The 57,671-nt window shown below is 38.5% G+C and carries 46 protein-coding genes and 1 riboswitch (1 of these 47 only partly in view); of the genes, 7 read left to right on the top strand and 39 right to left on the bottom strand.

Translation table 11 applies throughout. From position 1 onward, the window contains the following. The 9 genes from prfA to ACZ11_RS18400 all read right to left on the bottom strand — a co-directional run. Positions 1–790 carry the 5' portion of a peptide chain release factor 1 gene (prfA, locus tag ACZ11_RS18440; RefSeq protein WP_049668007.1) on the bottom strand. It extends 287 nt beyond the left edge of the window, so only the first 790 of its 1,077 coding nucleotides appear in the window; it begins with the start codon at positions 788–790; its stop codon lies beyond the left edge, outside the window. A gap of 198 nt (positions 791–988) precedes the next feature. Beyond that, positions 989–1,561 (bottom strand): thymidine kinase, encoded by a 573-nt coding sequence (locus ACZ11_RS18435; protein WP_049668006.1) that lies wholly within the window; start codon positions 1,559–1,561, stop codon positions 989–991. Between the two features lie 180 nt (positions 1,562–1,741). Continuing rightward, entirely contained in the window at positions 1,742–1,945 is a 204-nt protein-coding gene (gene rpmE / locus ACZ11_RS18430; protein WP_049668005.1) for a 50S ribosomal protein L31, read from the bottom strand. A gap of 369 nt (positions 1,946–2,314) precedes the next feature. Further along, positions 2,315–3,598: a transcription termination factor Rho gene (rho, locus tag ACZ11_RS18425; protein ID WP_049668004.1), complete on the bottom strand. Its 1,284-nt coding sequence runs from the start codon at positions 3,596–3,598 to the stop codon at positions 2,315–2,317. A gap of 275 nt (positions 3,599–3,873) precedes the next feature. Further along, positions 3,874–4,830 carry a class II fructose-bisphosphatase gene (gene glpX, locus ACZ11_RS18420; protein ID WP_049668003.1) on the bottom strand — a complete coding sequence of 319 codons (957 nt, stop codon included), beginning with the start codon at positions 4,828–4,830 and terminating at the stop codon, positions 3,874–3,876. Between the two features lie 95 nt (positions 4,831–4,925). Next, positions 4,926–6,212, bottom strand: a complete 1,287-nt coding sequence (locus tag ACZ11_RS18415; protein WP_049668002.1) for a UDP-N-acetylglucosamine 1-carboxyvinyltransferase — start codon at positions 6,210–6,212, stop codon at positions 4,926–4,928. Between the two features lie 62 nt (positions 6,213–6,274). After that, positions 6,275–6,925 (bottom strand): fructose-6-phosphate aldolase, encoded by a 651-nt coding sequence (gene fsa / locus ACZ11_RS18410; RefSeq protein WP_049668001.1) that lies wholly within the window; start codon positions 6,923–6,925, stop codon positions 6,275–6,277. Positions 6,926–7,210: 285 nt separating this feature from the next. Then, a complete protein-coding gene (locus ACZ11_RS18405; protein ID WP_049668000.1) occupies positions 7,211–8,065 on the bottom strand; it encodes a class II fructose-bisphosphate aldolase in 855 nt (284 codons plus the stop codon). Between the two features lie 709 nt (positions 8,066–8,774). Beyond that, on the bottom strand, positions 8,775–9,131 hold the full coding sequence (locus ACZ11_RS18400; protein ID WP_049667999.1) for a response regulator: 357 nt from the start codon (positions 9,129–9,131) through the stop codon (positions 8,775–8,777). A 155-nt stretch (positions 9,132–9,286) separates the two neighbouring features. Between ACZ11_RS18400 and ACZ11_RS18395 the strand changes: the two genes are divergently transcribed. Beyond that, a complete protein-coding gene (locus ACZ11_RS18395) occupies positions 9,287–9,817 on the top strand; it encodes a DUF2529 family protein (protein WP_049667998.1) in 531 nt (176 codons plus the stop codon). A gap of 173 nt (positions 9,818–9,990) precedes the next feature. On the opposite strand, the gene ACZ11_RS18390 is transcribed toward ACZ11_RS18395, so the two are convergent. From ACZ11_RS18390 to ACZ11_RS18350, 10 genes are all read right to left on the bottom strand, one after another. Next, positions 9,991–11,583: a CTP synthase gene (locus ACZ11_RS18390; RefSeq protein ID WP_049667997.1), complete on the bottom strand. Its 1,593-nt coding sequence runs from the start codon at positions 11,581–11,583 to the stop codon at positions 9,991–9,993. A gap of 499 nt (positions 11,584–12,082) precedes the next feature. Beyond that, positions 12,083–12,625, bottom strand: a complete 543-nt coding sequence (gene rpoE, locus ACZ11_RS18385; RefSeq protein WP_049667996.1) for a DNA-directed RNA polymerase subunit delta — start codon at positions 12,623–12,625, stop codon at positions 12,083–12,085. A gap of 151 nt (positions 12,626–12,776) precedes the next feature. Then, a complete protein-coding gene (locus ACZ11_RS26710; RefSeq protein ID WP_166672071.1) occupies positions 12,777–12,938 on the bottom strand; it encodes a hypothetical protein in 162 nt (53 codons plus the stop codon). A 150-nt stretch (positions 12,939–13,088) separates the two neighbouring features. Continuing rightward, positions 13,089–16,337, bottom strand: a complete 3,249-nt coding sequence (gene icmF, locus ACZ11_RS18380) for a fused isobutyryl-CoA mutase/GTPase IcmF (protein WP_049667995.1) — start codon at positions 16,335–16,337, stop codon at positions 13,089–13,091. Between the two features lie 358 nt (positions 16,338–16,695). Further along, the gene (locus ACZ11_RS18375) at positions 16,696–17,328 is read right to left on the bottom strand and encodes a TetR/AcrR family transcriptional regulator (protein WP_049667994.1); all 633 of its coding nucleotides are present in this window, start codon (positions 17,326–17,328) and stop codon (positions 16,696–16,698) included. Positions 17,329–17,331: 3 nt separating this feature from the next. Then, entirely contained in the window at positions 17,332–18,468 is a 1,137-nt protein-coding gene (locus tag ACZ11_RS18370) for an acyl-CoA dehydrogenase (protein WP_049667993.1), read from the bottom strand. 151 nt (positions 18,469–18,619) lie between these two features. Then, positions 18,620–19,756, bottom strand: coding sequence for an acyl-CoA dehydrogenase (locus ACZ11_RS18365; RefSeq protein WP_049667992.1), 1,137 nt, complete (start codon positions 19,754–19,756; stop codon positions 18,620–18,622). Between the two features lie 69 nt (positions 19,757–19,825). Further along, a complete protein-coding gene (locus ACZ11_RS18360; RefSeq protein WP_049667991.1) occupies positions 19,826–20,677 on the bottom strand; it encodes a 3-hydroxybutyryl-CoA dehydrogenase in 852 nt (283 codons plus the stop codon). Next, positions 20,677–21,882 (bottom strand): acetyl-CoA C-acetyltransferase, encoded by a 1,206-nt coding sequence (locus ACZ11_RS18355; protein ID WP_049667990.1) that lies wholly within the window; start codon positions 21,880–21,882, stop codon positions 20,677–20,679. The genes ACZ11_RS18360 and ACZ11_RS18355 overlap by 1 nt, the downstream gene beginning before the upstream one ends. A 198-nt stretch (positions 21,883–22,080) precedes the next feature. After that, positions 22,081–24,303 carry a heterodisulfide reductase-related iron-sulfur binding cluster gene (locus tag ACZ11_RS18350; RefSeq protein WP_049667989.1) on the bottom strand — a complete coding sequence of 741 codons (2,223 nt, stop codon included), beginning with the start codon at positions 24,301–24,303 and terminating at the stop codon, positions 22,081–22,083. A 297-nt stretch (positions 24,304–24,600) separates the two neighbouring features. On the opposite strand from ACZ11_RS18350, the gene ACZ11_RS26435 reads away from it, so the two are divergent. Further along, positions 24,601–24,756 carry a hypothetical protein gene (locus tag ACZ11_RS26435; RefSeq protein WP_161804481.1) on the top strand — a complete coding sequence of 52 codons (156 nt, stop codon included), beginning with the start codon at positions 24,601–24,603 and terminating at the stop codon, positions 24,754–24,756. A 254-nt stretch (positions 24,757–25,010) separates the two neighbouring features. Here ACZ11_RS26435 and ACZ11_RS18345 read toward each other — a convergent pair whose 3' ends face one another. The 16 genes from ACZ11_RS18345 to ACZ11_RS18265 all read right to left on the bottom strand — a co-directional run bounded on the left by ACZ11_RS18345 (position 25,011) and on the right by ACZ11_RS18265 (position 42,422). Beyond that, on the bottom strand, positions 25,011–25,574 hold the full coding sequence (locus ACZ11_RS18345) for a cob(I)yrinic acid a,c-diamide adenosyltransferase (RefSeq protein WP_049667988.1): 564 nt from the start codon (positions 25,572–25,574) through the stop codon (positions 25,011–25,013). Between the two features lie 183 nt (positions 25,575–25,757). Further along, positions 25,758–27,233, bottom strand: coding sequence for an adenosylcobinamide amidohydrolase (locus tag ACZ11_RS18340; protein ID WP_049667987.1), 1,476 nt, complete (start codon positions 27,231–27,233; stop codon positions 25,758–25,760). Further along, positions 27,230–28,231, bottom strand: coding sequence for a FecCD family ABC transporter permease (locus ACZ11_RS18335; protein ID WP_049667986.1), 1,002 nt, complete (start codon positions 28,229–28,231; stop codon positions 27,230–27,232). Before ACZ11_RS18335 ends, ACZ11_RS18340 begins: the two co-directional genes overlap by 4 nt. Continuing rightward, complete coding sequence (locus ACZ11_RS18330) at positions 28,228–29,193, bottom strand: ABC transporter substrate-binding protein (protein WP_049667985.1); 966 nt, start codon at positions 29,191–29,193, stop codon at positions 28,228–28,230. The genes ACZ11_RS18335 and ACZ11_RS18330 overlap by 4 nt, the downstream gene beginning before the upstream one ends. A gap of 271 nt (positions 29,194–29,464) precedes the next feature. After that, a riboswitch (cobalamin riboswitch) is annotated at positions 29,465–29,647 on the bottom strand. Between the two features lie 85 nt (positions 29,648–29,732). Then, complete coding sequence (locus ACZ11_RS18325; RefSeq protein ID WP_049667984.1) at positions 29,733–31,400, bottom strand: acyl-CoA dehydrogenase family protein; 1,668 nt, start codon at positions 31,398–31,400, stop codon at positions 29,733–29,735. A gap of 1 nt (position 31,401) precedes the next feature. Further along, a complete protein-coding gene (locus tag ACZ11_RS18320) occupies positions 31,402–32,904 on the bottom strand; it encodes a class I adenylate-forming enzyme family protein (protein WP_049667983.1) in 1,503 nt (500 codons plus the stop codon). Then, a complete protein-coding gene (locus ACZ11_RS18315; RefSeq protein ID WP_049667982.1) occupies positions 32,897–33,286 on the bottom strand; it encodes a MerR family transcriptional regulator in 390 nt (129 codons plus the stop codon). Before ACZ11_RS18315 ends, ACZ11_RS18320 begins: the two co-directional genes overlap by 8 nt. A 193-nt stretch (positions 33,287–33,479) precedes the next feature. Then, positions 33,480–33,692 carry a hypothetical protein gene (locus tag ACZ11_RS26705; RefSeq protein WP_236690906.1) on the bottom strand — a complete coding sequence of 71 codons (213 nt, stop codon included), beginning with the start codon at positions 33,690–33,692 and terminating at the stop codon, positions 33,480–33,482. 524 nt (positions 33,693–34,216) lie between these two features. Continuing rightward, positions 34,217–35,884, bottom strand: coding sequence for an arginine--tRNA ligase (gene argS / locus ACZ11_RS18300; RefSeq protein ID WP_049667979.1), 1,668 nt, complete (start codon positions 35,882–35,884; stop codon positions 34,217–34,219). Then, on the bottom strand, positions 35,884–36,315 hold the full coding sequence (locus ACZ11_RS18295) for a DUF1934 domain-containing protein (RefSeq protein ID WP_049667978.1): 432 nt from the start codon (positions 36,313–36,315) through the stop codon (positions 35,884–35,886). The genes argS and ACZ11_RS18295 overlap by 1 nt, the downstream gene beginning before the upstream one ends. Positions 36,316–36,660: 345 nt before the next feature. Next, positions 36,661–37,803 carry an agmatine deiminase family protein gene (locus ACZ11_RS18290; RefSeq protein ID WP_049667977.1) on the bottom strand — a complete coding sequence of 381 codons (1,143 nt, stop codon included), beginning with the start codon at positions 37,801–37,803 and terminating at the stop codon, positions 36,661–36,663. A gap of 77 nt (positions 37,804–37,880) precedes the next feature. After that, a complete protein-coding gene (locus tag ACZ11_RS18285; protein WP_049667976.1) occupies positions 37,881–38,708 on the bottom strand; it encodes a MerR family transcriptional regulator in 828 nt (275 codons plus the stop codon). A gap of 198 nt (positions 38,709–38,906) precedes the next feature. Then, a complete protein-coding gene (locus ACZ11_RS18280) occupies positions 38,907–39,665 on the bottom strand; it encodes a CPBP family intramembrane glutamic endopeptidase (RefSeq protein ID WP_049667975.1) in 759 nt (252 codons plus the stop codon). Then, positions 39,662–40,231: a TetR/AcrR family transcriptional regulator gene (locus ACZ11_RS18275; protein WP_049667974.1), complete on the bottom strand. Its 570-nt coding sequence runs from the start codon at positions 40,229–40,231 to the stop codon at positions 39,662–39,664. The genes ACZ11_RS18280 and ACZ11_RS18275 overlap by 4 nt, the downstream gene beginning before the upstream one ends. Positions 40,232–40,631: 400 nt before the next feature. Beyond that, positions 40,632–41,384, bottom strand: coding sequence for a CPBP family intramembrane glutamic endopeptidase (locus ACZ11_RS18270; protein ID WP_049667973.1), 753 nt, complete (start codon positions 41,382–41,384; stop codon positions 40,632–40,634). Between the two features lie 594 nt (positions 41,385–41,978). Beyond that, positions 41,979–42,422: a winged helix-turn-helix transcriptional regulator gene (locus ACZ11_RS18265; RefSeq protein ID WP_049667972.1), complete on the bottom strand. Its 444-nt coding sequence runs from the start codon at positions 42,420–42,422 to the stop codon at positions 41,979–41,981. A 169-nt stretch (positions 42,423–42,591) separates the two neighbouring features. On the opposite strand from ACZ11_RS18265, the gene ACZ11_RS18260 reads away from it, so the two are divergent. Both ACZ11_RS18260 and ACZ11_RS18255 read left to right on the top strand, forming a co-directional pair. Further along, positions 42,592–43,308, top strand: a complete 717-nt coding sequence (locus ACZ11_RS18260) for a 3-ketoacyl-ACP reductase (RefSeq protein ID WP_049667971.1) — start codon at positions 42,592–42,594, stop codon at positions 43,306–43,308. A 347-nt stretch (positions 43,309–43,655) separates the two neighbouring features. Next, positions 43,656–44,771: a hypothetical protein gene (locus ACZ11_RS18255; RefSeq protein ID WP_049667970.1), complete on the top strand. Its 1,116-nt coding sequence runs from the start codon at positions 43,656–43,658 to the stop codon at positions 44,769–44,771. A 378-nt stretch (positions 44,772–45,149) separates the two neighbouring features. Here the strand turns inward: ACZ11_RS18255 and speB are convergent, their stop codons facing one another. Continuing rightward, positions 45,150–46,022 carry an agmatinase gene (speB, locus tag ACZ11_RS18250; RefSeq protein WP_049667969.1) on the bottom strand — a complete coding sequence of 291 codons (873 nt, stop codon included), beginning with the start codon at positions 46,020–46,022 and terminating at the stop codon, positions 45,150–45,152. A 364-nt stretch (positions 46,023–46,386) separates the two neighbouring features. Here speB and ACZ11_RS18245 point away from each other — a divergent pair, with 364 nt between their 5' ends. Then, positions 46,387–48,441, top strand: coding sequence for a transglycosylase domain-containing protein (locus ACZ11_RS18245; RefSeq protein WP_049667968.1), 2,055 nt, complete (start codon positions 46,387–46,389; stop codon positions 48,439–48,441). Between the two features lie 343 nt (positions 48,442–48,784). On the opposite strand, the gene ACZ11_RS18240 is transcribed toward ACZ11_RS18245, so the two are convergent. After that, positions 48,785–49,303 (bottom strand): YwhD family protein, encoded by a 519-nt coding sequence (locus ACZ11_RS18240; protein WP_049667967.1) that lies wholly within the window; start codon positions 49,301–49,303, stop codon positions 48,785–48,787. A gap of 150 nt (positions 49,304–49,453) precedes the next feature. Here ACZ11_RS18240 and ACZ11_RS18235 point away from each other — a divergent pair, with 150 nt between their 5' ends. Continuing rightward, positions 49,454–49,639, top strand: coding sequence for a 2-hydroxymuconate tautomerase (locus tag ACZ11_RS18235; RefSeq protein WP_049667966.1), 186 nt, complete (start codon positions 49,454–49,456; stop codon positions 49,637–49,639). 221 nt (positions 49,640–49,860) lie between these two features. Then, complete coding sequence (locus ACZ11_RS18230) at positions 49,861–50,529, top strand: class A sortase (RefSeq protein ID WP_049667965.1); 669 nt, start codon at positions 49,861–49,863, stop codon at positions 50,527–50,529. Positions 50,530–50,578: 49 nt separating this feature from the next. On the opposite strand, the gene ACZ11_RS18225 is transcribed toward ACZ11_RS18230, so the two are convergent. Beyond that, entirely contained in the window at positions 50,579–55,756 is a 5,178-nt protein-coding gene (locus ACZ11_RS18225) for an LPXTG cell wall anchor domain-containing protein (protein ID WP_049667964.1), read from the bottom strand. 497 nt (positions 55,757–56,253) lie between these two features. Beyond that, a complete protein-coding gene (locus tag ACZ11_RS18220) occupies positions 56,254–57,627 on the bottom strand; it encodes an HD domain-containing protein (RefSeq protein WP_403089592.1) in 1,374 nt (457 codons plus the stop codon). Positions 57,628–57,671 lie beyond the last annotated feature (44 nt).

The following is a 57,671-nucleotide window of genomic DNA, read 5'->3' as shown; positions in this document are numbered from 1 at the left end:
TTTTAATTTGCGAACGTTCATCCTGCATCGATACAACAACACCTGTTGGTAAGTGGGTCATACGCACAGCTGACATCGTTGTATTTACCGATTGACCACCTGCACCAGAAGATGCAAATGTATCAACACGGATATCTTTTTCATGGATTTCAACATCTACTTCTTCCACTTCAGGTAAGCAGGCTACTGTCGATGTCGACGTATGAATACGCCCTTGAGATTCCGTTGCAGGTACACGTTGTACACGGTGCGCACCATTTTCAAACTTGAATTTAGAATATGCACCTTGACCATTAATCATAAAAATAACTTCTTTATAGCCGCCCATTGGGTTTGGCGTCGCTTCCATTATGTCAATTTTCCAGCCTTGTGTCTCCGCATAACGAGAGTACATACGGAACAAATCTCCCGCAAAAATATTCGCCTCGTCTCCACCAGCTGCACCACGAATCTCCATAATAACGTTTTTATTATCATTAGGATCTTTTGGAATTAATAGAATACGTAAACGTTCTTCTAACTCTTCTTGCTGATCTTTCAGCATATTGAATTCTTCTTTCACCATCTCGTGCATATCAGGATCTTTTTCACTATCTAGCATCTCACGTGTATCAACTAATTGTTCTTTTACACTTTTATATTCACGATAAGCCTCTACAGTTTCCTGGATATCTGATTGTTCCTTGGAATATTCACGTAATTTTTTATTGTCATTCACAATATCGGGATCACTTAAAAGTTCTGTTAACCTTTCGTAACGATCCTCCACTGCTTGTAATCGATCGAACATTGGATTTCACCTCTATTTAGTTTTTTATGACGTTTGCTCTTTTGTAACAATCATTAATGAAAAGAGAAACGCTCATCAGAATTACGCTAAAGCGCGTAAGGATTATTTATGAACTTTCTATATTTCCACTACTTAGTATAAGGAAATTTCCGCATGTATGCTACTTTTTCTTAGCTCTATCAACTGAATCTTTGTGCATTATAGCGGCGGATGAGCGTGACATTTTCGACAAACCGGATAGTAGGAATCATTTCCTCCAATTTGAATTTGATCACCTGTATAAACAGGCTTTCCACTTTCATCAACACGTAAATTCATTGTCGCTTTTTTATGACAGAACCAGCAAATCGTTTTCATTTCCTCAATTTTATCTGCATATGTAAGCATGTACTGACTGCCTTCAAATAACTCATTTTGGAAATCGTTTTTTAGACCGAAGCCCATGACCGGAATATCTAACTCATCTACGATATATGCTAACTGCAAAACATGCTCTTTTTTTAGAAATTGTACTTCATCAACAAGTACACAATATGGTTTTACAGCATTGTTTTTTACTAGCTCAAAAATATTTGTATCATCATTAACAGGAATGGCTTGTTGACGTAAGCCTACTCGACTTGAGATAAAGCCTACTTCATCTCGCGTATCTATGCCTGGTGTAAACATCATTACAGGTTTTTGTTGTTCTTCATAGTTATGCGCAACTTTTAGAATTTCTATGGATTTACCACTATTCATTGCACCGTGTTTAAAATATAGCTGTGCCAATTTGTCTTCTCCCTTTCTTCATGTCGATCTGGATACTGAAAAGACTCGCATCAACGTATTTAACTTCTTTCAGCTACAGAAGTCTCCCACCTTTATAGTGACGCAATTATGCCGTTACATAATTGATTTTACTGAAAAAAATACCTGCCAAGCACATGCTTGGCAGGTATTAAACTAACATTAGTTTTTAAGACCGTATTTTTTGTTGAAACGATCCACGCGACCATCAGCAGACGCGAATTTTTGACGGCCAGTATAGAATGGGTGACAATCGTTGCAGAACTCGACAACGATGTTTTCTTTTACTGAACCAGTTTTGAAAGAGTTACCACAAGAGCAAGTTACTGTTGCTTCTTTGTAATCTGGATGAATTCCTTGTTTCATATTCGTTTTCTCCTCTCGCCCTGAACCATCTGGAACAGAGTATTATCGAACTGTACCTTACATAGCCCGAATATGTCGGCTACATATGTACACGTTGCATACTTTTCAATAATACCATATATAATATACATTTGACAATAGTTTTCAATGTTCGATTAGTATTTTTTATTTAATTTTAAGACATATCACTATAAAGTGGGGTGGGTTTCCGTTCCAACCTGGTGCTTTCATGATGGCGTCGGATGAGTAGCTAATCCCCAATAGTCGCTCATCCTCCACCCCTATCAACTTATATAAGTAACTTTTGGTGATGTTATACCAGTATTTAAAAATCACCATCAACTTGTTATAGTCGACGGTGATTCATATTTATAGTAAGCCCTTACCTTTAGTAGCTTTTTTCATATCTTCATTTAACTTTTCAAAGAATTCTTCATTTGATTTTGTCGTACGTAATTTTTTCATGAAGCGCTCCGCAAAATCAGGTGCGTCCGAGAATGTTTTACGAATTGCCCATAGCTTTTCAAGTTGCTCAGGCTCAAGCAGTAGCTCTTCCTTACGTGTACCTGAACGGCGGATATCAAGCGCAGGGAAAATACGACGCTCCGCTAATTGGCGATCAAGATGAAGTTCTAAATTACCTGTTCCTTTAAATTCTTCATAAATGACCTCATCCATACGAGATCCTGTATCCACTAAAGCTGTCGCTAAAATTGTTAAGCTACCGCCTTCTTCAATATTACGTGCAGATCCGAAGAATCGTTTTGGTCTATGGAATGCAGCAGGATCAATACCACCAGAAAGCGTACGACCGCTCGGAGGAATAACTAAGTTGTAAGCTCGTGCTAAACGTGTAATAGAGTCCATTAAAATAATAACATCACGCTTATGCTCAACTAAACGGCGTGCACGTTCTAACACAATCTCTGCAACTTTCACATGATTTTCTGGAACCTCGTCGAAAGTCGAGCTCACTACATCTGCATTCACAGAACGTTCAATATCAGTTACTTCCTCAGGGCGTTCGTCAATAAGTAAGACAATTAACTCTGCATCAGGATAATTTGTAGTAATAGAATTCGCGATTTCTTTTAATAATGAAGTCTTCCCTGCCTTTGGTGGTGCAACAATCAATCCACGTTGCCCAAAGCCCACAGGTGCCACTAAATCCATAATACGAGTCGATAAATTACGTTGAGTTGTTTCAAGCTTAATTTGTCTGTCAGGATATAAAGGCGTTAATGCAGGAAAATGCACACGTTCCTTCGCTACTTCTGGGTCTTCGCCATTAACAGCATCCACCTGTAGTAGTCCATAATAGCGTTCGTTTTCTTTAGGTGGACGTACTTTACCAGATACCTTGTCCCCATTTCGTAAGTCAAAGCGACGAATTTGAGAAGCAGAAATATAAATATCTTCTTTACTTGGAGAATAGTTAATTGGTCGAAGGAAGCCAAAGCCCTCTTGCGAAACAATTTCTAGTACGCCTTCCATAAAGAAATAGCCCTCTTGCTCCGAACGTGTTTTCAAAATAGCAAATATTAATTCTTTTTTCGTTAACTTGCTATAATATGAAATTTTGTATTGGCGTGCAAGGGCGTAAAGCTCTTTTAACGTCATGTTTTCTAATTGAGCGATTGTCAATGCAGACATATGCACAACTCCAGTCTTTTTCAAAATATAATTGCTGTTTTTGGGGATATTAAAGAAGTTTTTTACGATAGGCTCTGTAATCTTTTCGTACCTGTCAGCGTTTTCATGCGTAGGTCAGAAATGAAGCAGTATGAATCAAAGCGATAGGTACTTGAATTAGCTATGCGAACATTGAAGCATAGCATAGCCTTATAAAACTATGGGATGGTTGAAAATTTAGAAGAAGGTACCTAGCGCAAAAAGATGCACTAGGTATATTTTAGAAGAAATTTTTATTAATAGCTAGGTTTTTTATCAAGAGCGTGACGACCTTCTACAAAACGCACAGTTCCAGATTTAGCTCGCATAACAACTGAATGTGTTAATGCATAAGCTCCTTTATACTGAACGCCTTTTAAAAGCTCACAATCTGTTACAGCAGTCGCTGCAAAAATAGCATCGTCACCTTTAACTAGGTCATCTAAATAAAGAACTTTATCTACGTCTACACCCATTTTTTGGCAACGTTCTAACTGTTCCTCATCTTCCGGTACTAGCTTCGCTTGGAAGTCTCCACCTAGACATTTTAATGCAACAGCTGAAATTACACCCTCTGGTGCACCACCTGTACCAAACATAATATCAATGCCAGTTTCATCAAAAGCAGTATTGATAGCTGCTCCAACGTCGCCGTCTTGAATAAATTTAATACGTGCCCCAGCTTCTCGGATTTCATCAACAATTGCTTGGTGACGTGGTCGATCTAAAAGTGTAGCTACTACGTCTGAAATATCTTTATTTTTAGCTTTCGCTACCTGTAATAAATTATAAGTAACAGAAGCGTTAATATCTACCTTACCTGCTGCTTCAGGTCCTACTGCAATTTTCTCCATGTACATATCAGGTGCGTTTAACAGATTACCTTTATCTGCAATAGCAAGAACTGTCATTGCACCATTTGTACCCTTTGCTACAATATTTGTACCTTCTAATGGGTCAACTGCGATATCTACTTGAGGACCACCATTACGTAGGCCAAGCTCTTCACCAATATAAAGCATTGGTGCTTCGTCCATTTCGCCTTCACCAATCACTACTGTAGCATGCATTGGAATTGTATCGAACATTACGCGCATCGCTGTCGTCGCTGCATCATCTGCCTCAATTTTCAAACCGCGACCCATCCATTTCCCGGATGCGATTGCTGCTGCCTCTGTTACTCGTACTACTTCCATCGATAAACTACGTTCCATTGTTTTATTTGCCTCCCGTTATCGGCATATTTCTTCGCCGAAACATTCAAATTACCTCTATTGTAACATAGTTAGTTCAAAACTTTTAGCTCTCATTATTCCTTTGCCTCTGCTACGCGAGCCATTATTGTTTCACGTCGAATATCAGCGCCTAAATCACGTAATTTCTCAATAAGTGAGCTATAACCACGCTCAATATGATAGATATCATGAATTTCCGTTTCACCTTCAGCTAAAAGGCCTGCTAATACTAATGCGGCACCAGCACGAAGATCTGTAGCTGTTACAGTTGATCCATGCAATCTACTAGGACCTGTAATAATAGCTGTATTTCCTTCAACGCGTGCATTGGAATTCATACGACGAAGTTCATCAATATGCTTAAATCGAGCCGTATAGATTGTATCTGTTATCTTTGAGGAACCAAATGCTTGAGACATTAAAACAGAAAGTGGTTGCTGAATATCAGTTGGGAATCCAGGATACACTAATGTTTTCACATCAACGGCTTGCAATGTGGAGAGATCCGTTTTTGGCACAAAAATACTTTCTTCACCGATTTCAATTTTTACACCCATTTCACGAAGCTTTGCAATAATCGCCTCTAAATGCAATGGAATAACATTATCAATTGTAATGCCTTCACCTAAAGCGGCAGCCATAATCATAAATGTAGCAGCTTCAATACGATCTGGAATAATCGTATGCTCCGTACCATGAAGTTCCTCTACGCCTTCAATACGGATAACACTTGTACCTGCACCTTTAATATTAGCTCCCATGTTAGTGAGAAGAGTGGCTACATCAATAATTTCCGGTTCTTTTGCTGCATTTTCAATAACCGTACGTCCCTTCGCAAGGACAGCGGCTAACATAATATTAATTGTTGCGCCGACACTGGCAACGTCTAAGTATATTTTTGCACCAATTAATTCATCAGCACGTAAATAAATTGCTCCATGCTCATTAGTGATTTTCGCACCTAATGCCTCAAAGCCTTTTATATGCTGGTCAATAGGACGCGGCCCTAAGAAACAGCCTCCTGGTAAACCAATAACAGCTTTTTTAAAGCGACCAAGCATCGCTCCCATTAAGTAATAGGAAGCACGAAGCTTTTTCACGTTGCCGTTTGGTAATGGCAAAGCAATCATATCTGTCGGATTAATGGTCATTATTCCATCCTCAAATGAAACTTCTCCACCGATTTCCTCTAATAATGCCTTTAACGTCCATGCATCAGAAATTTCTGGTATCCCTCCAATTGTCACTGGAGAGTTCGCCAAAATTGATGCTGGAATTAAGGCGACTGCACTATTTTTTGCACCACTAACTTTTATTGTACCCTTTAGACGATTTTCGCCTGCAATTTTATAAACATCCATTTCGCGTTCTCCCTCATGATTGGAAAGTAATTTTTTCTGAATTGGCTCACTATATAATCTTATTATTTGCCTTTTCTCTTATTCCAATCCGTTAAAAATCCTTCAATTCCTTTTTCCGTTAATGGGTGATGGAAAAGTTGCTTTAATACTTTAAAAGGAGTAGTTGCAATATGTGCACCAGCAAGTGCCGCTGCTGTTACATGCTGTGGATGACGAATAGATGCAGCAATAATTTGCGTATCGATATTATGAATTGTGAAAATATCTGCAATCGTTTCAATTAGTTCTACACCGTTTTGACCCATATCATCTAGACGACCGATAAATGGTGATACATATGTAGCACCCGCACGAGCAGCCATCAATGCTTGGTTTGCACTGAAGATTAATGTTACGTTCGTTTTAATACCTTTGTCTGCAAAGAAGCGACATGCCTCTAAGCCAGCTGGAGTCATTGGCAATTTAACTGTAATATTCGGAGCAATTGCAGCCAATTCTAAGCCTTCTTTAATCATACCTTCTGCATCTAGAGCAATTACTTCCCCACTCACTGAGCCATCTACAAGCTCTGTAATTTCACGAAGTCGATCATGGAAAGAAACGTTCTCTTCTTTAGCAACTAACGATGGGTTTGTAGTAACACCTGATAAAATACCCCATGCGTGTGCTTCTTTAATCTCTTCAAAGTTTGCTGTATCAATGAAAAATTTCATAATATTACCTCCTGATTAATGTTTTGACTCATTACCATAACGTTGGGTTAATTTCCGTTCCGAATAAGCGCCTTCCTAGGGTCGTTCAGTCGGAGTGGAAATCAACTACTATACATTACATACGTTTTAACGCAAATGCCATCCCCAACTTTTGGTGTTAAGCCTTATATTTGAATTTTTGCCAAAAATTTTTTATTTCAAAAACAAGAGAAGGTCGACAAAAGCATCAACACTTCTCTTATTATGTGTATTCATCTGTGTTTTTGTAGCATTTAGATACAAAAATTATGCTTTTTGCGCACTACCAAATTCACGGATTTTCCCGATAACTGTTGTTTTAATCGCTTCACGTGCTGGAGCAAGGAATTTACGAGGGTCATAAACAACTTTATCATTATCAAGAACTTCACGGATTACTTTTGTAGCAGCAATTTGATTTTCAGTATTAACGTTAATTTTTGCTGTACCTAATGAAATTGAGCGTTGGATATCTTTTGTTGGAATCCCTGTACCACCATGTAATACTAATGGTAGATCTGCTAATTTAGAGATTTCTTCCATTTCTTTAAAACCTAAATTTGGTTCTCCTTTGTAAGGACCATGTACAGAGCCAAGTGCTGGTGCTAAGCAATCGATATCTGTTAGTTCAACCATTTTACGGCATTCTTCTGGATCAGCGTACATAATACCACCGATTACGCCATCCTCGTCACCACCAACTGTACCAAGCTCAGCTTCAACAGAAACACCTTTCGAATGAGCGTACTCAACTACTTTTGAAGTAGTCGCAACATTTTCCTCGAATGGATGATGAGATGCATCAATCATAACGGAAGTAAATCCTGCATCAATTGCTTCTTTACATTTTTCAAAGCTTGAACCATGGTCAAGATGAATAGCCACAGGTACTGTAGTGCCATAAGATTCCATCAAACCTTTTACTATGTGTACAACGGAGATGAATCCGCCCATATATTTACCTGCGCCTTCAGATACGCCTAGAATAACTGGAGATTTTTCTTCTTCAGCCGCTTGTAAAATTGCTTGAGTCCACTCAAGGTTGTTGATGTTGAACTGACCAACCGCATAACCTTCTGCTTTTGCTTTAATTAACATCTCTTTCATAGATACTAATGCCATACTAAAAATCCTCCTCTTAGGACTAATCTTTCTACATAGATATGCTATTCAATCATAGCAAAAATAACAGCCCCTGAAAAGCGGGGGCTGTTATTTTCTACGCGAAAGCGGAGGGTAACGCAGCGACAGCGTCAAACCGCAGTGCAGTGAAACGAAACGACGGTTCAGCCCCTGAAAAGCGGGGGCTGTTATTTGCTACGCGAAAGCAGAGTGTAACGCAGCGACAGCGTCAAACCGCAGTGCAGTGAAACGAAACGAAGGTTCAGCCCCTGAAAAGCGGGGGCTGTTATTTTCTACGCGAAAGCGGAGGGTAACGCAGCGACAGCGTCAAACCGCAGTGCAGTGAGACGAAACGAAGGTTCAGCCCCTGAAAAGCGGGGGCTGTTATTTTCGACGCGAAAGCGGAGTGTAACGCAGCGACAGCGTCAAACCGTAGTGCAGTGAAACGAAACGAGGGTTACGCGAAAGCGAAGTGCAACGCAGTGGCAGCGTCTTCTTTTCCGCACGTAAGCGGAGTGGCACAGAGCGGCAGTGCCGTAGTGTAGTTTTCACCGGCTCATCGGACGCGCCCAGTCGGAACGGAAATCAACTTCACGTCATGATGATGAGCCATATATTTTGGCGGTATGTGAATATGAAACGGTAGAAAAATACTACAAATCTTATATCAACCATGAAAAACAGGCGGTGTTGACCACTGCCTGTTCATCTAAACATTTAATGCTTTATTAACTTCATCACGCACTTCAAAAATATCGAAAGGCTTAGTAAAGTATCGAATTGCTCCTAAATCTAATGCCTCCTGCACAACTTCCAATTCACCATATGCAGTCATCATGAATACTGGGAGTTGTGGCCACTTCTCTTTTAAGCGCCTTAAAATTTCTATGCCATCCATCCCTGGAATTTTCATGTCTAATAAGACACAATCCATTTCCTCCTCAGCATATTTCAGTGCTTCCATACCATTTGCTGCTAAATATGTAACATACCCTTCCTTTTTCAACACTTCATTTAAAAGTAAACGAATTCCTGGTTGATCATCGACAATTAGTAATCGTTTCACATCTCATTCCGCCCTTTCTGAGTTTTTATCCTTGCGTAAAACTTCCTATATTATGTATTATTCTCCTTTAACCCTTTAATACCTTCTAGTATTATAAATTATCTGCTTTTGCTTTATGCTCTTTACAAACCTATAATATTGATTGAGGTGGGATCATGTCAAAAATTCTAACAACACAATTGAGTGGATTATTACAAAGAATAACACAAAATGAAGAGGAAGCTATTGAAGAAACAGCACGATTACTTGCTCAAGCAGGTATTGGTGAGGGCAATGTCTATTTAGCATGCTTTGGTGAAATGCAAGTTGTCGAATTAAATGCATGTCAAGCTGTGGAACGTTTCACTAAGGTAGTCCCTTGGACAAAAGATACAGTTATCACAGAAGCTGATCGTGTATGCATTTTCACACGTAGTGCACACGATGAGGATGCATTAGCCTTAGCACAGCAATTAAATAATCAGTTTATTCCATTTGCAGCAGTTGCTAGCGAAGTTGCTAATTCCGAAAACCCACTAGCAGATTTAGCGTATACGTATATTTCAACACGCATACGAGGTGGCTTATTACCGAACGATTTAGGCAAGCGCATAGTCGTGCCACATGCTATTGCTGCCCTTTTTGTTTATGAAGCAGTAAAAATTGCGTATGATGAAATGCTTGGCCTTGATGACGAAGAGTTGTAGATTCTATCAACTTCACATTGGTGTAATTGCCGCTGTCGCTTTGCTTTCGCGCAGATAAACATTGTAGCTGTCGCGCAGAAGAAAAAAAACCGCTGTCTCCATTCAATAGTCATTACATTTGCTGAATGAAGATAAAAAAGAGTTGTCTCACACTTGAGACAACTCTTTTTTCATTATTTGAATGTTGCTCCAATGAAATCACGGAACAATGGCTGTGGACGGTTTGGACGTGATACTAACTCAGGATGGAATTGACATGCTACAAAGAAATTATTTTCTGTTAACTCGATAATTTCCACTAATTTACCGTCAGGACTTGTACCTGAGAAGACAAGACCTTCAGCTTCCATCGCTTCACGATATTCATTGTTAAATTCATAACGATGGCGGTGGCGCTCATAAACAAGCTCTTGACCATAAGCTTGGCTTGCTTTTGAGCCTTCTTTTAACTTACATGGATATAGACCTAAACGTAATGTACCACCGATGTCTACACTGTCGTTTTGATCTGGTAGGAAATCAATAATAGGATATTCCGTTTTTGGATCAAGTTCTGTAGAATGCGCTCCTTTTAAACCAAGTACGTTACGAGCAAACTCCACTGTTGCAAGTTGCATACCTAGACAAATACCTAAGAATGGAACATTATTTTCACGAGCGTATTGTGTCGCTAAAATTTTCCCTTCAACTCCACGATCACCGAAGCCACCTGGAACTAAAATTGCGTCAGCACCTTTTAATAATGAAACAACATTTTCAGCATCCACATGTTCTGCATTGATCCAGTCAATCTCAATATCAGAATTAAATGCATAGCCTGCATGCTTTAATGCCTCTACAACAGAAATGTAAGCATCTTGTAGTTCTACATATTTACCTACTAATGCTACTTTTCGTTTATTTGGTAAGCTCTTCACTTTTGCTACAAGCTCGCGCCATTCTTCCATATCAGCCTCTGGTGCTTCAATGCCAAAATGGTCAAGTACGATATCATCAATATCTTGTGCATGAAGGTTTAGAGGTACTTCATATAAATGTTCTGCATCGCGAGATTCAATAATTTCGTGTGGCTGAACATCACAGAATAAAGCTAATTTTTCTTTCATATCTTGAGGCACTTCTTGCTCTGTGCGTACAACGATAATATTTGGTTGAATACCTAAAGAACGTAATTCTTTTACGGAATGCTGAGTTGGTTTTGTTTTTAGCTCACCCGCAGCTTTAATATAAGGAATAAGCGTACAGTGAACATACATCACATTGTTATGACCTAAATTCGTTTTCATTTGACGAATTGCTTCAAGGAATGGCAATGACTCAATATCCCCAACTGTTCCGCCTACTTCTGTAATTACTACGTCAGCATTTGTTTCGCGACCAGCTCGTTGAATACGATCTTTGATTTCATTTGTAATGTGAGGAATTACTTGTACTGTTCCACCGTTATAATCACCGCGGCGTTCTTTTTGTAATACAGACTGATAAACACGCCCTGAAGTTACTGTAGAATGTTTTCCTAGGTTAATATCAATGAAACGTTCGTAGTGACCTAAGTCTAAGTCAGCTTCTGCGCCATCATCTGTTACGAAAACCTCACCATGTTGATAAGGACTCATTGTACCTGGGTCAATATTGATATATGGGTCAAACTTTTGAATCGTTACTTCTAATCCACGATTTTTCAATAAACGACCTAGAGATGCTGCTACAATCCCTTTTCCAAGTGATGAAACAACCCCACCTGTTACAAAAATATACTTCGTCATGAAAAAATTCCTCCTTATGTTGTTCTAGAAATTACTAGTAAGAAAAGTGCATTCACGTCCTAAGCTAAGTAATCTTGAGCATTGGTGCAAATGTCTCTACGGCCTAAGAAAATTGATATTTCTTATCCTAAAAATAAGAAAAGCCGAGAATGCCTACAAAATTGTAGTCGATTCGAAGCTGTAATCGTTTCTATCTCTTTTCTACTTTCCTAAAAAAAATCCATCCTAACGTATACTCAGTCACCGATTATTATACATCATGAATAATTTAGAGCATTTATATTCATTCCGTAGCTATAAACATGGGAGAACTTGACTGAATATAGTTAAAAAATAAAAAAACGCTCCTCCTGCATAGGTTTGCAGGGGGAGCGTATTACATACACGGTCTTTCTCCTTTAATTAAGGAGCCCAAGTAAAAGATTAAACGGAACCGTGATAGAAGTCAAGATTTTTTACTACAAGGATAAAAGTAAGAAAATTTCAAAGAGTAATTATCTTAGGCTTCATCCTCTTCTTCAAATTCCTCTTCATCCTCATCAATAAAGTCCTCGTCGATTTCTTCTTCGATGTCCTCGATATCTTCTTCATCAAAATCGATGTCTTCTTTATCTTCTTCTTCTTCTTCTTCTATATCTTCTTCGTCTTCAACGAATTCTTCATAATCTTCATCGAAGTCAATATCTTCTTCTTCTAGATCTTCATCTAAATCATCTTCATCTTCAGCGGCAGCTTTAGATTTTTTCTTATGAGTTTTAACAGATGGAGCTGTTTCTTCCTCAATCTGTTCAACTTTATACCATTCACGTAAGCCCCAGCCAGTTTCCTGATTAAATAAGAAGCGGCCATCTACATTTATATCTGTGTAAAATTGTAGTAGGCGGGCTTTCATTTCTTCATCACTATAGCCCACAAACTCTTGAATAATTGTTAATAAGTCATTAAATGACACTGAGGCACGTTTTTCACTTAAAATTGCATAAGCTAAGTTAATTAACGACTCTTCCGTTAATTGTTCTTTTGTCATTTCACGAAAATTCATTCGTGCACTTCCTTTCCCTCATCACAATGGACGTTTTAAAATTTAAATAGCTTTATTTTCGGAGCGCAGCAAAAAAGGCCGCACAAAAGTAACTTTCCATATCATAAGCATAATACCCATTATATACAAAGTTTTATCCTCTTTGCTAGCTTCAATTACTGTTTTTTATATCACGCATTTTTTTTATCCCTAAGTAAAACAAAAAGACAGATAATAATAGTAAAGGAACAGCGCCAATTTGCTTATCATACAGGAAAATAACTCCTACCACCAAAGCTAAGATAATGATGTAGTTAATAGCCGATTTCATCATTCTACTGCGCCTCCCCTTTTTTTTACATTTCTATTATAACGGAAATAAAAAGAAGTGCCTAATCCTAAGACTAGACACTTAAAACTTCACAAACATTTTGCACAAAATAGAATAAATGTTATACAACAAGCAAATTTACATGTTTACAAGTTACATATTACGACGATATTGTCCGCCAACCTCATATAAAGCATTTGTGATCTGTCCTAAGCTAGCGACTTTTACGGTTTCCATAAGCTCCGCAAAAATATTACCGTTGTTTACAGCTACTTGTTGTAAACGAGCAAGGGCAGCTTCGTTCTCCCCTTCATGTTGCTTCCAAAAGGCATGTAAGTTATGAATTTGCGTCTCTTTTTCTTCAGTTGATGCACGCGCAATCTCCATATTGTTAATTTCATCTTCTGAAGGTGGATTCGGATTTAAGTATGTGTTCACACCAATGATTGGTAGCTCACCTGAATGCTTTAGCATCTCGTAGTACATGGATTCCTCTTGAATCTTACCACGTTGATATTGTGTTTCCATTGCACCTAGCACACCACCACGATCATTGATACGATCAAACTCTTCTAGTACAGCTTCTTCTACAAGGTCTGTTAACTCTTCTACGATAAACGCCCCTTGTAATGGATTTTCGTTTTTCGCTAAGCCATGTTCCTTCGTAATAATCATTTGAATAGCCATTGCACGACGTACAGATTCTTCCGTAGGCGTTGTAATTGCCTCGTCGTATGCATTTGTATGCAATGAATTACAGTTATCCTGTAATGCCATTAATGCCTGTAACGTTGTGCGGATATCATTAAAATCAATCTCCTGTGCATGCAAACTGCGTCCAGATGTTTGGATATGATATTTTAATTTTTGTGCTCGTTCATTGGCACCGTACTTATCACGCATTACAACTGCCCAAATACGACGGGCTACACGTCCAATAACTGTGTACTCTGGATCTAGTCCGTTAGAGAAGAAGAATGATAGATTTGGCGCAAAGTCGTCAATATTCATTCCTCGGCTTAAATAATATTCCACATATGTGAAGCCATTTGCTAATGTAAAGGCCAACTGAGATATTGGGTTCGCACCAGCTTCGGCAATATGGTAACCAGAAATAGATACTGAGTAATAATTACGAACTTTATGATCAATAAAGTATTGCTGAATATCTCCCATCATTCGTAACGCAAACTCTGTTGAGAAGATACATGTATTTTGCCCTTGATCTTCTTTTAAAATATCTGCTTGCACAGTTCCACGTACAACCTGTAATGTTTTCTCTCGTGTCTCCGTAAATTCTTCAACTGTCAAAGGTCGGCCAAGTTCTTCCTCACGTAGTTTCACTTGCTGATCAATAGCCGTATTCATGAACATCGCCAAAATAACCGGTGCTGGGCCGTTAATTGTCATCGATACTGAAGTTGATGGTGCACATAGATCAAAGCCTGCATAAAGCTTTTTCATATCCTCTAGCGTACAAATAGATACACCCGATTCTCCAACCTTTCCATAAATATCTGGTCGGTAGTCTGGATCCTCACCGTACAACGTTACAGAGTCAAATGCTGTTGATAAACGTTTTGCATCATCATCCTTCGATAAATAATGGAATCGTTTATTCGTACGCTCAGGCGTTCCCTCGCCAGCAAATTGTCGCTTCGGATCTTCACCTTCACGTTTAAATTGGAATACTCCCGCTGTATACGGGAATTCACCAGGTACATTTTCTTTATAAACCCAGCGTAAAATTTCACCATAATCTACGAATTTCGGCAAGGCAACTTTAGGAATTTTTGTACCAGAAAGACTTGTTGTCTTTAAAATTGTTCGAATTTCCTTATCACGAACTTTCGTGACAAATTCATCTCCAGCATAAGCTTCTTTTAAAGCATGCCAATTATCTAATATACGTTTAGACTCAGCCGTTAATTCATCTCTAACACCTTCCGCTAAAGAAGTGAGAGATGTGATAAGTGCATCATTTGGAGCTTTTTCTTTAACTGCTTCAATAGCTCCTTCTAATTGGAATAGACGGCGAGCAAATTCCACCTGCTGCTCTGATTTTTTATGATAGCCACGCACAGTATCTGTTAGCTCTCGTAAATAATAACGACGATCGTTTGGAATGATAACATCTTGTTTTTGAGTTTTCGCAAATTGCTCATAGCCTGTTTCCCAAGTACTTCCCGTCTTCGTATTAATGATATTTACTAATGCAGCAAATAAAGCATTCGTTCCTTTATCATTAAACTGACTGGCAATCGTACCGTACACAGGCATATTATCAATTGATTCATCCCAAAGTTCTCGTGAACGTTGATATTGCTTTTGTACTTGACGTAGCGCATCTTCAGAGCCTTTACGTTCAAATTTATTAATAGCAATAACATCCGCAAAATCAATCATGTCAATTTTTTCAAGTTGAGTTGGAGCACCAAACTCACTTGTCATCACGTACATGGATAGATCAGTATATTTTGTAATTTCCGCATCACCTTGACCAATACCACTTGTTTCTACAATGATTAAATCATAGCCCGCTACACGCACTACATCTAGCACGTCCCCAATTGAAGCAGTAAGCTCTGTACGGGATCCACGTGTTGCTAAACTACGCATATATACTCGATTATTGAAAATCGCATTCATACGAATACGGTCACCAAGTAAAGCGCCACCTGTTTTTTGCTTTGTCGGATCGACAGAAAGAATAGCTACGCGTTTATCAGGAAACTCCTTTAAGAAACGACGAATTAATTCATCTGTTAAGGAAGATTTACCTGCACCACCTGTTCCTGTAATACCTAATACAGGTGTCACTTTTGAGCGTTTGCCAGCTTCTTCTAGCATCTTTTTCGTTTCTTCATCATCATTCGACTCAGCAGCAGTTATTAAATTTGCTAATATTTCTGGTGTTTCTGTCGTTAGAGCATCAAGCTTTTCTTGATAGCTACCTGTAGCTGTTGGGAAATCAGTCCCTTTAATTTTCTCATTAATCATCCCTTGTAATCCTAAGACACGACCATCCTCTGGCGAGAAAATCCCTGCAATCCCGTAAGCATGTAACTCTTTAATTTCACGCGGTAAAATAACACCGCCACCACCACCATAAATTTTAATATGTGGTGCCCCTTTTTCACGCAGCAAATCATACATATATTTAAAGTATTCCATATGCCCGCCTTGATAAGAAGATACCGCAATGCCTTGAGCATCCTCTTGAATCGCAGCATTTACGACTTCTTCCACGGAGCGGTTATGTCCTAAATGGATTACCTCTACACCGCTTGATTGTAAAATACGTCGCATAATGTTAACCGAAGCATCATGTCCATCAAAAAGACTCGATGCTGTTACAAAACGTACGTGATTTTTTGGACGATATACTTCTACCTTTGTCATATGAAATCCCCACTTTCTCCCCTTAATGTTCTTTATTGACTCATCATCATAACGTGTGGTTGATTTTCGTTCCGACTGGGCGCTTTCCTGGGGGCGTCCGATGAGCCGCTTCGCTTCGCTGCAGGGTCTCATCTGTGACGCTGATCCCCAAGGAGTCGCCCAGTCTCCACTTCAATCAACTAATTTACATGGCATACGTTTTTAACAAATGTCATCGCCAACTTCCCCTGGAAAGGAACCACTTCCGAAATCATCTCATCACCTTCAAAGGTGGAGTTAACTTCTTAATGAAGATAAAAAAAGTCGGTAATTGCAATGTCGCTCTATGCAATTACCGACAACCCCTTTACGGAACTTATTAGAACCCCTTTATGCCTGAAATAAACAATGTTATTTGCATTTCAATAAATTCGTCAATAGAGTGCTGACGATGGAGCGCCCATTTACGGAATGCCCAGCTTTGTCCAGAAACGACTAAGTTATTTGCTGCCAAGTGAATTTGTTTATCCGTCATCGTTATTTCACCCGATTGCACACAGCGTTGTAGTAATCGCTCAAAAGTACCAACCATTTCAAACTCTTTACTAAATACATAACGCTGTGCTTCTTTGGACAATGATTTAGTTTCCTGATACATGATTGTCATCTCATCAACCATACTATCAATTTGCAAGAAATACTCTCGAATCATTTCCTTTAACTCTTCTATAGTTCCTGCCTTTATCTCATAACTTGAAAGTCGCTCCATCGCATGGTGATAAATGCTATCACATACAAGGTAAAGGACGTCTTCCTTGGTACGAATATATTCATATAATGTTCCGATACTAAAGCCTGCAGCTTTTGCGATTTCTCTCGTGGTAGCACGATGAAAACCTTTTTCTTTAAATAATTTAATGGCTCCCTCTATCATTTGTTCTCGACGAATGGCGATGAGATTTTCATCTTTTACCGTTGACTGTACTTGGGGTCTTTTATCTCTTTCTGTCATACGTTACTTTGTCAACATACGAGAGATAACAAGTCGTTGAATCTCTTGTGTACCTTCATAAATTTGTGTGATTTTTGCATCACGCATGAAGCGCTCAACTGGATAATCCTTCGTATAACCATATCCACCAAAGACTTGAACCGCCTCAGTCGTTACATTCATCGCAGTATCGCCAGCCATTAATTTTGCCATTGCAGATGCTTTACCATAAGGTAGACCATTCGATTCCAACCAAGCCGCTTGGTATGTAAGCAGTCGAGATGCTTCAATTTGAGTTGCCATATCCGCTAGTTTAAAGGATACACCTTGGTTGGCAGTAATCGGTTTACCAAACTGCACACGCTCTTTACCGTATTCAACTGCTGCATCCAAAGCCCCTTGTGCAATTCCTACAGCTTGTGCCGCAATACCATTACGTCCTCCATCAAGTGTTGTCATCGCAATTTTGAAGCCTTCTCCCTCAGCTCCAAGCATATTTTCTTTCGGAACGCGACAGTTATCAAAAATAATTTCAGTTGTTGGAGATGAACGAATTCCTAGTTTTTTCTCCTTCTTCCCTACCGAGAAACCTTCAAAGCCAGCTTCAACGATAAAAGCAGTTGTGCCATTTTTAGCTTCTGGATCTGTGACTGCAAATACAACATATGTATCTGCTACTCCACCATTGGTAATGAAAATCTTCGAGCCGTTTAAAATATAATCATCGCCATCACGTTTTGCATATGTTCTCATGCCACCAGCATCAGAGCCTGATCCTGGCTCTGTTAAGCCATATGCACCGATATGTTTACCTTCCGCCATTGGACGAAGATATTTTTGTTTTTGTTCTTCCGTACCGAATTTATAAATCGGCCAACCAGCAAGTGAAGTATGTGCTGATAAAGTAACCCCTGTTGATGCACATACACGTGATAACTCCTCTACAGCAATGACATATGCAAGATAATCAAAACCTGCACCGCCGTATTCTTCTGGCCATGGAATACCTGTTAAGCCTAGCTCCGCCATTTTATCAAAAATTGCACGGTCAAACTCTTCGTTCTCGTCACGTTCAGCTGCTGTTGGTGCTACTTCATTAATAGCAAAATCACGAATCATTTCGCGTAATTGTTCATGCTCTTCTGATAATTGAAAGTTCATTGTCCATTTCCCCTTTTTCGTTAGAGTTTGTTAGTGCTTTGATTGTTGATTTCAATTTTTGATAATGTTTCTGGGTTATCGCTTCGGGAAACTGATCAGTACCCGAGCTTTTTCCTTGAAGAATATCAACATTGCAACATAACATCAGACCTTATTTAAGTAAATATTTACCAATGACTAGCTTTTGAATTTCACTTGTACCTTCGTATATTTCGGTCACTTTTGCATCTCGGAAATAACGCTCTACTGGATAGTCTTTTGTATAGCCATAGCCACCAAAAATTTGTATAGCGTCTATCGCTGTTTGCACTGCCGTACGAGAGGCAAAAAGTTTCGCCATCGCGGCCTCGGCTCCACACGGTAACCCTTTTGTGCGTAAATCCGCTGCCCGATAGACTAGTAATTTTGCTGCTTCTACAGCAGTCGCCATATCAGCAAGTTTGAAGCCAACACCTTGTTGCGTTGTTATAGGCTTTCCAAATTGAACACGTTCTTTTGCATATGCAGTAGCTGCCTCTAGTGCCGCTTCAGCAATGCCTAGAGCTTGTGCTGCAATTCCAATACGTCCTACATCTAAGTTGGCCATTGCAATTTTAAAGCCTTCCCCTTCCTCCCCAAGAAGGTTCGTGGCCGGAATGCGACAGTTGTCGAATGTTAGTTGAACTGTACGTGAGCCGTGTAAGCCCATTTTATGTTCATCTTTACCTATGATTAAGCCCGGTGTTCCTTTTTCAACAATAAACGCTGAAATACCACGTGTTTTTTCAGTAGGATTCGTTGAGGCAAAGACAATATAAACATCTGCTTCTCCACCGTTTGTAATAAACACCTTGGAGCCGTTGATGACATAGTCATCTCCATCTCGCACCGCTTTAGATTGCAAAGAGCCAGCATCTGAACCCGCGCTAGGCTCTGTTAAACAAAATGCCCCTAAATATTCACCTGCAGCAAGCTTTGGAACATAACGTTTCTTCTGTTCATCGTTGCCGAAATAAATAATGGGATTTGTTCCAACCGAGGTATGCACAGATAAAATAACCCCCATTACTGCGCTAACCTTCGATAGTTCATTGATAGCAATTATGTACGATGTAAAATCCATCGCTGAGCCGCCTAATTCCTCAGGCGTCGTAATCCCCATTAAACCTAATTCTCCCATTTGTGCAAGGAGCTCACGAGGGAACTCTCCTGCCTCCATACGTTCTACCCATGGTTCAATTTTATCCTGAGCAAAATTACGAACCATATCACGCATCATTATTTGTTCATCTGTAAATTGTAAATGCATCTATAATGTCACCCCTGTACGTTGTCCCGTTGCAGTACACTTCGTTTGAATCGTCCCATCCCCATAGGATTATTCATAAACGTAAAAACCTCTTCCAGATTTTTTACCTAGCCATCCAGCTGCCACATATTTACGAAGCAATGGACAAGGTCTATATTTACTATCACCTAAGCCCTCATGTAAAATCTCCATGATGGATAGACATGTATCCAGACCAATAAAGTCTGCCAATGTTAATGGCCCCATCGGATGATTCATTCCGAGTTTCATCACATCATCAATAGCTTCTTTCGATGCTACACCCTCATATAATGCGTAGATCGCTTCATTAATCATCGGTAATAAAATACGATTCGAAATAAAGCCTGGGAAGTCATTTACTTCCACTGGAGTTTTCGATAATTTTACTGTCATTTCTTCAACCGCTTTGTAGACTTCATCACTTGTTGCTAACCCTCTAATAATTTCTACTAGCTTCATAACAGGTACCGGATTCATAAAGTGCATACCAATCACTTGCTCTGGACGATTTGTTACAGCTGCAATTTCCGTAATTGGTAAAGATGATGTATTCGTAGCTAAAATGGCATGTGCCGGTGCAATCTGATCAATTTGCTTAAAGATGGATTGCTTTATTTCCATATTTTCCACTGCTGCCTCGATGATAATATCTACGTCACTAGCATCCTGTAAATCTAGTGACATACTAATACGACCTAGAATGGCCACCTTTTCATCCTCAGTTTTACGACCCTTTTCGACATCACGTGTCAGGTTTTTCGTAATTACTCCTAAACCGCGTTCGAAAAATTCTTGCTTCATGTCGTTCAGTTTGACATCATAACCAGCTTGTGCACAAACTTGTGCAATGCCGGAGCCCATTTGCCCAGCGCCAATAACCATTACTTTTTGAATTCCCATCATTCGTGTCCCCCTGTTTTCGGTACTTCAATCATAATTGCATCGCCTTGCCCTCCACCTGAGCAGATAGCAGCAATTCCGATACCACCGCCTCGGCGCTTTAATTCATGAGCAAGCGTTAAAATAATACGTGCTCCAGATGCTCCGATTGGATGACCTAGTGCAACTGCACCACCGTTAACATTGACCTTTTCAGCATCTAAATCCGCCAACTGCTTGCTGACAAGAGCTACCGCTGCAAATGCTTCATTGATTTCGATTAATTCAATGTCAGCTAATGATTTCCCCGTCTTTTTCAGTAATTTGTTAATGACAAGCCCTGGTGTTTGCGGGAAGTTCTCTGGCTCAATAGCAATCTCTGCGTGACCGATAATAAAAGCAAGTGGCTCTCTGCCTTCACGAATTGCACGTTCCTCACTCATTACTACTAGGGCACATGCACCATCATTAACGCCAGGTGCATTACCTGCTGTAATTGTTCCATCCTTGTCAAAGGCTGGTTTGAGTTTTGCAAGTACCTCCATTGACGTACCAGCTCTTGGTGCCTCGTCTGTATTGACTTGAAGCGGTTCTCCCTTACGTTGTGGAATTTCCACAGGCACGATTTCTTCAGCAAAGTAACCTTTTTCAATTGCTGCAAGTGCACGTTCATGACTGCGAACAGACCAAGCATCCTGCTCCTCACGGCTTAACGAATATTCTTTAGCAGTTACATTACCGTAGCTTCCCATATGCGGCCTTGCCTTATTAAAAGCACATGTTAAGCCATCATATAGCATGCCATCCACCATTGTTGAGTCGCCCATGCGTAACCCTGTTCGACCATTTTGTAAATAATACGGTGCATTTGACATGGACTCCATACCACCAGCGATAATTACTTCTTCGTCCCCTAATCGAATTAGCTGATCTGCTAGTGTTACAGCACGCATCCCTGAAGCACAAACCTTGTTAATCGTTTCTGTTTTCACTGCTATTGGTAAACTTGCTTTGATCGCAGCCTGCCTTGAAGGAATTTGGCCCTGCCCCCCTTGTAAAACGGAGCCTAAAATTACTTCGTTCACTTCATCAGGCGAAATATTCGCTTTCTCAAGTGCCCCTTTTATGGCGATTGCACCTAGATCACTTGCGCTTAATGCTGATAATGAACCACCAAACTTACCAAATGCAGTTCTTGCTCCTGCTAAAATTACAGCTCTATTCAAGTAAAACACCCCTTTTGTTTTACGTTCTAGAAGAAGTATTAGAGCACCTGCGTTGACTGAACGCTCGCTCGACCTCTTGCGATGAAAAATGGGAGTTTATAGTTCAACTCCCATCTCCATTTAATCTTATTCTACAAAACAATTATTTATTGTGCAATTTATATTTTTCAGATAACCGAAATATTTCTGCAATAAACATCATTTTTCTGCGTTAGTTTCCGCATTCTCGTTTTGTTCGACACTGTCCACAGAAGCAACTACTTCTTCAACCATTACATCTGCTGCTTCTTCAACAGATTCCTCGACAGCTTTCACTTTTTCACCAAATACAGAACGCTCTAATAGTTCTGCAACATCAAATGTACCGATTGAATCCTCAACCTCTTTTGCCTTTGTACCATCCTCAAGCATTGTTAAGCAGTAAGGACATCCAGAAGAGATAACGGATGCATCAGTCGCTAAAGCTTGTTCTGTTCGTGCTACGTTAATACGGTTGCCGACATGCTCTTCCATCCACATTAAACCGCCACCTGCACCACAGCACATTGCCGTTTCACGATTACGCTCCATTTCCACAAGCTTAACACCTGGGATGCCACGTAATATCTCGCGTGGTGCATCATAAACATCGTTATAACGACCTAAATAACAAGAATCGTGGAAAACAATCGTTTCATGAACTTCGAAATTTAACGCCAGACGATTTTCATCAATCAATTGATTCAATAGTTCAGTATGATGGTAGACCTCGCCCTTCCAGCCAAAGTCTTGGTATTCATTTTTAAAGATATTGTATGCGTGCGGGTCAATCGTAACGATTTTCTTCACGTCGTTTTTCTCAAATTCATCGATATTTGCTGTTGCCAGCTCTTGGAATAAGAACTCATTTCCTAAACGACGAGGAGTGTCCCCTGAGTTTTTCTCTTTATTTCCTAAAATCGCAAACTTCACGCCTGCTTCGTTTAATAAACGACAGAAAGCTAATGCAATTTTTTGCGAGCGGTTATCAAACGCACCCATTGAACCTACCCAGAATAAATATTCCATTTCCTCGCCTGACTTCTTCAGCTCTTTTACTGTCGGAATATGAATTGTTGGATCTAGGTCACGCCAATTTTCTTTTTCTTTACGGTTTAAGCCCCAAGGATTACCTTGACGCTCGATATTCGTCATCGCGCGTTGTGCATCAGGGTTTACTTTTCCTTCAGTCATTGTTAAGTAACGACGTAAATCAATAATTTTATCAACATGCTCGTTCATAACAGGACATTGATCCTCACAGTTACGACAAGTTGTACATGCCCAAATCTCTGATTCTGTAATAACATCGCCAATTAAAGAAGGGTTGTAGATATCTTCAATGACTGCCCCCTCTGCGCCAGCTGCCATCGCTAACTGATTCCCCTTTGTATTAGCGAAGAATTGATAAGGAACCCAAGGCTTTTGCTTTGTTACAACAGCACCTGTAAATGTTAAATGATCACGAAGCTTCACGATTAAATCCATTGGTGATAGCATTTTCCCTGTTCCTGATGCTGGACACATATTTGTACAGCGTCCACACTCTACACAGGAATATAAATCTAGCATTTGTTTTTGTGTAAAATCTTGAATACGTCCAACACCAATTGCCGGCATATCCTCTTCATCTTCAGCATTTTCTAATGCTTCAAAGTCGATCGGTGTTAATGTACCTGTACGATCTAAACGGTTCATGTACACATTGATCGGACTTACAATCAAGTGGAAGTGCTTCGATTGTGGTACATACACTAAGAATGTCAAAAGAATTAATAAGTGCGCCCACCACATTACATAGAAAACAACAGCCGCTGCTGATGCTGGTAAGAAGCTAAAAATAGCAGCAATGCCAGAAGCAACTGGCTCTGTATAAGTTAATTCTTCACCATGCCAAATTATTCCCATACCATTTGCAAGTAATGTAGATACCATTAACCCGCCAATGAAAATTAAGACAAGACCATTTTTCCAGCCTCGTTTTAGACGTACTAGCTTTTCAACATAGCGTCGGTAAAACGCCCACACAACTGCCACTAAAATCATTAATACGACAAGCTCTTGGAAGAATGTGAACACACTGTAGAAAACGCCAAGCGGTAAATGTGATCCAGGTGCTAACCCCTTCCAAATTAAATCAATGGCACCTAGCTGCACCATCAAAAATCCATAGAAAAACATGACGTGAATTAAACCACTCTTTGGATCTTTTAATAGCTTATTTTGGCCAAGTACATTGACCATAAGATAACCAACTCGTTCTTTAACACTTTCATCAAACTCAACCTTTTTCCCCAATTGCACAAACTTATAGCGTGTTTTTAACAGATAGAAGAACAATCCTACTGCATAAAGCACAACCACGACTGTTAGAACAATGTTTGCAATTACTAATGGACTCATGGTTGGTCCCCCCTTTAGTTCGTCGTAATTTTCTCTCTTTGTGATAAATTTTCTAGCTCATACGTAAATGTACTTCATTCCATCATTATATTCCTATTCTAATAAATGAGTGAGCATTCAGTCAACATAAAACGGAAATATTTCTGATAATTTTATATTCTTACATTTTACAAGAAAAAAAGCCACCCTGAATTTTTCAAAGTGACCACTTTTTTACTTTCTTTATAATACTAATTCTCACCATAACGTGTGGTTGATTCCCGCTCCGCTACAGGGTCTCGAGCCAACAGATGTTTTTTGCGCGAAAGCGTAGTGCTAACGAAGCGGCAGCAAAAGGGGTTCATTCTGTGCGAAAGCGTAGTGCAACGAAGCGACAGCAACAGCACCGATGTTGGTCACGAAGGCGTTATCACAGGACGTGATGGTTTTAGCCTTCGTTCATCTATTCGCTGATCCCCAAGTCGCCCTTAGTTGATAAAAACTGAAATTGTTCCGATAAAACGAGAAAACATTCCGATAAAAGCTGAAATTGTTCCGATAAAATAAGATTTTGTTCCGATAAATCTTAAAAGTATTTACAAAAAAAAATGAATTCATCACAAAAACGTGAAGTTGATTTCCGTTCCGACTGAGCGCTTTCCCGGGAGCGTCCGATGAGCCGCTTCACTCGCGCAGCTCAATGTCATCCACAACTTTTGGTGATCAAGTTATTTTTTAAAGACATTGCCACTTCGAATATATTCGATATCCGCGACATTCAATCGATGATTTACAACCCGTGCTACTGCAAATAAATAATCAGATAGACGGTTTAAATATTTTTGTACAATTGTCGGTACGTCTTCGATTTCCTTCATAAGCGTTACCATTTGACGCTCTGCTCGACGTGCTACTGTGCGAGCAATGTGTAAAGTTGCAGCTGCTGGCGCACCACCTGGCAGAATAAAGCGTTGTAACGGTGGTGCTTCGTCTGACAATGCATCAATACGTGATTCCAACACTTCTATCGGCTGCTCTGCCAGCTTATAATGACGTTCCTTCATGACGTTAGCAAGGTCTCCACCCGCATCAAAAAGCTCATGCTGAATCGTTTCTAAATCAATTAGAATATCCTTGAATAGCTCACGATCTAGTTCACTGACAGCCTTACCAATAAAAGAATTTAATTCATCGATGGCCCCATATGTTTCAACGCGTAAGCTATCTTTATCAACGCGTCCACCGATAAGACTTGTTTTCCCCGTATCGCCTGTTTTTGTGTAAAGCTTCATTTCTCTCATCTCCTAAAATTATTTTATCAATTTCGCCTTGGCGTAATTGCGTCCGGATTTTGAATTGTGCCCAGGCCTGCACGATGCAGGTCAGTTAGCCGTTTTCGCAGGATGCGAAGGTTTTAGGCTAACATCCTTTTTCATTCCTTTGAAAATCCGTGACATCCGCCGGAGGCATTATCTTCATTCAGCAGATGTTTCTGCTGAATGAAGATAATTTTTTATTGCCTGCACAGTTGTTTCAAAAACACCTTTACCGATAATCTTGCCTACATCAGTAATGGGACCTCCGTACAGCATTTCTTCCCCTTTTTGTGTCGCTGCAATCAATAAACTATCTGTAGCTGTACTTGTCGCAATTGTACCACTAAGTTCATCACGAATATTTTCCGATTGCAATGCCTTTGTTTTCGCCTCGGTAGCTGTCATCATTGCTTGGAAAAACGCTTCTTCTGATAAACAACCATTAACAATAACCCACGTATTTATAGTACCAACATGTGGTTCATCTTGTCTTTCATGTGTACGAGACACATCAACGGCGTTGCCAACTCCGGCCGTAACAGCAACAAGGACGCTGCCAAATGAAGCTTTAAATTCATTAATAGCCACAAGATTTGTTGGGACAGCTGTTAACATGACCACGGTACCTGTAGATGAAAAATGCTCTTTTAGTAAAAATCCAGCGACCTCTTTCTTTACATCGCTAATAACATAATCTATTGGTACAGAGCGATTTAACAGACAATCATACCAACCGATACCCGGATTATGGACAGCTGAGGACACAGCTTTTAAAGGAAATCCTGATTGAAGCTTAATATAACGATCTGTAACAGTGAAATTTTCTTTTGTAATGACAGCACGCTGCTGATGTTCAACTGAGGCTGGCATCATTGTAATTTGAGGCTTTGGAATTTCTGGATGTGCATAAGTTGCAACTCGGGCATGATAAACGTCTTCGATTTGCGAAGCGATTAATACTTCATGCGGCGCCCCAAATGCCCGCATCCGCCCTTCCTCCATTAATAATAATTCATCACAATAGAGGGAAGCTAAATTCATATCATGTAGTACCATAATAACGGTCAAACCACTTTCAATTGCTTCCTTTCGCACCATATCTAAAATCTGACGTTGATGAGCAATATCTAGATGGTTCGTCGGTTCGTCTAGCAGTAATATTTCCGCTGTTTGTGCAAGAGCTTGGGCTACAAAAACTCTTTGCTGTTCACCGCCCGACAAAAATTCCATCGGTGTACGTTCATAGCGTTTCACACCAGTTTGCATCATGGCATGTTGGACTGCCTGTTCATCACGATCAGTCCAGCTTGAAAAGAAGCCTGTTTGATGTGGATAACGTCCAAGTGATACTGCCTCCCGAACACTGTTTGAAAAAGCATTAGCATGTAATTGTGGTAGCACCGCCATTTTTTTTGCTAATGCACGAGCATTGTAAGAACTAATATTTTTATCATCTACTAATATAGTGCCTGCAGTTGCTGGTAATATGCCACTTATTACTTTTAACAGAGTGGATTTTCCGCTACCATTCGGCCCTAAGATTCCTAGTATTTTGCCTTTTTCAACGGAAAAACTTATATCCTGGACGATAGGTACGTCTTCATAGCCGCCGGAAAGATGTTCAACAACAATCATGCCCGTACCCCCTTACTTCTACGTTGCTTATAAAAAATATAGGAAAAAACGGGCGCCCCAATAAATGCAGTAATGACACCAATCGGTAGCTCTCTTGGCACAATAATTGTTCGTGCTATTAAATCACAAATAATCAGCAAAGTTGCCCCATTTAAAAACGATAATGGCAATAAATGACGGTGATCAGAACCCCAAACCATTCTCGTCATATGAGGCACAACTAAACCAACAAAGCCTATCGTTCCAGAAACAGCTACCGCTGCCCCTGTCAACATTGATCCACCCACTAAAATAATATATTTACTGCGCTTAACATTGACACCTAAATGCTTCGCGCGCTCTTCACCATATAACAGAACATTTAACTCACGTCTTTGTGTCCAAAGCATAATTGAGCCAATTATTACAAATGGGATAATCATCTGAACGTATGGCCAACCACGCATCGATACTGAGCCTAGCAGCCATCCGATTACTTGGCGTAGCTCCTCACCAGATAATGCAATCATTAATGAAATCAAGGAACCTAAAAATGAACTAAATATAACCCCTGTTAAAATAAGAGTTTCCATTTTTAGCGAGCGGTCTACTATTCTAGCAAAGCCCATGACAGCTACCATCGTTAATATGGCACCTATCATACTAAAGGTCGGCAATGTAAAATGGCCTACTACAGGTAGAGATATACTAAAAAAAATCGTCAAGACTGCGCCAACTGATGCACCAGAGGAAACACCTAACGTATAAGGATCAGCCAAAGGGTTTTTTAATAAGCCTTGAAAAGCTGCCCCTGCAATTGCAAGTGACGCCCCTACAAGCCCTGCTAGCAGGACTCGGGGTAATCGAATTTTCCATAAAATATTGGCAGCTGTTTCATCAGCCGCCTTACTCCACAATACTTCTAGTGGAATATGAACCGAGCCTATCGCTACACCACACCAGATGCTAATGATTAGAAGCGTAATTGCTGTTACATAGGCTACAATTGTTTTACTCATTTAAACTCCTCAGGGTAGACGGCTTTCGCTAATTCCTCAAGACCATCTGCTAAACGCGGACCTTGACGACTTGTTATATTTTCATCTACTTGTACTATGGCTTTATTTTTTACTGCCGTAATTGTCTCAAAGCCTGCACGTTGTGGAATTTTCTTTAAAATATCTGGTACATAATTATATGCCACAACAATGACATCTGGATTTTTCGTGATAATTTGTTCAGCATCAATTTGATACCAGTCATTTACATCTGCTGCCACATTTTCGGCATGAATCATTTCTAGCATTTCATTCATAAATGTACCTTTTCCAGTTGTATAAATTTGTGGCTCATCAGAAGATTCTACAAAGACTTTCTTTGGCTCAACACCGTCAAGTTTCGTTTCAATCTCTTTAACTTTCGCCTTCATATTTGCAACAATTTTTTTAGCTTCTTCTAGTTTGCCTGTTGCTTGACCAAGCTGTTCAATCGTTGTGTAAGTTTCATTAAAGTTTTTTGCATCCGCTACAACAAATACTTTTACACCTGCAGCCTCAAGCTGTTCAATTGCTCCTTTTGAATTCCCCATACCCGATGCATGTGCAAAAACGATATCTGGCGATAACGCAATAATTTTTTCAACATTGTAATCCATACCGCCAACCTTATCTTTTTTAGTGGCCTCTGCTGGATAATCATCATTGTCTGTCACACCAACTATTTCATCATTTAAGCCAAGACCAAATAAAATTTCTGTGTTACTCGGAATGAGAGAGACAATCTTTTCAGGAGGCTCCTCTAGCGTAATATCCTTACCAGTAGCATCCGTTATCTTCATTGGGAATGTTGCTTGATCTACTTTTGTTGTCTCTTGTTGCTCAGAGGATGACGGCTTTTCATTTGTCGCCTCTTTAGTATTACATGCAGCCAGCAAGCCAAGAGCTAAAAATGCTGATAATCCTATTTTCCAAATTTTCTTCATGTGAATCCTCCTTAGTCTATTTGTGCATATAGATTTTAACGATTTGTTTTTCTGATTTATCGATGCATTTTAATTTTTATCTTCTAATATCGTGGGTTTATCAACTAACATTGTGGGTTTATCAACTAACATTGTGAGTTTATCGCCCACTTTTTTAAATTTATCGACATTCATCTTCCAAAACAAATACCCCTCATCATGAAACAATGAGGGGGTCAAATTTGCACAAAAATACATATACAAAATCCACCATCCTATCCTCGTAGGCTATAACGTGTTTTCTATAAAGGCAGGTCTCCTGGCTCGTGCTCCATACGCTTTTTCAAGCCTTCCCGAAATTTTCAGTGGCGCAGATTGAAAAAACTCACACATACAGTGGCGGGACCGCATCGGAATTACACCGATTTCCCTTTTCACTTTACTTAAGTAAAGAACCTTTATAATATTCAGTTGATTGTATTATACATGAAAATTAAAGAAGTCGCCTCCATTCGAGACGACTTCTAATCAATCAATTATGCCCAGCATACTTAAAGAAGTTAAACTATATCTGAAAAATACTGTACCGTTTTCATTGGTGCACCCATTTCTCGCAATGCCCATGTGTTCTCCAAATAAATATCTGCTAGCTTCTCATATTTGCCGCCGAATCTTTGTGCCCATTCGACTGCTACCACACTTTCATATAAATGCGCCATTTTCTCTGCGACCTTTTTTGCCTCAAACGTTTTCGTTGCATCATCTAAACGGCTAAATGTTTGCAAAGTTGAATCTAGTTTTGCTAATTGCTCCGCTACAATTTCGACTAATGGATCGTCAGCTAGTTTTTCTAGACGTTCTTCCATGACACGAACAAACATTTCGTGCACATGGAACTTTTCAACTAAACGAATGAGCTCTAAAGCTAAAATATTCGCAGTTCCCTCCCACACAGTAAGTACCTGTGCATCTCGTAATAATCGAGGTGTAACAAAATCTTCAATATAGCCGTTTCCGCCATGTAATTCAATGGCTTCACTTGCATAGTGTACAGCTTGCTCTGCCGTTTCTTTTTTCATGATAGCAATATACAAGCGATTCAAAATGATGTCTTCTTTATTCCCCTGCCCACTAGTTACTTTATCGTACAGCTGAATAAGATCAAAAACCGTGGCAACTTCTACATGAAGCTTTGCAGCGAATTTCCCTAGTGTGTCCTGAATCATAGGATATTGCGTTAAAGGCTTACCGAAGGCATGACGATTTGTCACATAATGCTTCGCCTCTAAATAGCCGCGGCGCATAATTCCGATAGAAGCAACCGCATTGCAAATTCTTGATAAATTAAGCGCCTCTAGCATATAGTAAATTCCCTTATTTGGGTCACCTACAACATATGCTAGCGCACCATCAAATTCCACTTCACCAGAAGGTACTGCTCTAACACCAAGTTTATCCTTTAAACGACGAATGCGTAGGTTATTAACAGTGCCATCTTCTTTTCGCCATGGAACTGCAAACAATGTTAAGCCCTTTGAGCCTACATGAGCCCCTTCCATGCGTGCCAATACCATGGTTACTCCACACATTCCTACGTTAGATGCAAAATATTTCTCCCCATATAAACGATACTGATTGCCGTCCTTTCTTGCCTCCACAACATTCGCCCCAACATCAGAGCCACCTTGTCGCTCCGTTAAAAATGTTGCTCCCTCATATAGCTCTGTATCTCCTGTTGCACATACATGTGATAAAAAGCGCTCCTTCACCTCATCACTTGCATAATGATCAAGCAAATAAGCAGTTGCCATTGTTAAAGTAACAGGACAGTAAAAACCTGGCTCAGCATGTGAAAGTATATAGCCTTGAGCAAAGCTATAAACATAATTGCCCTTTCTACCTAATTGCGGAATATCCTTATGCACATAACCAACAATGCCGGTATTGTACGTCTCTTCAATTGTTTTTTTATAACCATCGTTGACCCAAATCTCTGACACTTCTTCACCATAGGCATTATACCTTTGTAATCGAGGTTCACCCTCTCTATCCGTATGTTTGGCTCTCGCATCAATATCTCCAGCACAAAGCTCACCGAAATCTGTTAGCTCACGTGTTGCATATTCCATAAACTCTTTATCTAGCATCATTTCTAAAACTTTATGAAGTGTATCATTATCTTTAAAAAAGTTTTTTGTTTTCATTTCTTCCTGCTGTAAAACTTTCATGCTATCTCACCTCTTGCCCCTTCAAGGATTGTTTTAGTATTTTGCCCGATGCATTTCGTGGTAGCGCTTCCACACGTTCAAATATGCGTGGAACTTTATATTTAGCAAGATGCTCCTCCAAATAAGTTTTAAGTTCGTCCTCGTCAATTTCCGCTTTAGAGGCATAAACAGCCTTCACCGTTTCTCCCCACTCCGGATGTGGCACACCGACTACAGCCACTTCAAATATCCCCTCATAGCTCAACATACTATCTTCAATTTCTTTCGGATAAACATTCACACCGCCTGAAAAAATGACATCCTTTTTACGATCGACAATCCAAATATAGCCCTCCTCATCTAGGCGAGCTAAGTCACCTGTTTTCAGCCAGCCATCTATAAATGCAGCCTTCGTTGCAGTATCATCCTTGTAATAGCCCAGCATATTGCCCTCACCGAATATCACAATTTCTCCTACGTCACCAACACCGACATCTTCTCCATTGTCGTTAATAATACGCAGCTCTGCTCCCAGTGGTGCACGCCGACCAACGCTCCCCGCCTTCGTTGTATGCTCTTCACCAAATAATATTGAACCGTTTGGTCCAGCCTCTGTTAAGCCATAAACACACGTTAAATTTTCTGTTCTGAAAGCTTTTTGTAAATGGCGAACTTCATTTTGTGATAACGGCGCTCCACCATAAGCCCACCATTTCATCGATGACAAATCAGTTGTTTGCAATCTTGACAGTTGGGCAGTTAACAAATAAGCAACTGGTGCGCCAAAGAAATGCGTCGTTCGTTCCTGCTCAATTGAATCAATAAATAAATCAGGTGTAAATGTTGGCGTTAGCACATTTGTCGAGCCTACAAATACTCCTGCCATTAAAAATAAATGTAATGGGGCTGAATGCGTCAACGGCATCATAAGAAGGATCCGACTTTCTGGCTTTACTTCCATTTCCACTGCAATCATTTGCGCTACAGTTAAAATATTGCGATAGCTAAACAAGACACCCTTTGGTTTTCCCGTTGTACCCGAAGTATATAAAATCGTTGAAACATCATCTTCATTCAACTGGCAATCAATTGTTTGAATGCTTGCATGTTGAATAAGAGCTTCATAGTTTAGCCAACCATCCTGCTCTTGACCTATTTTGATTTTTAAAGGAATTACCGTGATATTTTCGACCGCTGCAAAAATTGCCTCATGTACTAGAATAGCTTTAGCATCAGCATGCTGCGCTACATACTCAACCTCTTGCAGCGTAAATTTCGCATTTACTGGAACGACAATAGCTCCAATACGCTGAATAGCAAAATAGCTAACAACAAACTCTACAACATTAGGCATAAAAATGATTACTTTATCGCCTTGCCGGACCCCCTGCTCTAACAAAGCATGACTAAGACGTGTCACTTGCTCATCTAAATCACGATAAGTCACTCGTCTGCCCTGACAAACAACAGCTTCACTCATAGGGTACTTTCGCGCATTGCGTGCTAACAAATTCGAACTATTCATCGTCCATCTCTCCCTTTAAAGTCGCTAATTTTTCTGTAAACATGCCTTGTAATTGCTGTATCTCCTTTTTAATCTGTACAAGCTCTGCAATTTTGCCATCAATCTCTTGAATTTTTTGCTCCCCATATTCGACCGTACGCTCCAACTGCTGAATGCCCGTACGATCATAATCAAACAGCAATACCATCTCCTTGATTTCCTCAAGTGAAAAACCGTAACGCTTCCCCCGGAAAATTAGCTTAAGCTTCGCTAATTCTTTTTTTGAAAAGGTTCGCTGATTAGTAGATGATCGATTAGGATTAAGCAGCCCCAGCTCCTCATAATAACGAATTGTCCGTGTTGAAACATTAAACTGCTTAGCCACTTCCTGAATCGTCCTCAATATCATCTCCCCCTTCCGATTTTCATTCAGTATACCATTGACGTTAACGTAAACTTCAACAAGATATCTGATTTTTAAAGAAAATTATTGATTTAAGTAGATGAATCAAGATTTTTCGGTAGTGCCGTTCTTCAGTTTGGCGGGGCTTTCCGTGCTTTGACGGTTCTTTCCGTCATTTTGCCTGTTCTATCCATCACTTTGCTGGTTCTATCCACGATTTTATCGGTTCTATCCACGATTTTGCTGGTTCTATCCACACTTTGCTGATTCTATCCGTCACTTTGGCGGTTCCTTCCGTCGCTTCGACGGTTCTTTCCGTCATTTTGCCTGTTCTATCCACCACTTTGACCTTTCTATCCACGATTTTATCGGTTCTATCCACGACTTTGCTGGTTCTATCCGTCACTTTGGCGGTTCCTTCCGTCGCCTCGGTGGGGCTTTCCGTCACTTCAGCTTCTTTCCGTCACTTCGAGAATTCTTTCCGCCGCTCTGGCGAATCCTTCCGTCGCTTCGAAGATCCTTTCCGTCGCTCTGGCAGTTCCTTCCGCCGCTCTGGCGAATCCTTCCGTCGCTTCGAAGATTCTTTCCGTCGCTCTGGCGGTTCCTTCCGTCGCTCCAACGATCCTTTCCGTCACTTCGGATTCTTTCCGTCGCTCCAACGATCCTTTCCGTCGCTCTGGCGAATCCTTCCGTCGCTTCGAAGATCCTTTCCGTCGCTCTGGCAGTTCCTTCCGCCGCTCTGGCGAATCCTTCCGTCGCTTCGAAGATTCTTTCCGTCGCTCTGGCGGTTCTTTCCGTCGCTCCAACGATCCTTCCCTTCGCCCCCGCGGCTCTTCCCTTCACTTCAACAACTCTGCCCTAGCTATCAAATCCATATCCATACAAAAAACCCCCGGCACATTGTCGTGCCGGGGGCTAGAAAGTCTATTATTACATTTTTTCCGGTGCAGATACGCCGATTAAGCGTAATGCGTTGGCAATTGTTGTACGCACAGCAGTAATAAGGGCTAAACGAGCTTCTGTTAGCTCTTTATTTGAAGCATCTAACACTTTTTCAGCGTTATAGAAGCTGTGGAATGCAGCTGCTGTTTCTTGAATATAGTTGGCGATACGGTGTGGTGTACGGTGCTTCGCAGCATCTGCTACCGCTTTCGGGAAGTCGCCCACTTTTTTCAGTAAATCGATCTCTTTTTCTGCAGTTAACAGAGTTAAATGATCTGTTGTTGCAGCAAAGCCTTGCTCACTAGCTGAGCGTAAAATTGAAGAAATACGTGCATGTGCATATTGTGCATAATACACTGGGTTTTCATTTGATTGAGATACGGCAAGATCAAGGTCAAAGTCCATGTGAGAATCACCTGCAGTTTTCACGAAGAAATAACGCACTGCATCTAGGCCAACCTCTTCTACAAGCTCACGCATTGTAACAGCGTTCCCTGTACGTTTAGACATTTTGAACTTCTCACCGTTTTTATAAAGCTGAACCATCTGGATGACTTCTACTTCAAGCGTATCACGGTCGTAGCCAAGTGCCTGAATAGCAGCCTTCATACGTGGGATATAGCCGTGGTGGTCAGCACCCCAAATATTAATTAATTTATCAAAGCCACGTACAATTTTGTCCTCATGATATGCGATATCTGGAGTCAGGTATGTGAAAGAGCCATCATTTTTAATTAACACGCGGTCTTTATCGTCGCCAAATGTTGTTGAACGGAACCAAGTAGCACCGTCTTCTTCAAATACATGACCATTGGCTTTCAGTTTATCTAACGCTACTTCGATTTTGCCGTTTTCATATAGTGAAGTTTCTGAATACCACACATTGAAGTTTACACGGAAGTTTGCAAGGTCTGTTTTTAACTTGTCTAATTCTAACGCTAAACCATGTTGACGGAAGAATGCAAAACGTTCTTCATCAGATTTTGCTAAAATTGCATCGCTATGTTCTCCTGCTAGTTTACCAGCGATTTCAATAATATCTGGACCGTGGTAGCCATCTTCCGGCATCTCAGCATCCATTCCTAAAGCTTGCTTATAACGCGCTTCAAGTGAATAAGCTAAATTATTAATTTGGTTACCAGCATCGTTAATGTAGTACTCACGAGATACTTCGAAACCTGCCATATCTAGCACATTACATAATGAATCCCCTACAGAAGCTCCACGCGCATGACCTAAATGAAGATCACCTGTTGGATTCGCTGATACGAATTCAACTTGAACTTTTTCTCCTGCGCCAGCATTAGAACGACCATAATCAGCACCTTGCTCAAGCACCGCTTTTACTACACCTGTTAAGAAATCTTTACGCACAGTAATATTCATGAAGCCAGGGCCAGCAATATCGATTTTCTCAATATCTGTACCTGCTGTGTCAAGATTTTCTAAAATAGCTTCTGCAATCGCACGAGGTGGTTTTTTTGCTAATTTCGTTAATTGCATAGCAATATTTGTTGCATAGTCTCCATTTGCCTTATCCTTCGGTGTTTCAAGGTGAATATTTAATTCTGTGCCAGCATCGACTAAGCCAGCTTTTTCAACAGCCTGCGCAATCGCTGCTTTAATGGCTTGTTGTACTTGTTCTACTGCGTTCATCATTGTACCTCCGTAAATGTAATATCTAATGTATAATTGCCAACGGATTGCCCACCCATTAGTAAATCGTACTGTACATGGAAATCTCCGCTTATTGCCTGCTTTGTAAACGTCATTTCTTTCGTGTCTATGACGAGTGGCATTGAACCGAAATCACTTTCATAATGACCCATTTGTTGTTCAATTATGTTAAGTGGTAGTCGCATTTTTACTGCTCCATTACGCATAATTAATGCCTGCTCACTGCCTAGCTTCATAGTTGTGCGGATGGTTTTATCCTCCTGCACTTCTTCATATTTCAAATATATACTTCCTGCTTTTTCGAGTAGCTGCCCTGTCAGCAACATTTCATAACCTTCAGACTCCCCATCAATCGGGCGAATCTTAGAAATGAGCTTAATGTTCACCTGCGATCTCGCTTCGTTCGCCATTATGGACGCTCCCTTTTAAATGATTTTACTATAACCTTTTTATTATATATTAGGAATGACGCAAAATTCAACATGCAGGTGTTAGGAAGTCTGTTAAATCAGCATTTTTGATATTATTCTTTGTTTTCACTTCAATGCAAGATAAAGCATACAGAAGCATGCTTTTGAGGCTAATAAACGGCGAGCGTTTGTGAGTTGATTAAGGATGCCTCAATCTTATTTTATTTGGATTCTATTTAAGTTATATTATTTTTTGTAACACTAAGGATAATGACAAAAAGAAAAAGCCTTATAAAAAACAAGACTTCTTTCTCAATTATGTTCAGCTCAGGTGTAAAGACTCTATCACTTTAAATTGACTGGTTGTTGTTGTGTAACGCAATGAATCATACCACCATCTTTATAAAGCTCCCTAACATCAATACCGATTACCTTACGATTAGGGTATAGTTTTTGGATTATATCGTTTGCTATTTTGTCATTAGGGTCATTATAATTCGGAACTAACACAACTGTATTCCCAATATAATAATTTACATATGAACCTTTATACGACAAATTCTTTCCATTATCTAAAACTATATTATTTTTACTGATTGGTAAATACACATACTGATATGGCTTATCGGAAGGATTCTTTGCATGCATTAATGTTTTAATATCCTTATTGGAGAGACCCCATTCTTCTAAATCATCTTTTTTCATTGTAATGATTGTAGATTTATCATGGAATTTTGCAAAACCATCAATATGAAAATCTGTAATATCTAGGTTCGGAACACCATCTAACCAAATAAAGTTACTAGCCCCGAGATTTTCACCCACATACTCCTCAATTTCTGATTCTGTTAGTTTAGGGTTTCGATTTTTATTAATAACAGCACTACGTGTTGATAAAAAAGTACCATTACCATCCAGTTCAAATGCTCCTCCTTCGAGTACCACACTGTTTAGATTTATTCGTTCCATACCTAACTGTTTACTAAGAACACTTGGTATTAATGCATCTTTTTTATATGGTGTTTTCTTACCCCACCCATTAAATCCCCAGTCCATGAGTTTCATATTGTTATCTTTATCATATACAAAAATTGGTGCTGTATCTCTTGCCCATACATCGTCAGTAGGAACAATATAAAAATCGATTTTGTCCATATTTAGACCCTCATCATACAGAAGGTCATAAATAGAATTCTTTTCATATTCATCATATGCAATAATATGGACATTTTCTCCTTCGCTAAGGGCAGCCGTCATCTCAATCCAAATTGGTTCAATCTTTTCTACATAGTCTTTGCCATATGTAAAGGAATGCGGCCATTGTAACCACGTACCTTCATGTTTGCTGCTTTCATCTGGCATTGTATACTTACCTACGTATTGTTTTTTCACTATTTCGCTTCCCTCTACTTTACTCGGATTACACCCTCCCATAATGAACCCAGCCGTTAATACAGCCCCGGCGCAAAATACAATAAATTTTTTCATAACCAAGATCTCCTTTTATTTTTATAGTTTACTCTTGGAAGTAGAATAAGGTTTGACATAGTGTGAAAGTCAAGCAATTATTGTATTGGCTTTTTGCAGACGGGAAAGCTAATTTGCGTCACATACTCCTCTTCATGGCAGTCACATTCTGAACCTTTTAAGTAGGTTTCATATGGTGGACCATCCATGCTGTAGCCGTTGCTTTTTGCCCACTCTTCAAGCGCTATATGTGCGTATCCGATATAGTCATAACTTCCGATATGCAAAGTAGTAGCAATAATATTTTGGGGAAGTTTTTTTATTTGCCATTCGCTTGATATTTTTTCGTTACCTCTACTAATGATTGGAATTATTAATTCAATATCACAATGTTCAGGGGGAAACTCTTCATCAAAAAAAATGGTTGAGGGAACACTAAGTAAATGAATATTACTTTCTTTTGCCTTATCGTAAAGGGATTCAATATACCTGTCCATGTCATCAATATTAATCTGCAATCTTTGACTTACAACACTGATTTCGTTTCTTATTCCCAGCGATATATCATATGATTTCCTTACTCCTTGGAATAAATCCGCTTTCTTTTCAATTAATTCTTGCATTTCCAAAACAATCTGTTTATTCCGACTCATTTCGTTTGAAATTTCATCTATTTTCGTGTGTATCATGCTGATAAACATTGTACTGTCTGATGATTGGAGGATCGCTCTAATTTCGGGTAGAGAAAATCTATATTCTTTCAGTTTCTTGATTCGTAATGCCGTTTCTAATTGACTCTGATCATAATATCTGTAACCGTTTGTTGTATCTACAAGTACTGGTTTCAATAGTTCTTCCTTGTCATAGTGTCGTAACATGCGCGCACTCATTTTACAAAGCTGTGAAAATCTGCTGATCGTGTACATATTTCTCCCTTACTTATTGTAATTATATTTTTAGATAAAGTCTGAAGCTTATGATATCAATTGCTTCTCGCAAAAAGCAAGATTGCTTAAGTAAGTGCATTATCCTACAACTAATTACTGAAGCTTTAACATAAACTTGTTAACGAAACTAGACAAAAAAGCATCCACTCAAATTTAATGAGTAGATGCTTTTCGTGTTTAAACGTAACTCTCAGGATTTTTTAAATTCATAACAGCCTTTTTAGGAAATAAAGCTCTCCAGAAATAAATCGCTAGACCAATTAACACTATACAATGAAAGACATAAATAGAAACGGCAAGTACATTTGGCTCACTGTCAGTCAAGAAAGCTATAAAATCGTGCATAGCATGCCAGACAATTGGGAAAACAATACTTTTTGTCTTTGCAACAATTTCTGCACAAACTAACCCAAAGAGGAATGCATAAGTTATTTGTAGTAATGTCATTAATAAATCAGCACCGGAAGCTAAATTTGCAAGATGTCCAATACCAAATAAAAATGAGGAGCCTAGAATAGCCACTTTTAGCCCTTTAGCTGATAAATATTTAAAAATTAAGCCTCGGAAAATAAACTCTTCGCAAAGACCAACTGCAATAACAAATAGAAGCAAAATAAATACATACTGCGCAGAAAAACCATCTTTACCTGTAATACCATTAAAGAATGCAATCAACTCAGAAAAAACGATTACAGCCATCCATGCCCCAGCTTTAAACCTTCTAAATCCAAAATCATGGAAAGAAAATTTACTTTTTTTCATGATCCAAAGAGCAACTAGAACACCACCTGAAGTGGAGATAAATTGAATCAAGAATATAGAATTTAAGCTACTTATATTTTTGATTGTTATAATTGTCCCAGCTATAGCAGGAAAAACAAGTGCAAGCACAGTAAATAATATGGATAAAAGAATAGGTGAATTTTTCATTTTCATTTATTTTCTCCATTCAATAATTTTTGTTTAACGCCTTCATAAACCTCATTTAAAATCCCCTCAATTTCCGAGCTATCTAAATCGCAAGTATTCGTCGCACACATTGTTGCTATACCATGCGTAGTTAACCAAATATCTATAAATAGAGATCTAGCAGAAGTTTGAGTTAATCCTGTTAATTTAGAAATAAGTGCTATAATCCCCTGGTTTTCTAGATCATTTACCAAATCCGAAAAGCTCGAGATCTTATATTTATTGGATAAGAATAACAGCTCAAATAACTTTTTTTCTTCACGAGCAAAGTTAATATAAGCTAAACCCATCCCTAAAAAAGAACTTTCTTGCAAGCCTCGAAACATTTTTTCGTTATAAAGATTGCCAGCCCTTTCATATATCGCATACTTCAGATCGTCCATACTCGAGAACAATCGAAATATAGGCTTTGTCGAACAACCTAACTCTTTTGCTAAATCTCTTGCATTAATACTATCAATGCCGCTCTTCCTAGCCATTTCAAAAGCACAATCCATTAAAATTTCCTCTGTAAACCGCTCTTTTGGTGCCAAAAAAATTGCCTCCTTTCAATAGGTAACGTTCGTTACCTATAATGTAACAGCATTTCCCTATTAATGTCAATAATGTTATTCAAAAAAATTTCAAAGAAATAAAAAAAGCTCACTTTGTAAATGAGCCTCCTTTTTCCCTCGATAGCTATTGTGATAAACAACGGTATCCTTGGAATGATTATGTGAGTTAGCTTTAAAAGTAAGCGGGGCTAAAAGTGAGCTCATTACGCTTCCCCACTTTTAGCCCCACATTAATCAACTATGCCTCGGTATAATTGCGTCCGGAGGTTTTAACTTCTTTCAGCAGGTGTTTGGATACCAGCTGAAGAAGTTAAATAAATTGTTTTATCTAGCCCAGTACCAGTTCTCTTAGCGGATCCCATTAAACGTAACTCTCAGGCTACCCATTGTTTATGATTATCGCTCCCGACTTATCTTTCTTAGTAAATAAAGCTCTCCAGAAATAAATTACGAGACCTATTAACACTATACACTGAAAGACATAAATAGAAACCGCAAGGACATTCGGCTCACTTTTATCAGTCATGAATGCAATAAAATCGTGCGTAGCGTGCCAGACAATCGGGAAAATAATACTTTTTGTCTTTGCTACAATTTCTGCACAAACTAGCCCAAAGAGGAATGCAAAAATAATTTGTAGTAATGTCATTAAAAAATCCTGACCGGAAGCTAAATTTGCAAGATGTCCAATACCAAACAAAATTGAGGAACCTATAATAGCCACTTTAAGCCCTTTTACTGATAAATATTTGAAAATTAGACCTCGGAAAATAAGCTCTTCACAAAAACCAACTGCAATAACAAATAGAAGTAAAATAAATAAATACTTCGCAGAAAAACCATCATTATCTGTAATACCATTTAAGAATGGAACTAGCTCAATAACAACGATAACAGCCATCCACGCCTCTGCTTTAAACTTTCTGAATCCGAAATCTTGGAAAGAGAATTTACTTTTTTTCATGATCAAAAGAATAACTAGAACACCAGCTGCAGTGGAGATAAATTGAATCAAAAATATTGAGCTTATGCTACTTATATTTTTGATTGTTATAATCGCTCCAGCTATAGCAGGAAAAACAAGTGCAAGTACAGTAAATAATATTGATAAAAGAATAGGTGAATTTTTCATTTACTTTCTCCATTCAATAATTTTTGTTTAACGCCTTCAAAAACGTCTTTTTAAATACTTTCAATTTCCAAGCTTAAGTTTTGTCGAGCAACCTAACTCTTTTGCTAAATCCCTTGCATTCACACCATCAACGTCATTCTTCCTAACCATTTCAAAAGCACAATCCAATAGAATCTCCTCAGTAAATCGCTCTTTTGGTCAAAAAAATTTGCCTCCGTTCAATAGGTAACCTCCGTTACCCATAATGCAAATTTTTTTCCTAGCCATGTCAATAAGATATGTGAATCTAATCAAAAAGTTTCCAAAAAAAATAAAAAAGCTCACTTCGTAAATGAGCTTTTTTCCTAAGAAAGCTTGTTATTTCCCCATATCTATTGAACCTGTAATGATTATGTTTGCCAAATACAAGTGGGACTAAAAAGTAAACTCATTACGCCTCCCCCACTTTTAGCCACATTAATCAATTATGCCTCGGCATAATTCCGTGACATCCGCCGAAGGCTTTAACTTCTTTCAGCGGGTGTTTTGACACCCGCTGAAAGAAGTTAAATAAATTGTTTGACCTATCCTAAAATCATTTCTCTTAGCAATTTGTTATATTCGCGACTGATGTTTCACTTTCGCAGCATCGCTATTTAAATCATCGGAAATGACTTCGTTATTTTTCTCATTGCTTTCTTGTTTAATTTGATCAATTCTCTTTTTTCCCCATTCATACATCAACTCAACGATTGGTAATAACGTCATCCCTAGTGCTGTCATGGAATATTCGACTTTCGGAGGAACTTCTGGAAACACTTCTCGATGAACAATCCCATCTTCCATCAGTTCACGTAATTGGTTTGATAATATCTTATGAGATATTTTCGGAAAAAGTCTTTGAAGCTCACTGAAGCGATGTGGCCCTTCTACACCTAAATGCCACAAAATAACAACTTTCCATTTCCCGCTAATAATTGATAAGGTAAGTTCCTTTTCGCAATGATAATCGTTATTTAATATTCTCTCTTTTATCTCTTCTCTTAATTTATCTGACATAGAGCTAACTCCCTTTTATTTCTTGTAAGTTACCTTTAGTAACCTCCGCACCAAAAAGTGCACTCTTCACAATGTATAAAACCGTAGTAAAATGAGGATAGTCTTAAAGACAAATCTTAATCTATTTTTTCGTCTAAATAAAATTATCTCAACTAAAGGAGCGAAAAACATGCAAACAATCGCAGGAAAAGTGGCGTTAATTACAGGAGCAGGGCGTGGAATAGGACGCGCAACAGCAGTAGCTTTTGCACAAGAAGATATCCACGTAGGTCTTGTTGGACGTACTCTTGAAAATTTACAACAAGTAGCAGAGGAACTTAAACCGTATGATGTGAAGGTAGCAATCGCCGTGGCAAATGTTGCGGATTTAGACTCTATTACCACAGCCGTTGAATCTATTCGTGGAGAGCTTGGCGCCATCGACATTTTAGTAAACAATGCCGGCATCTCAAAATTCGGTAGCTTCATGGACTTAACGCCTGAGGAATGGACAAATATTATCGATGTTAACGTAAAAGGTGTGTACTATACAACACGCGCTGTATTACCGGAGATGTTAGAGCGCAACACAGGCGACATTATTAATATCTCATCAACAGCTGGTCAAAAAGGTGCGCCGATTACAAGTGCATACTCGGCTTCAAAAGCTGCAGTTATCGGACTAAGTGAATCATTAATGCTTGAAGTGCGTAAGAAAAACATTCGTGTTACGACATTAACGCCAAGTACCGTTGCTACAGATATGGCAGTTGAACTTAACTTAACAGACGGCAATCCAGAAAAAGTGATGCAAGCAGAAGATTTAGCAGATTTAATGGTTGCACAACTAAAACTTCATCCACGTGTTGTATTAAAACATGCTGGACTTTGGTCAACGAACCCTTAATAGAACTATTTGAAATAGCAAGGCGCTATCCGATGTATTTTGGATGGCGCCTTGCTTTTTTTAACAATGGGATCCATACAGTTTATGACCCCTTTCTCTAGGGGTTGGATGAGCAAACAGTATCTGAAGTTAGAGCTTAAAGGGATTAAAGCTAACCCACCCCACTTTTTCGCCTTTGATTTAACAGCCATCCTCTAAATGTTCGGGTAGTCAAAAGGAAAAGTTTAAGTATTAATCTATACCTTCCAACTATTTTAAAATTTTTTTCAACTTTAACTAACTTTTTATATTTGGAAAGACGTCTAATAATTAGAAATTTAACCATTTAAATAAAAGGAGAAATAATTATGAAAAAAACAATTAAAAAATCTTGGATGATTGTATCAGCACTAACAATAGGAATGGCTGTCTTCACGCCACATCAAGCTGAGGCAACAACAGCACAAACAACAAACGAAATAACTGTTAAAGCTGAGCAACAAATTAAAGGAACTATTAAAAGCGTATACGGAGATAGCATCACAATTAAAGGGAAAGACGGCAAAAACTATTATATCGACCTTCAGAAATTTTCAGATAAGCAATTAGAAAAAATGAACTTAGTAGAAGGTCAGGAAATCTCTGTAGAAGGTAGCTTAGTACAAGATTATTCAGACTTCTATACGTTTGACGTATATAAAAAAAGCTTACCTAAAGAAATAACAAAAGAAGACCTAGCAAAATTAGAAAAGTTGTTTAATCAAACGAAGAAGTTAGAAAAAGAAGAGAAATATGATGAAGTAGAAAAAGTTAATCTTGAAATGGATAAAATCACAAAGCCGTATATTTTAGCTAGCTGGGTACCTGTATCCTTTGAAGAGTTCATTGAAGAGTATGGATTTAGTGAAAAAAATATAGTTATTAAAGAAAAAGATCAAAAACAACTTAAAGATATTTATCAACAGTGGATAAAACTAGAGAAATCTGGTAAAGAGGAAAACGCACAAGAAAAATTTGATGAATTCCAGAAGGTTCTTCAACCTTACTTAGATGTTCTAAATCCACCGTTAACATTTGAAGAATACATCTCAGATTTGGAATTAGATATCCCGGCTGATGCCATGCCAAAACTAAAAACTTTATACAATGATGCTAAAAAAGCTGATAAAGATAAAAATGATCAATTATCTGAAAAGCTATGGGGTGAATTCGATGAAATGATTAATCCTTATTTTAAGCCACTTAGCTTTGAAGATTACTTGTCTAACTTTGATTTCGAAATCAAGGCAAATGATCAAAAACAATTAAAAAAGCTTTATGAAGAAGCAACAGCTCTTGATAAAAAAGGTGACTATGAAAAATCTAATGAAAAATGGGGTGCTATCGACAAAATTTTAAATCCATATATGGAAGCAAATAAAGAAATTCTAATCTCAGCTTCTAAAGTAACGATAAACGGTAAAGTTTATATTTCAAAACATTAATAAATATATTCGGGGTTATCCCAAAAATCATTAAACAATGATTTAGGGATTAACCCCTTTCTTGTCTCCTTATAGAACCGCCCTAGACGCTCAATGTCGCCATAATTCTGTGGTCATTAACAGTCTGCAATTTTGCCGATTCCCAAATTGCCCCTTATCAACTAACCTAATATTCAGAGTTGGTGACAACTCTGCTCTAAGCAAAAATTCTTTCGTCGAATTTCTTTAATCCCGAAAAGTTTGGAGTCCTGAATATATACAACCAAGAGATGAAGGCGCAAACGGTATCTGTATTTAGTCAGAGTTAAAAAGAAAGTGGGGCTAGCTCATTGCTATACCCCACTTCAACCGCTTCATATAAACATTAAAAAAACCTACTTATTTTACCCAGCCCAAAATCATTTCTCTTAGCAATTTACTCGCTGTATTCGCAGTCATTTCGGATGAGTCGTAGATTGGTGCTACTTCAACTAGGTCAAAGCCCACTACATTGACGTTACTTGCTGCAATCGCATGGATTGACGCTAGTAATTCTTTTGATGTAATACCACCGCAATCTACTGTTCCTGTACCAGGTGCATGTGCTGGGTCAAGTACATCTATATCAATCGTAACGTAAACATTACGTCCTGCTAAAGACGGTAATACTTCTTTTAATGGTTCTAGCACTTCAAATTTTGAAATGTGCATGCCATTTTCCTTTGCCCATTCGAATTCTTCCTTCATACCTGAACGAATACCAAATGAATAGACATTTTTCGGTCCGATATGTTCAGCAATTTTACGAATAGGAGTTGAGTGAGAAAGTGGCTCCCCTTCATATTCTACACGTAAGTCTGTATGTGCATCGAAGTGGATAATTGCTAGGTCATCATATTTTGCAGATACAGCTTTCATAACAGGCCACGATACTAAATGTTCGCCACCCATACCTACAGGAATCTTGTCATCTGCTAAAAGCTTCTCGATATACTTTTCAATTTCATTTAATGAGCGCTGTGCATTGCCGAATGGTAACGGTATATCACCCGCATCAAAATATTTCACTTCTTCTAGCTCACGGTCCAAATATGGGCTATATTCCTCTAGGCCAATAGATACTTCACGAATACGCTGCGGACCAAAGCGTGAGCCCGGACGATAACTAACTGTCCAGTCCATTGGCATACCATAAATAACCGCCTGAGCATCCTCATATGTAGGATGACTTTTTATAAAAACATTTCCTGAATAAGCCTCATCAAATCTCATTACTCAACCTCCACTTTTATTAATTAATCCTATTTAATTTATTTCATCACTACTTATTCATATAGCAAAATATTATCCAAAAATCTCAGTGATGAACCTTTTTATCATTACTCTATTAAGGACTTACAGGAATGTAATGAAACCTCTATCCTTCTATCCTCGTATACATTATTGGAACGTCTAGCAAAATTCGATTAAAATCTACAAGGTAGTATTCTTTTGTCGAACGCTAGCATTTCAAACAGTACAAAAAAAGTATAGATGTTTTTGAATAAAGTGCAATAGTTTTTACCAATAATTTCGATTAAATACGAATGTTCAGACACATACTATACGCAAGTGTGAGAAAACGAGGTGAAGTCGGATGAAGAGAAAAAGCTATCAACGTAAGCAAAAACGTTCAAAGCGTACACGTAAAGCACTTACCCTTTTTGTCGCCTTTACATCCGCAATTGTAGTAGCATTTATAGCTTTACGCGTCTATGTTCAAGTGGCTGGTGCTCCGCCTTTAACCGTACCTAAAGCCTCTATTTTCTTAGATGAAAATGAGAACCATATTGGGGATCACTTTACGAATGAACGACGTTATTGGGTTAGTCTTGATGAGATGTCCCCCTATTTAAAGCAAGCAGTAGTAGCTGTTGAGGATAAAGATTTTTATAAGCATGGCGGTTTGGATTTTTCTCGTATCGCTGGTGCATTATTAGTGGATATTAAGGCTGGAGGTAAGGTTCAAGGAGCAAGTACAATTACACAACAATATGCTCGAAATCTATATCTTTCACACGAGAAATCGTGGACACGAAAATTAAATGAAGCACTGTATGCTTATAGATTAGAAGTTTTTTATGATAAGGATGAAATACTGGAAGGTTACTTGAATACTGTTTACTACGGCCATGGTATGTACGGCGTAGAAGCTGCAAGTCGTTTTTATTTCGGAAAATCTGCAAAAGATTTAACACTTGCAGAAGCAGCAATGTTAACTGGGGTTCCAAAAGGGCCAAGTATTTACTCCCCTATTGTCAATTTAGATAAAGCAACTAATCGCCAACACGTTATTTTAAAACTGATGGCCGATCAAGGTGCTATTACGCAAGATGAAAAAACACGTGCAGAAAGTGAACAGCTTGTCTTAAAGAGTGATAGCTGGGTAGCAACAAAATCTGTAGCACCATTTTTCCTTGACGTAGCATGGCAAGAGGCTAGTGAAATTTTGAAATCGAAAAATCTCGACATAAGTGAAGGTGGCTGGACTATCCAAACAACTCTTAATCTAGAACACCAAAAAGCAGCAGAAGAAGCTGTAGCCAAACATATGCCTAATGATGATCTTCAAACTGCTTTTGTTAGTATGAAATCCAAAACAGGCGCCGTTACAGCATTAGTTGGTGGTCGTGACTATGCTACAAGTTCATTTAACCGAGTTACACAGGCAAAACGTCAGCCAGGCTCAACCATTAAACCTATTTTATATGCAGCAGCTTTAGAGAATGGTTATACACCTTTAACGTATTTAAATGTAGGTGAGACAACTTTCACTTATGATAAAGGACGTGCCACATATTCACCCAAAAATGTTAACGGTAAATTCGCAAATCATGATATGTCAATGGCACAAGCTATTGCTATTTCTGATAATATTTACGCTGTTAAAACTTTAGAGGAGATTGGATTTAAAGCATTTCATGAAATGGCTAATCGCTTCAACGTGAATATCGGCACGAAGGACAACTTATCCATCGCGCTTGGCACGACTGAAACAACGTTATATGAAATGACGAATGCATATAATACTTTAGCATCGCAAGGTCAAAAAACTACGCCTACTACTATTGTTTCTATTAAAAATGCTAATGGCGATACCATCTACGAAAATAAAGAAGTTGATAAAGAAGTTGAGTCAGTTCTCTCAAAGGAAAATACGTATATTTTAACAGAAATGATGACGGGTATTTTCGATCCAGTCTTTAGTGATTATTCTCCAGCTACAGGGATTGGCATTCGCTCTCGCATGACGCATACGTATGCAGCCAAATCCGGCTCTACAAATAGCGATCAGTGGCTAATTGGATTTACACCTAGCTTAACTGCTGGCGTGTGGAACGGCTATGACCAAGGAAAAAATCTAACGGAAAGAGAAGATACTGCATCTACAAAGCAGATTTGGATCGACTTTATGGAGGCTGTCAATAAAGGTACAAAGAACGAAGACTTTACAAAACCTAAAGACGTTAAAGGTGTGGTCATCGATATTGAATCAGGTAAATTAGCAACAGATGCCTGCCCTAAACAACGTCTTGTCTATATGGATGAGAAAGATGTACCTACTGAAAAATGCTCAAACTTCGATATTCTCGATACCGATACGTGGGGAAATTTCTGGAACATGCTTCCATTCTCCATTTTTAAAAATTAACTAATCATGCGGAACCTTTATCAGCTATAAACGTTTTAACTTACGAAGGCTCTCGACAAAGTAACAGACATATATATATAAAGAAAAGCTTTCTCTTCCCCGGAGCTGTGTCCGTGGGAACAGAAAGCCTTTCTTATTTATGGTTCGCGAAGTAGATGAGCATCATGGGGCATTTGGCTTGGGTTGTTCAAATGCCGCATAGCGCTCATCACATTCGCAGAACCAAGCGTCCTAGCTTACTAAAATGTAAGCTCTGTATCAAGTTTACTTTGTTTCAAACCCACTTTCAACCTAATATCGGAAACGACTGCAAAATGTCACAGATTGTTCAATCATTGTAGGTCTATTTAATAAATAAATCTTGACGCAACTGCTCCTCACTACGTACCCACAAGTCCGGATTAAGCTCTTCTAAGAAAGAAGCTAACACCTTTTTAGATGGTGCATCCATATGCTCTACAATAATATGACGCTTCATAGATTTATCCATTTTATTCACATGATCAGCTAAAACTTTATAGCCACGGCGTTTTTCTCGATTGACTACCATTTCACACGCAGTTACACCTGCATAGTAAGGTCCATCCGCTTTATGGTCTATTGTCACCCATACCAACCAATACGGTTTTCCACCTTCTGAATCAGCACGATCTGTCGTAAATTTAATACCTCGTTCCACATCACTGCGAGCATGCATAGCACCAATTTCAACTGATGCCGTCCCCTCTTCTATATCGATAATGACTGGCGATACGTTTTCAAGCGAAAGCGAACCGATACCAAATCCCTTATGTCCGTCTGTTGGGTCATTTTTAATAATAGTAAAGCCCATTTTTTGTTTTGCTTTTTCTTCATTTGCCATACTTTAACTACCTCCGTTCTGCTATTATAAAAGTAAAGCATAGTTAAGCGCATTAGCGCCGCAATGAACACGACACTTGCATTGCGCAAAAAGAAGTATATACTTTCTTAAACTAACTATACAACATTATTCAATAAAGGAGGCAATATTATGCCATACGTAACAGTGAAAATGCTTGAAGGTCGTACAGAGGAACAAAAACGTGCACTAGTAAAAGAAGTAACAGAAGCCGTTTCTCGTACAGTTAATGCGCCACCCGAAAATGTAACAGTCTTCATCGAAGAAATGCCAAAAACCCATATCGGGGTTGCTGGTGTGCGTTTTAGCGATAAATAAAGATTAGAACGGGTAGAGCATAAAAAGCTCTACCCATTTTTAACGTATGGTAGCCTTCTAGTGCTTTGCAACGTTTAGAATGCTGTAATTGCCTTGTTATCAGCATTTTCGGTTTTAGCGGCTGAATATAGCCTTCTTCCGGCAATTTCTTCGGTTCTAGCGGCGGATCATGGCCTTCTCCCAGCAACTCGTAATTTCAATACTAGGATGTGATCTATGAAATGAATAAATTTAAACTATCACTACTCATTTGTATGCTCATCGTCGGCCTCATACTTATTTTTATTAATCCCATTCAAAATGAAATCATCGCTCATTTGAGTAAACAATTAAATACCACTGATTACAGTGTAGAAGATATTGAAAAAAACAATAATGCGGATGCCGATTTTGAATTTGAAGCAGTGCAATCACTATCCATTGCGGAAGTTTTAAAAGCTCAAACAACCGCAAATAAAATGCTTGTCATTGGTAGTATCGCAGTCCCTAGTGTTGGTATGAAACTTCCTATCGTCAAAGGGGTCGGTAATGCCTCTCTTGCCGTTGGAGCAGGCACGATGAAGCCTAATCAAAAACTTGGACAAGGAAACTACGCATTAGCAGGCCATTACTTTGAGGAAAAAGATATTTTATTTGGCCCCTTATACAAGGCGAGCATTGGAGATACGATATATTTAACGGATTTAACGAATATTTATGAGTACAAAATAACGACCAAGGAAATCATCGCTGCAACGGATGTTTACGTTATTGATGACATCCCTGCTAAAACTGTTTTAACCCTTGTGACATGCGCTGAGGAGGGTACGAAACGACTTGCCGTTCAAGCAGAATTTGTCGAGCAATATCCATTCGATCAAGCACCCGCAAAACTATCAGAAACCTTTTAGTATAGAAAAGCCCCAAGATTTAATAATCTTGGGGCTTTCTTATTGAAAATTATTTCACTTCTTCATTGCGGCGACGCAATAAGAATAATGCACCTAGAACAAGAGCTACACCAATTAGTGTAAGAGCTGTTTGGTTTGCTCCATTTGTTTGTGGTAGTTTGCCTTGCGCGTTTAACTGTGCTTCCATTTCTTTAGCATCTGCTTTGATTTTATCAATATCAAGATATTTGTCTACTTCTGCCTGTTCCTCTTTAGATAACTTGTTGTATTTATCGAGGAGATCCTTATGTGCATCTAATGTGTCTTTATCTGCTGTAGAAGGATTGTATGGCTTTAATTCTTTCCCTTGATCAATGACTTCTTCTACAGATGGTTTAGTTGTTTCAGGTTTTCCAGGGCTTGTTGGATTTTTCGTATCTGTTGTTGGGTTACCTGGATTTGGTTTATTTGGATTAACCGGTTTTTCTGGATCTGGATTTGGTTTGTTTGGATCAACCGGCTTCTCTGGCTTTGGCTTAACCGGTTTTTCCGGCTCTGGTTTTGGTTTGTTTGGATCAACCGGTTTTTCCGGTTCTGGTTTTGGCTTTTCAGGATCAACCGGTTTTTCTGGGTCAGGCTTCCCGCCGCCGCCACCTGTTGAAGGTTGCACGGTTGCAGAACATGTATCTTTTACAGTAAATGAGCCAATTAAACTACTTCCCTCATATACATTGTACGTACCTTGTTTAATAGCTTCATTTGGTAATACAACCGTTCCTGCAATACTAGTTGTGAGAACTTCATTATCGTCTGCACCTTTAACGCTATTGCCTTTAGCATCTTTTATTGTTATCTTTGCATTCGCATTAGGAGTTCCAAACTGAGTTAGAACTGTTAATGTAAATGAAGGACAAGCAGGTGCTGCTGATATTTCTGCATTACAACGTTCTGAATATTTAACAGTTATTTTACCAATGAATAGATCACCTTGATACACACTATAGTCACCTGAAGGAATTTCTTTAGGGTTTATAGTAATTTGACCTAATTCATTTGTCGTTTTGTTTGTAGCAATAATTGCTCCTGTTGTTTTATCTTTGATTGTGATATTGCTAACATTAGGGCGTGGATTACCATTTTCATCCTTCACTGTTAGTGTAAATAGGTCACATTTTGGTGCTGGTTGAACAGTTGCTTCACATTCGCTATTGGTTTGGAAAGTACCAATTTTTTCACTATTTACTTCAACTGTGTAAGTATCTGGTTCTAAATTAGTTAATTTAATAACGCCTGTCGTAGTTGTTGTGTTAATAATTTCTTTTCCGTTAACATCTTTAACAACGATTGTTGTAGTGCTATCAGTAATTTTATTACCATCCACATCTTTTACAGTTAATTCAAACTCTTCGCATTTTGGTAATTGTTTAACGATAAATTCATGCCCACAGTCTTTTGTATACGTTAAATTTACTGTTCCTAAGAATTGTTTACCTTCGTACACCATATACTCACCTGGCTTCACGCCATTAGTAGGATTATTTTTGTTTGATTCAAAAATAAACTTACCTGACGCATCAGGTGATGCCTTTACTTCTGTAGTGCCAGATTTCAGTGTTAAATCTTTAATATTTGTACGGATACCTTCTGTATCTTCAACCACGATTGTGAAGTTATCACACTTAGGTGCTGGTTGAATTGTGTCTTTACATACAACACCGTATTTCACGGTAACTTTGCCTAGATTACCTTCAACTGAATGAATTACTGTGTATTCACCGGCTGTGAAATTTTTAGGTAATTTAACTTTCCCATTCGTTACTTTGTATGGTGCTGTTTCTACACCGTTTTTATCTATTAAAGTAACTGTGCCTGTTGTAATGGACTCACCATCAATATCATTGATAGTAATTTCAAATTGTGTACAAGCTCTACCTATTACTGTTGTTGTATTTACAAGTTGCGTTACTAAATCTGGTTTACTATCTAGTGTAGTATCTCCATTTAACTTGAATGGATAATCTTTCATTTTATCATAGCCAGTTGGTGCTGCCACTTCACGAATGAGATAATCGTTGTACGGTACATTATCAAATGTAAATTCACCATTTGCATCTGTCGTAGCCGTTTTAATGATATATTCATTCGGTGTTGCTGTCCTTTTAATAAGTTGGAATGTAACACCAGCTAGATTTTCTTTGATTTGACCTGTAGCTGTATCGATACCAACTTTTTTAAATTTTGCGCTACCTCGTGTTGAAGTAAAGCTAGATTCAGAGCTACTAAAGCTAAATTTACCATTAAACTCGTCTTCAGTTTGTTGGTTAGCCATTGTTTGACCAGTATAATTCAATGTTGCTGTGTTTACCAAAGAATCATTAATCTTACCAAAGCCTACTGTTTCGTACTTTACTCGATAGCCCTTTTTGATTAGGTCAGGGAATACGATGCTAAAGCCACCTACTTTATCAAACGTTACAGACAATCCTAATTGCGCAGGTGTTTGCCAATCTCCATTCTTAATACCTGTTGGTGTTACCGTATATGGTGCTATTTTAATGCTATCCTCTAATAACATTAAGTTGTTACCTGGTAAGTCTGTTAATGTTACATCTTTACCTAAATCAGAATGAGATTTATTTACATCTAACGTCCAAGTAATTAATTCTTTAGCCGCATTTTGAGTTGGTGTATTTTTCGTAATTAAATTATTCGCTACATTTTCATCAATTGTTACTGGAGTTGAATCAAGTGTAAACTCTTTAGTACCTTTTGTTTTAAATGTGGCACCATTCGTATAAACATTTCCTTTTTCACTTGCATTACCTGAACCGACACCAAGAATTTTATCATCATCCATTGTTTTATAACGAACAACGTATGCTTGATTGTTTATTTCTTCTGGTAAAGAATCGATGAATGTTAAGGTAAAGCCTTTATCAGATTCGTCACTAACAACATAATAATCTGAAGAAATTGGTGTTGTTCCAATTGTCCCACCTGTATCACTACCGCCTAAATTAGTTAAAGGTAGTACTTCAATCGTTTCTGGTACATACTTATGTCCATCTCCAACTGTATCAACTAGTACGGCCCCATTAATATTTTTTTTATTAATATTAACTTTTACATCCCATGTTAATTCCTGTGTTACGTAATCGAACTTACCTGATTTACTACCGTTGTTAACTGTAGTTGTATCTGGAACATACTTATCTGTAACAGTTTTATCGTATGTTTTACCTCCACTTATCCAGTGTGTAGCAGCTGTATTACCATAACCTTGATTTTGTACTACACCGTTATCATCAATTGCAAAGCTTGTTTGATAAATTATAGTTGCTGTTTGTCCTGGATCAACGTTAATATCTTTGATTGTAAAGCCTTTTTTCTTATCTCCATCAATAAGGGTATAAGTTGCATTTTTGCCGTTAAGTTTTACAGAGTTGGCTATTAACTCATGTGCACCATCTGCTGAATCTGCTGTAAACGTATCAGTTAATGTTAGGTTGTTAATCGGTTTATTTGGATTGTCAGATTTAATATTAATCGTCCATGTAATGACTTTGTTATCAAAATCAACTTTATGTGATTTATTTAGTAAGTTCTCAACTAGTTGATACGTCTCATTCTCAGTTTTACCTGAATCGCTTGTCACACTGTTATTAAATGGACCTGTTACTGTTTCATAGAAATCTTGTTTATTGTAATTCGCATCATAAACAATTGTATATGCATCTGAAATAGCACTATCAAATGTTAGTGTGAAGGTTTTAACATTTCCAGTATTAGGGCTAATCTCAAAGCCTTTTGTAATCTCTTCACCTTGCGACACTTGATTAACTACATTTCCAGTTGCGTCATTCATTTTATATACTTTAATACTTGAAGCATCAATCTCGTGAGGACCCGTAATTGTATCAGTTAACTTAGCTTGACTGATATTTAACAAGTTATGATTGTAATCAATACGCCACTTCGTTTGATAGTTTGTATTGCTTACTAGTTTTTTATCTAACGCTTTACCATACGTAATTGTATGAGTAGCTTTAGAAGTTTCATTTGATTGACCATCGTTAATAAATTCAACTTGGTTATTGAAGTTAACTGCACCATCACGCTTATTATCATCTAACGATACTGCCGTTTTATATGTAATTTTATATGCGTATTTGCCAGTTAGCGTACTATTGATATCTCCCCAGTTACCATCTGTAAGAACATGATCTCCATCACCATTTTTATTTTTTACACCACTTAAACCAACTTCATATTGATAGACATTAACAGAATTATCCACAATTTCATGTGATGGTGATCCTGCTGACGAAGTTGCTATATCCTTTAAAGTTGGATTACTTAACGTTTTACCAGCTTCGTTAACCCAAACTTGCCATTCCATTTCGTGGTTACCACTTGCTGTTGGTGTAGGAGTACCTACTGCTGACTTACTTACTTCTTTTTTGCTAGTTGAAGGTAAGAAAGTAAATTCAGCTTTAATTGTTTCACTACCACCTGTTATTGATGGTATTTCAAGCTCCTGTTCTCGCTCATCAGAAAGATTATTAAATCCTGAATTGAAGGAAATTATCAACTCTGCTGGTTGAGAGCTTCCTGATCCTGGTTCCATACCATTTAACTCTACACGTACTTTATTACCTGTAGTTGTATAAGTATATGTGATACCGTTTTCTGATTTACTACCTTTAAATGCTTCATCAAAGTCAATTAATGATTTTGGTAATTGGAATTCAAACCAACTACCGTCGCCCCACGCTTCTTCTTGATCATTTTGCAAAGGAACAGAAAATTTAACAGTGAAGTTAGCTAGTGTATCTTGGGGTAACTCTGTATCAAAACTACCATCCCTAACTGTTTCTCCACCAATTTTCATCTCAAATGATGTTAATTTAGCTGGAATTTGTTGAGCAGTTAATGGTTCCGGTACTATTTCCGCAGGGTTATTTGTTGTTTCTTCAGCTTCATTATCCCCTTCTTCAGCTTCTCCTATATCCTCTTTTATATCACTCTCAGAAGTTTGACTTGTGCTTTCCTCTTCAGTTATAACACTATCATTATCACTAATTTCTTCTCCATCAATGTCAATTTCTTTTTCATTATCCGCTTGTTGCTTTAACTCTGACGGTATTGAAGAAACGTCATCAGCAAACACTGAAATCGGTGATAGTACTGTTTGGAATACGAGTAGCATTAAGATTATTGCTATGTTTAATCTTTTTAACTTTTTCATATTTCTCTCCTTTTCTAAGTTCAGAGAGATACCTGTTGATGTTTGCTGACGACGTTGCACCCTTTTGCATGTTGTAAAGGTATGCCACAAACATAGGTTGGTCCCTCTTTCCTTCTATTCATTTGTCGTCTAAATGAATATATTCAAATAAGTAATCACGAATAGGTATTCATAAGGACTTATATGTGCGCTATGTACAATCCGAATATATCCATAGTTCTTTTATGACAGCTTTAATAACAGGTCTCACTCACATTAGGGTTTTCGACTCATTATATGAAATAATACTAAACATTTTCTAAACAATCACGGACTTTCTATTCATAAGTTTCTGAAACATTTTATATATTTTCCACTTTTTTCATCTTTATACAACGACAAAAAACAGCGAAAATAACTCAATTAGAGTACTTTCACTGTTTTTCACAATAGTATGTTAGAATGCTATTCATTTTATTTATTTTATATACACACTTTTATACATAAAAAAAATTTTTTTAATTTTTCCCCTGTCCTTGAAGCAAGGTTAATATTTGCTTCTTAATAACAGGATGGGTACTGTCGTCTTCTAAGAAATCTAGTGGGAAATAAACTTTATGATCTCGCTTCATGCGGCCAGAAATAGAATCAACAATAATAGATTCACGCGATAGCTCTCGTAGTTCTCCATTTTTCATTTCTAAGAAAATAGGAACACGCACTTCTTCCTCTCCAGGTCGGTAAAAGTCATAAGGTAAATCTGCCGTCGTATCATGGACAAGGTAATATTCTGGATTTAAATCAGCTTGCCTGAAGAGTTCTTGGAGTTTTTGGTATTTATCTAGCTCTACACCTGGGTCTAAATCGATGTATTGAAATAGCTTTCGATTAACAAAACGGCGGCTTAAGTCACTTAATATAGCATCTTCCTCTTGCATCCAAAGCTGAAAATAGGTAAAAAGAATACTTTCATCTAATGCAAGATAATCCTCAAGCGTAATTGAGTTGCGGAAAAATGCTAAAAAGTGTGTAGGCTCGTGCTTAAATTTGTAACCAGTCAAGCTTAATTGTTTAGCACGTTTTAAAATATTATTTAAAACAACTTCTGCGCTGCGAGATACTGGGTGGAAATAAATTTGTAAGTACATTTGATAGCGGCTCATTATATAATCCTCAACCGCATGCATGCCCGTCGCCTTAATAACGACCTGATTTTTTCGAGGACGCATCACTCTTAAAATACGTTCCATATCAAAATGACCATAGCTTACGCCAGTGAAATAAGCATCACGCTGTAAGTAATCCATACGATCAGCGTCTATTTGACTCGATATTAAACTGACGACTTGCTTATTCGGATATGTTTTTTCAATTACCTGTGATACTTTCTCCGGAAAATCAGCCGATACTTTTCTTAATACTGCATTTACTTCTGTGTCGCCGAGCAAAATTTGTCTTGTATAAAATTCATGATCAAGCTCAAAGACATTTTCAAAAGCGTGTGAAAATGGCCCATGCCCTAAATCGTGTAATAGGGCTGCACAAAGCACAAGCAGTCGTTCATCCTCATCCCATTCAGGACGACCTGCAAATATGTCATCTACTATGCGGCGTACAATTTCGTAAACGCCAAGCGAGTGACTAAAGCGGCTATGCTCCGCTCCATGGAATACTAAAAACGTTGTACCGAGCTGGCGAATTCGACGTAATCGCTGAAACTCTTTCGTGCCAACTAGATCCCAAATCACTTGATCCCGTACATGCACATAGCGATGCACTGGATCCTTGAATACTTTTTCCTCTTGTAATTTAGCTTTTGCATAATGTGTCAATTGTACAGCACCCCCGTTTCTTATTTGTTCTATTATATGCGATAAATATAGGACTAGCATACATATTTCCTTTTAATTATAGAGACTATCAACCTAACTCGCTG

The sequence above is a fragment of the Lysinibacillus xylanilyticus genome, assembly GCF_001183605.1.
In the GTDB taxonomy this organism is placed as follows: domain Bacteria; phylum Bacillota; class Bacilli; order Bacillales_A; family Planococcaceae; genus Lysinibacillus; species Lysinibacillus xylanilyticus.
The sequence above is the reverse complement of the archived record's forward strand: the minus strand, read 5'-3'. Positions and strand labels throughout refer to the sequence as shown.

What these genes read in the sequence shown, in the direction of transcription:
- ACZ11_RS18260 (WP_049667971.1), top strand. Translation starts at nt 42,592, where the DNA reads ATGCAAACAATCGCAGGAAAAGTGGCGTTAATTACAGGAGCAGGGCGT.
- ACZ11_RS18350 (WP_049667989.1), bottom strand. Translation starts at nt 24,303, where the DNA reads ATGAGTCCATTAGTAATTGCAAACATTGTTCTAACAGTCGTGGTTGTG.
- ACZ11_RS18325 (WP_049667984.1), bottom strand. Translation starts at nt 31,400, where the DNA reads ATGAAAGTTTTACAGCAGGAAGAAATGAAAACAAAAAACTTTTTTAAA.
- ACZ11_RS18360 (WP_049667991.1), bottom strand. Translation starts at nt 20,677, where the DNA reads ATGGGAATTCAAAAAGTAATGGTTATTGGCGCTGGGCAAATGGGCTCC.
- speB (WP_049667969.1), bottom strand. Translation starts at nt 46,022, where the DNA reads ATGAGATTTGATGAGGCTTATTCAGGAAATGTTTTTATAAAAAGTCAT.
- ACZ11_RS18365 (WP_049667992.1), bottom strand. Translation starts at nt 19,756, where the DNA reads ATGCATTTACAATTTACAGATGAACAAATAATGATGCGTGATATGGTT.
- ACZ11_RS18405 (WP_049668000.1), bottom strand. Translation starts at nt 8,065, where the DNA reads ATGGCATTAGTATCTATGAAAGAGATGTTAATTAAAGCAAAAGCAGAA.
- ACZ11_RS18285 (WP_049667976.1), bottom strand. Translation starts at nt 38,708, where the DNA reads ATGTACACGATCAGCAGATTTTCACAGCTTTGTAAAATGAGTGCGCGC.
- ACZ11_RS18230 (WP_049667965.1), top strand. Translation starts at nt 49,861, where the DNA reads ATGAATAAATTTAAACTATCACTACTCATTTGTATGCTCATCGTCGGC.
- ACZ11_RS18270 (WP_049667973.1), bottom strand. Translation starts at nt 41,384, where the DNA reads ATGAAAAATTCACCTATTCTTTTATCAATATTATTTACTGTACTTGCA.
- icmF (WP_049667995.1), bottom strand. Translation starts at nt 16,337, where the DNA reads ATGACAAAGGTAGAAGTATATCGTCCAAAAAATCACGTACGTTTTGTA.
- ACZ11_RS18240 (WP_049667967.1), bottom strand. Translation starts at nt 49,303, where the DNA reads ATGGCAAATGAAGAAAAAGCAAAACAAAAAATGGGCTTTACTATTATT.
- ACZ11_RS18375 (WP_049667994.1), bottom strand. Translation starts at nt 17,328, where the DNA reads ATGACAGAAAGAGATAAAAGACCCCAAGTACAGTCAACGGTAAAAGAT.
- ACZ11_RS18330 (WP_049667985.1), bottom strand. Translation starts at nt 29,193, where the DNA reads ATGAAGAAAATTTGGAAAATAGGATTATCAGCATTTTTAGCTCTTGGC.
- ACZ11_RS18235 (WP_049667966.1), top strand. Translation starts at nt 49,454, where the DNA reads ATGCCATACGTAACAGTGAAAATGCTTGAAGGTCGTACAGAGGAACAA.
- rpmE (WP_049668005.1), bottom strand. Translation starts at nt 1,945, where the DNA reads ATGAAACAAGGAATTCATCCAGATTACAAAGAAGCAACAGTAACTTGC.
- ACZ11_RS18220 (WP_403089592.1), bottom strand. Translation starts at nt 57,627, where the DNA reads ATGCTAGTCCTATATTTATCGCATATAATAGAACAAATAAGAAACGGG.
- ACZ11_RS18340 (WP_049667987.1), bottom strand. Translation starts at nt 27,233, where the DNA reads ATGATTGTTGTTGAACATCTTTCCGGCGGCTATGAAGACGTACCTATC.
- rpoE (WP_049667996.1), bottom strand. Translation starts at nt 12,625, where the DNA reads ATGAATTTTCGTGAAATGACAAAAGAACAATTAACGGAAGAGTCGTTA.
- ACZ11_RS18295 (WP_049667978.1), bottom strand. Translation starts at nt 36,315, where the DNA reads ATGGCGAACGAAGCGAGATCGCAGGTGAACATTAAGCTCATTTCTAAG.
- ACZ11_RS18345 (WP_049667988.1), bottom strand. Translation starts at nt 25,574, where the DNA reads ATGAAGCTTTACACAAAAACAGGCGATACGGGGAAAACAAGTCTTATC.
- ACZ11_RS18390 (WP_049667997.1), bottom strand. Translation starts at nt 11,583, where the DNA reads ATGACGAAGTATATTTTTGTAACAGGTGGGGTTGTTTCATCACTTGGA.
- rho (WP_049668004.1), bottom strand. Translation starts at nt 3,598, where the DNA reads ATGTCTGCATTGACAATCGCTCAATTAGAAAACATGACGTTAAAAGAG.
- ACZ11_RS18370 (WP_049667993.1), bottom strand. Translation starts at nt 18,468, where the DNA reads ATGAACTTTCAATTATCAGAAGAGCATGAACAATTACGCGAAATGATT.
- ACZ11_RS18320 (WP_049667983.1), bottom strand. Translation starts at nt 32,904, where the DNA reads ATGAATAGTTCGAATTTGTTAGCACGCAATGCGCGAAAGTACCCTATG.
- ACZ11_RS18245 (WP_049667968.1), top strand. Translation starts at nt 46,387, where the DNA reads ATGAAGAGAAAAAGCTATCAACGTAAGCAAAAACGTTCAAAGCGTACA.
- argS (WP_049667979.1), bottom strand. Translation starts at nt 35,884, where the DNA reads ATGAACGCAGTAGAACAAGTACAACAAGCCATTAAAGCAGCGATTGCG.
- ACZ11_RS18255 (WP_049667970.1), top strand. Translation starts at nt 43,656, where the DNA reads ATGAAAAAAACAATTAAAAAATCTTGGATGATTGTATCAGCACTAACA.
- fsa (WP_049668001.1), bottom strand. Translation starts at nt 6,925, where the DNA reads ATGAAATTTTTCATTGATACAGCAAACTTTGAAGAGATTAAAGAAGCA.
- ACZ11_RS18225 (WP_049667964.1), bottom strand. Translation starts at nt 55,756, where the DNA reads ATGAAAAAGTTAAAAAGATTAAACATAGCAATAATCTTAATGCTACTC.
- ACZ11_RS26710 (WP_166672071.1), bottom strand. Translation starts at nt 12,938, where the DNA reads ATGATGAAATCGGCTATTAACTACATCATTATCTTAGCTTTGGTGGTA.
- ACZ11_RS18265 (WP_049667972.1), bottom strand. Translation starts at nt 42,422, where the DNA reads ATGTCAGATAAATTAAGAGAAGAGATAAAAGAGAGAATATTAAATAAC.
- glpX (WP_049668003.1), bottom strand. Translation starts at nt 4,830, where the DNA reads ATGGAACGTAGTTTATCGATGGAAGTAGTACGAGTAACAGAGGCAGCA.
- ACZ11_RS18280 (WP_049667975.1), bottom strand. Translation starts at nt 39,665, where the DNA reads ATGAAAATGAAAAATTCACCTATTCTTTTATCCATATTATTTACTGTG.
- ACZ11_RS18290 (WP_049667977.1), bottom strand. Translation starts at nt 37,803, where the DNA reads ATGAAAAAATTTATTGTATTTTGCGCCGGGGCTGTATTAACGGCTGGG.
- ACZ11_RS18395 (WP_049667998.1), top strand. Translation starts at nt 9,287, where the DNA reads ATGTCAAAAATTCTAACAACACAATTGAGTGGATTATTACAAAGAATA.
- ACZ11_RS18335 (WP_049667986.1), bottom strand. Translation starts at nt 28,231, where the DNA reads ATGAGTAAAACAATTGTAGCCTATGTAACAGCAATTACGCTTCTAATC.
- ACZ11_RS18415 (WP_049668002.1), bottom strand. Translation starts at nt 6,212, where the DNA reads ATGGATGTTTATAAAATTGCAGGCGAAAATCGTCTAAAGGGTACAATA.